Consider the following 57671-nt stretch of genomic DNA (forward strand, 5'->3'; position numbering starts at 1 on the left):
CTGCTAAAGCGACAGCCCCATTCCATTACTTAACGTATGAAGCTCCTATTTCTAGTGCTTTTTTGTTAACTTCAAAGAATTTCTCTTTTCCATGTTCTCTTAAAGATTGAAGTAAAACTTCCATAGTAACTATGTTAGTTTTAGCAACTAATGCTCCTAAAAGAACCATGTTAGCTATTTGCTTGCTTCCTATATTAGCTGCTTCAGTTTGAGCTGGTATTTTTATAACTTCTACATCATCTCTTGCTGGCTCTCTGTCTATAAGGTCGCTATCTATTATTAGTAATCCACCTTTAACTAATTCTTTCTCAAACTTGTCAAGAGATGGTCTGTTCATAACTACAACAGATGTTGGCATAGTTACTATTGGAGAACCTACTTGATCATCTGTAAGAATAACAGAACAGTTAGCAGTACCTCCACGCATTTCTGGACCATAAGATGGTAACCATGAAACGTTCATATTAGCATCCATTCCAGCATAAGCTAAGAATTTTCCCATGGATAATATTCCTTGTCCACCAAATCCTGCAAAGATTATTTCTTGTGATGCCATATTACTTTACCTCCTCAGTGGTATCTTTTTTAACACCTAGAGTATAGAATGGCATCATGTTGTCTCTTAACCATTTCATTGACTCGTTTGGTGATAGTCCCCAGTTAGTTGGGCAGATTGAAAGTACTTCAACTAAAGAGAAGCCTTTTCCATCTATAGCATTTTGGAATGCTTTCTTTATAGCTTTTTTAGTTTTCATTACATTTGGAACGCTATCAGCTGATACTCTTTCAACATAACAAGCTCCATCTAATGTTGCTATCATTTCCGATACTCTTATTGGGTGTCCTTGAAGTTTCACATCTCTTCCATATGGAGAAGTTTCTGTAACTTGTCCTGGAAGTGTTGTTGGAGCCATTTGTCCACCAGTCATTCCATAGATACAGTTATTTACGAAGATAGTAACAATGTTTTCTCCTCTAGTTGCAGCATGAACTATTTCAGCTGTTCCTATAGCAGCAAGGTCTCCATCTCCTTGGTATGTAAATACTACTGAATCTGGGTTTGATCTTTTTATTCCAGTTGCAACTGCTGGTGCTCTTCCGTGAGCTGCTTGGAACATATCACAAGCAAAGTAGTCATATGCTAAAACTGAACATCCAACTGGTGCTACCCCTATTGCTTTATCTAAAACGCCTAATTCATCTAATACTTCTCCCACTAATCTGTGGATTGTGCCGTGAGTACATCCTGGACAGTAATGGGTAGGTACATCTAACATTGCTTTAGTTGGTTCAAAAACTATAGCCATTATTTAGCACCTCCTACAATTTTCTTAACATTTTCTAATATTTCTGCTGGGTTTGGAACCATACCACCAGATCTTCCAAAGAAGTGAACTGGCTTTCTTCCTTCAACAGCAAGTCTTACATCCTCAACCATTTGACCACAACTAAGTTCAACTGAAAGGTATCCAAGTTTAGTATTGTTTACTGTTTTCTCGAAAGCTTCAGTTGGGAATGGCCATAATGTTATTGGTCTGATTAAACCAAGTTTTATGCCTTCTTTTTCAGCTAACTTAACAACGTTCTTGCATATTCTTGAAGTTGTTCCGTAAGCAACCATCACTAAATCATTTTCTCTATCACAGTTAAATAATTCATACTTAACTTCATTTTCTTTTATAGCTTTATATTTTGCTTGAAGGTGCTCGTTATGCTTTTCTAAGCCTTCTGGTGCAAGATATAAAGAGTTAATTACATTATGCTGTTTTCTTCCATTTAAGCCATTAGCAGCCCAAGTTTTTTCAGGAAGGTTTTTAGCTTCTCTTTCCTTAAACTCTACTGGCTCCATCATTTGTCCAAGCATACCGTCTCCCATAATCATTACTGGAGTTCTGTAGTTATCAGCTACATCAAAAGCATCTTGAACTAAATCAACCATTTCTTGAATTGATGCCGGAGCATAAACTGGCATATTAAAATCTCCGTGTGCTCCACCTTTAGTTGCTTGGAAGTAGTCAGATTGTGCTGGTTGAATACCACCAAGTCCTGGGCCACCTCTTACTATGTTTACGATTACACATGGTAGCTCAGCACCCGCTATATAAGATATTCCTTCTGCTTTTAAGCTTATTCCTGGAGAACTTGAAGATGTCATACATCTTATTCCTGTACCTGCTGCTCCATAAACCATGTTTATAGCCGCAACTTCACTCTCTGCTTGTAAGAATGTTCTTCCTATTTTAGGCATTCTTCTTGAAAGATAAGCTGAAATTTCTGTTTGTGGTGTTATTGGATATCCAAAGAAACATTGACAACCTGCTTTAATGGCAGCTTCACCAATAGCTTCATTACCCTTCATTAATACTTTTTCTGACATGGGTATTTACCTCCTTTATTATTTCTCAACTGTGATTACAAGGTCTGGGCACATTTTGCCGCATGAAGCACAGCCGATGCATTCTGACATTTTTTCCTCAGTTACTGTTGCTGGATGATAACCTTTAAGATTTAGCTTTTCTGAAAAGCTAATTATCTTCTTAGGGCACACAGCGATGCAGTGACCGCATCCTTTACATCTTTCTTCTCTAAAGAATACTCTTGACATAACTTCTACCTCCTTAAATAATGAACAAGTTATTAGGTCGTTAAAGTGCCGAAGCAATTTATATTATAGTAAATTAAATAAAACTTTACATACATACAAATAACTCTTAAGCCACTAAAGCTCTTAAGATATTCATATATAAAATTTTAATTTTACAAGCTTAAGCTTTAATTATTTGTTGCTTGTACACCTTTATTTTACTAGTTGACACCCTCAGTGTCAAACTAGTCGCAAATATTTAACAATTCTAATATTTTCCATTAGGTTTATTGTTCCCATTTTCTCCATGGTGGTAACATAAAAATTTCTATAGGGAATACTTCTCCTTGGACCTTACCACTTATTTCTTCTACTTTATCTTTAGTGCAAACTGTATAGCTGTGAGGAATTCCGATTTCCTTTGAAAGTTTTGAAACTTCCTCATCACCTTTAAGTATATGCTCTACAGTTGTCTCATATGACAAGTTAGTATTTGATATAAGATGTGTCACCTTAAGTCTTGATGATCCTTCTATTTCTCCAATATACTCCTTAGTATCCTTATCATTTGAAGTAAAAGGTCTATTTTGATTTACTACAAAGTACATATCATAAGGTTCTTCTCTAAAGAATCTATTGTACTGTCCAAGAGCTATTGCTCCTGCACCATCTCCACCTACATCAAACACTACCTCATAACTCTTATCATTAAATACAGATATAACCTCAGCTGGTACTACCATAAGTTCTGCATTTACAAAATCAGGATTAGAGGAAATGACACGAATGCCATATTCCCCTAACATATCTTTCAGATCTCTAACGCAGAAATAAGGGTTTACTATATCTAAATCTACAATTGCTACTTTTTTTCCTTGCTTTGCTAAGTCAATGGCATAATTTATTGCAATTTCTGTCTTACCACTTCCGAAATGTCCTGTAAAAACCCTAATTCTACTCATTTATATCACCCTTTTTTATTTAATAATGAACAAATTCATTTTGTACTATTTATATTCTTTAGCTGCTTCTTCGCCTCTTAGTACTCTTAATCCACCTTCAGCAAGTGCAAGTATTTCATCTTCTCCTGGATAAACTACCACTTGAGATATGAATTCTACTCTTTCTTTAATATAGTTTACAAGATTTTTAGAGTATGCAATTCCACCAGTAAGAATAATTGCGTCTACCTTACCGCTTAGTACTGCTGCACATTTACCTATTTCTTTAGCTACTTGATAGCCCATTGCATCATAGATTAACTTAGCCTCTGCATCTCCTGCAGCTGCTCTTTCATCTACAGCCTTAGCATCGTTAGTTCCAAGGTAAGCTACTATTCCACCTTTTCCAGTAATCATTTTCTTGATTTCTGCTTCTGAATATTTACCACTAAAGCAAAGTTTTACTAAATCTCCCACTGGAACTCCACCGCTTCTCTCTGGTGAGAATGGACCTTCTCCATCTAAAGCATTGTTCACATCCACAACTCTTCCTGCCTTATGTGCTCCAACAGAGATTCCTCCCCCTAAGTGAGCAACTATTAAGTTTAATTCATTGTAGTCTTTATTGTTTTCCTTTGCATATCTTTTAGCAACAGCTTTTTGGTTTAATGCATGGAAAATACTCTTTCTTTCTATTTCTGGCATTCCTGATACTCTTGCTACAGCTTCCATTTCATCAACAACCACTGGGTCAACGATGAATGCTGGTACATTTAATTCTTTAGCAATCTCATTAGCAATGATTCCACCTAAGTTAGAAGCATGTTGTCCTTGAACTCCAATTTTTAAGTCTTCAAGCATTGTATCATTAACTGCATAAGTTCCACCTTCGATAGATTTTAAAAGTCCACCTCTACCTACAACTGCACTTAAAGTTTTAATATCAAAGTTTTTCTCCTTTAATACATTTAAGATAACATTTTTTCTGAATTCAAATTGGTCTACGATAGTTGGATACTCACCAATTTCTTCTGCTGAGTGTCTTAAAGTTTCGATTAATATTTCTTTATCGTCTTCATAAACACCAATCTTTGTTGAAGTTGAACCTGGATTCATAATTAATAATCTGTAAGCCATCTTATGTTCCCCCTATTATTTAGCCTCTGCAACTAATGCTGCTAGAGCTATAGAATTCATTTTTGTTTCTGGAGAGTCTGCTCTTGAAGTAACTATAACTGGTGCAGCTGCTCCAGCAAGTAAGCCACCACTATGAGAGTCTGTGGTATATGTTAAGCATTTATACATTGCATTACCTGCTTCAATGTTAGCCATTAATAATATATCTGCTTTTCCTGCTACTGGACCTGATATTTTCTTATGATGTGCTGCCTCTTCAGAAAGAGCATTATCAAGTGCTAATGGTCCATCAATGATACATCCTTTTATTTGTCCTCTTTCGCTCATTTTAGAAAGATTTGCTGCATCTAGAGTTGCTGGCATTGCTGGGTTTACCACCTCAACTGCACAAACTGGAGCAACCTTTGGAACTTCTATATCTAAAGCATGAGCAACTTGTACTGCATTTTTAACTATATCAACCTTTTCCTTTAATTCTGGGTACATGTTAAAGGCAGCATCAGTTATAAATAGTAATCTATCATAACCAGGAACTTCAAATACTGCAATGTGTGACATTTGTTTTCCTGTTCTAAGTCCTACTTCTTTGTTTAGTACAGCTCTTAAGAATGATGCAGTGTCGATTAGACCTTTCATCATCATATCGGCTCTTCCACTTGAAACAAGCTTAACAGCCTCTAGTGCAGCTGCATTCATATCCTTAACATCAATAACTTCATATTCATTGATGTCCATTCCAATGCCCTGTGCAATTTTAGTTATTTCTTCCTTATCACCTACAAGAATTGCATTAGCTATTCCATTAGCTTTTGCATCTCTTACAGCTTCTAACACTGGTTCATCTTGAGCCACTGCTACTGCTACAGTTTTCATTTTTTGAGACTTTACTTTTTGAATTACTTCATTAAATGTTCTGATCATCTGCTGATCCCCCTTAACTTATGTTAAATAATAAATAAGTTTATTTGTTTAACCACTTTAAAAGTGGGTTCTACCGTTGTAATGGATTAACAATTTATATTATAGTGTGATTAAAATTTAACTTCATTTTCATATATTTTAGCTACTTCTTCACCCTTAACAACTCTTAAAGCTCCTTGTGCAAGGGCAAGCATTTCATCTTCACCTGGAACTAGTTCCACAGGTGCTATAAAGCTTACATACTCACTTATCCAGTTAGTTAATCTCTTATTATGTGCAAGACCACCGGTTAAGATTATTGCATCTAATTTTCCACAAAGAACTGTAGCCATAGCTCCAATTTCTTTTGCAAGTTGATATGCCATTGCTTTAAAAATTAATTCAGCCTTTTGGTCTCCCTCTTCTATTCTCTTATCCACTACTCTACCATCATTAGTTCCAAGATAGGCAACAAGTCCACCTTGTCCTGTAATTTTCTTTTTTAGTTCTGGTAAAGTATACTTACCAGAAAACGCAAGCTTTGCTAAATCTCCTACTGGAAGCCCTCCAGTCCTCTCTGGTGAGAACGGACCTTCTTCATTTGCATTGTTGCAATCTAAAAGTCTTCCATCTTTTACTGGAGATACAGTTATTCCTCCTCCAATGTGAGCTACAACAAAACTACTATTATTAAGGTCTAAGCCTCTTCTTTGACAAACTCTTCTTGTTACCGCCTTTACATTTAAGGCATGAACTAAAGATTTTCTAGTAATCTCAGGAAGTCCAGATATTCTAGCCACCGCTTCAATCTCATCAACTGCTACTGGGTCAACTATAAAGGCAGGAACATTAATCTTTTGTGCAATTTCCTTAGCTATTATTCCACCAAGGTTTGATGCATGTTGTCCTTGATAGCCTTCCTTAAGGTCTTCTATCATTTTTTCTGTAACCGTGTATGTACCACCTGGCATTGGTCTTAAAAGACCTCCCCTACCAACTACCGCTACTAAGTCCTCAAGGCTTATATTATTCTGTCCTAACCACTTAAGAATTACTTCTGATCTCATATCCTTTTGCTCGTATATGTGTTCAAACTTCTTAATTTCTTCAGAACTATGAGATAAATTTTCATCTACAACACAGGTTTCCCCTTGAAATACTGCTATTTTAGTAGACGTAGACCCTGGATTAATTGCTAGTATATATTTTTTCTCCCCCATTGTTAAAACCCCCATAAAATTTAAGTTTAATTATATTAGCTTACTTTGCCTAAAAACTTTAATAAACCAATATAAGATTCTGTGTAAAAGTTAAACCTTTACTTTTCTATAGCACTTACTTTTCTAAAATATGATTTAACTTTTCCCCAAGTACATTTTAACAAATAATCATTATCAATATCAAGGATATTATATAGTATGTTAAAATATAAATTTGTTTAAATTGTGAATTTTTGTACATATTATCCTTTTAAGTTCCTTCAACTCCATAATATCATATACTCTTTGACCTTTGTCAGTCCTTTATTAAATTCTTCCATTAGGTACAAATAAAAGCTATGAAACGAAGAATTTTCTTTCTTTATTTCATAGCTTTTAGAGTTAATAATCATTTTACATGACTTAAACTTTTCATAATTTGTATACTAAATTAGAGGAGCAAATTCCTTCATTATAGTCTCTGCAACCCTTAATCCATCTACTGCTGCTGATACTATTCCACCAGCATATCCAGCTCCTTCTCCACAAGGATAAAGTCCATTTACTGATATACTTTGTAAATTTTCATTTCTATCTATTCTAACTGGTGCTGAAGTTCTAGTTTCTATTCCTGTAAGAATAGCATCACTAGCTGCAAAGCCTTTTATTTTATTATCAAACACAGGTAATGCCTCCTTCAATGCTTCTATTACATAAGAAGGTAAACACTGTGACAGATTTGCAAAAGTTGTATTTGGGCTATAAGTTGGCTTTACACTGCCAAACTTTGTAGATTTTTTATCTTTTAAAAAATCTCCTACTAATTGCAGTGGAGCATTATAATTTTCTCCTCCTACCTTATAAGCAAGACTCTCATAATGCCTTTGAAATTCTATTCCTGCTAAAGGATGTTTAGACCCAAAGTCTTCTGGTGACACTGAAACTACTATAGCTGAGTTTGCATTTTCTCCATCTCTTTTATAGTAACTCATTCCATTAACCACCACTGTTTTTTCTTCAGAAGCAGCCGCAACTACATGGCCTCCAGGACACATACAAAAGCTATAGACTGACCTGTTTAGCTTTTCACTGGTGTAAGTAAGTTTATAATCTGCCGCTCTTAGTTTTGGATGGGCAGCAAACTTACCATATTGATTTTCATCTATTAAACTTTGTAAATGTTCTATTCTAGCACCAATAGCAAAAGGTTTTGGTGACATAAATACCCCTCTGTTATATAACATTTCGTAAGTATCTCTAGCACTATGCCCAAGAGCTAAGATCACATTATCACAAGGAATTCTCTCCCCATTAACTATAATCTCTTTTAACTTGCCATCTTTTACTATTAAATCCTCAAGTTTATTTGAAAATCTTACTTCTCCACCTAAGCTCTTGATCTTTTCTCTAATATTTTTCACTACTATCTTTAATATATCTGTACCTATATGAGGCTTTCCCATATAAGTTATTTCTTCTGGAGCACCAGCTTTTACAAGCTCTTCAAGAACATAGTCACATCTAGTATCCTTAATTCTAGTGGTAAGCTTTCCATCAGAAAAAGTTCCTGCTCCACCTTCTCCAAACTGTACATTGGACTCTGGGTTTAGCTCTCTACCATTCCAAAATTTATTTATACTTTCCGTTCTTTTATCAACGTCTTCTCCACGTTCTAAAATTAAAGGCTTATATCCCCTTTGAGCCATAAGAAGGCCAGCAAACAATCCTGCTGGCCCCATACCTACAATTATTGGTCTCTCATTGATTTCTTTACTTCCAAACTGGAATTCAGCATTATAGCTTTTTTCTTGAATTTTTATATCCTTATCCTTTGCTCGCTCTACTACCTTGTCTTCATTATGGCAAACCACTTCAACAGAGTAATTGATTTTTATTAAATTCTTCTTTCTAGCATCAATAGATTCCTTTACAATTTTAAACTCTTTTATTTCATCTTCTCTTATTTTTAACTTTTTTGCGACTTTTAGTTTTAAATCTTCTATATTCTCATCTATGTCTAATACTATATTACTTACTTTAATTGACATTATCGCTAATTACCTCCGCTGTTTTTTTAATTGTAGCCTTAACTTCTGTTAAAGATTGCGAAACCTTCTGCACATTGTTTGGTATACCTGAAACAGCTACCTGCACTGTATGGTCTCCCTCAACTAACCCATTTAAATCTACTACAGCTGATAAAGATTCTTGTGTAATTTTATTTAATTCGCTATCTATCCCTGATAAAACCACATCAACAGTAGTTTTATCTAGAGTTGCTGCAAAATTGTTCCCTAAATTCTTTGAGTTGATAGTAACCTTAAAAGTTTTCTGTGAAGGCTTTTTAAGGGTAAGCTTCACCTTAACGGTATTTACGTCCCCATTTATTCTAATTCCTTGTGGTAGTTGAAGCTTTACATCAATAGTAGAGTCTTCTTTTATTTTACTTAAGTCAATAGGCTCTGTAGAAATGGAACTTAGCCCATTAATTATGTCATTGCTTCCAATAATCTCTACCTTCTTAGGATTCACTTCAATAGCTTCTACAGGCACTCCCGTTGGAGTTCCTCCTGTGGTTTTCACTTCTATATCTACGGCTTTCCCCTTTTTCACTGGAATCTTCACTTGTACATTTTCTGGTGATATTTTAACATTTTCAACTTCTCTGCCACTACTATCTAGCGCCTTTAGTTTAGCACTCTTTTCTATATCCACATTAGCATTGGTTATATCAACGTCTGCTACTATACTTGCTACCTTATCAATATATGTCTTAGCACCAGATACTACTGCAACTGACGAAGAAACTACTGGCCCATCAGCATAGAATCCTTCTGTTGTTCCCCCAATTATCTTTGGAGTTATAGTTAATTCCTTAGAAGTTAAGGTGTCCAAATTAACCTTTACAGATAAGCTATCACCATTGACTATGGTAATGCTTCCTCCAATATTGGTAGAAGTTTCCCTAATTTCTACAGGCACCCTATATTCTCCTGATTTTAATGCATACTTTCCTAAATCAGCTACCAATTTAAAATCCCTATTTTTGTCTATATTATTCACTATGGAACTAGGACCTTTTACGGTTAAATTAACAGCAAATTCCTGGTCTGGCATTAAAGTTAAGTTTGACTGGGAAAGTACCTCTTCATTTACAATACTAACTGGTACGTATCTAATGGTTTGAGTAGTTGTAGGATTTTCAATAGTACGAATGTATATCCATAACGCTAAAGAGACTATGACGCAGCAAGCTTTTATTACGATATCTTGTCTTTTTTGCTTATCCATCCCTTAACCCTCTCTTTAAGTGAAATTTTCTTATTTTGTCTGCTCTTCATAATTTTTACTAGTATAGTTCTAAGCTTTTCCTTATCATAATTTCTAAGAAGTCTTCCGTTGACAGCTAAAGAAATTACTCCTGTTTCTTCTGAAACTATTATGGTTAAACAGTCAGTGATTTCAGTTACTCCGATTCCTGCTCTATGTCTGGTGCCTAACTGCTTATTTAATTTATCATTAGCTGTTAAAGGCAAAAAGCATCCTGCAGCTATAATTCTATCATTTCTTATAATTGTTGCTCCATCATGAAGAGGAGTATTAACAACAAATATGTTTTGTAGCAGTGCCGAAGAAACCTCTGCATCAATTTTTGTACCGGTATTTATAATATCACTTAACCCTGTTTTTTGTTCAATTACGATGAGGGCACCAGTTTTTTCCTCTGCTAATTGTTCCACTGCATTAACAATTTCATTAATTACCCCATGCATAACTTCCTCATCTTCATAAATAATTTTTTCTACGAAAGAAGTTCTTCCAATGTGTTCTAGAGCTTTTCTTATTTCTGGCTGGAATATAATCACTATGGAAATTACGCTGATGGTAATAGTCTTCTCCAATATCCAAAGAAGCATGTTTAGATTAAAAAAGTCACTTATAGGTATCAATAAAAATATTAAAATAATTCCTTTTAAAAGTTGTTCTGCCCTAGTTTCTTTTATTAAGCTGTATCCTTTATAAAATATATAAGAAACTACTAGTACATCCACTAGGGAATATAAGTTAAAACCTTTTAGGCTATTAAATATTACATTAAGTCCGTTCATGTAGTTATCACCTCTTCTCCATATCTATTATAATTATACACTATTAACCCTATTTATAATACAGTACTCTTAATATTTATATTCGTAAAAATTTAAATAACATGAATATTTTTCACCTAAATATAATATAAAGAATTATAAAATTAACTTTAGGCATATATGTTGTTTATTTTATGCCTTAGATTATAAAGGGGGAACCAGTAACATGAAAACTGAAAATCTACAAAAGCTTCAATTAGGTGCCAAGTATCTTGCTTTTTTCACTGTAGCAGTTGGGTTATTTTTATTAAGCTATAGTTTTTTTAGTAAAACTGCTTATAAAGGCTATGATAGATACCTTGTTAATACAATTTCTCAAATCCAAAAGATTAATGATAGATGTAAGGACTTTACTACTTCTGATTCTATTGAAAAGGAAAAAGCAATAAAAAAGCTACCCTCTATCAACTCTGACTTAAATGGTGTAAGAAATGATTTAATAGAAAAAAAGCCAGAGGAAAATAACGAAAACTATAATAACTTATTAAAAGGTGTTGAGAATAATATTTTAATAATACAGCAATTAGAAGCTATGGTTAATAATCCAATGGGAAAGGATATTGATAAAGCTAGTGAAAATTTAAAAATCTATGGAGATACTGCAAATAATTACTATAGTTTACTATCTATAAAAAATATAAATTTCTCCATAGGAAAACAATTATCCCTTACCCTTGACAACACTATAAACTTTTGCAGAACCTCTAACAACTTGTTAAAACAAGCTGAAATTAAAGTGGATCAAAACAGTAGCTTTGTAACTAAAATAGATGAGTTAAACTCTTTATTTCAAAAGAATAAAATAGATTATTATCCTGAAGCTTTAAAAGCAAGAAAAAATCAAATTAGCTATGAATTAATAATTTCAAGCATTGATAAAACCATACTTGAGATTGAAAATATTAAAGCTGCCTTAGATGGAATGGTTGTTCCAAACGGTACTTCAGAGCTATATAAAGGTTTTAATACGGCTGTTGATGAATACTATGATTATCTAAAAAACACTAAATATGCTATCGCAACAGAAAGTGTCCATAATTTAAAAGGAGACGCTAAGGAAGAATTCTTAGATACCTTGTATGTTGATTCTAAAAAAGTATTTAGTGAGGTTGAAGTTAAACACAAATCCTTTTTGAAAGAATATGAGAAATTTAAAAAGAACAAATAAAATTCAATTTCACGTATTATTAATGACTTTTAGGGAACTATATGAAGTGAAAGAGGAGATGAGTTTTATGAAAAAATTAATAATTGGTATATTGCTTATTGTTGGTTTTACTGGTATACCATCCCTTGAAACTGATACTTTAAACAGATTTAACCCTGGTAGACTTCAAGTAATTAACTACCTTCCATAACATATAGTTCTCTATTTTTCATTTAATTAATACTAGTTTAGTCAACCTTGCTATGATACTTAAATATCATAGCTTTTATTTCACAGTCTTTATTGTATTCTATATAAAATAAAAGCATTAAGAGTTTCCTTGCCCTTAATGCTTTTTACTATTAGAATCAAATATATTTTTCTGATTACTTGTTTTTCCCTAAGTTATCAATGTAAGAAACTGCACTTAAAGCTGCTACCAATCCTTCTCCTGCTGCTTTAATATATTGATAAGGTCTTCCTGTACAATCTCCTGCTGCATAACAGCCTTTTAAATTTGTTGCCATATGTCTATTTACCTTTATATGTCCTTCTTCAGTTTCAAGTCCTGCTACTAACTGTTTTGGAGATATAGTTTCTCTTAAAATAAACACTCCATCAGCTACTAGAGTATCCTTTAAAAATACTACTTCTTTTTTATCTCCTTGCTCTCTAATTTCCTTTGGCACTGCTTTTACAACTTCAATGCCTTCACCAAGGTTATAGCTTCCATTGTATAGCGGAACATAATAAAGCTTATTACATATTTCCTTAACGTAGTTTGCTTCCTCTTCTGCACTTTCACCTTGAGCTATGATTATTACATCCTTGCCTTTATAAAGTGGAGCATCACAAGTTGCACAATAGCCTACGCCTCTACCTAGTAATTCTTCTTCTCCTATATATGGCTTTGCATATTCAATTCCTGTAGCTAAAATTAGGGTAGTAGCTTCGTACATTTTTTCATTTACCATAAGAGCATAAAACTCTCCCATAGCATATACTGCATTAATTCTTTCCTCTGTAATAGAAATATCCATGCTGTGAATATGGTCTAAAAATTTATCTTTTAAATCACTACCACTTACACCATGCAATCCTAAATAGTTGTCTATTCTAGGAGCTTTAGCAAGCTTTGTACTTAAATTGTTTGTTCCAAAGATAATTACACTTTTGTTTCTTATTTTACAGTTAATTGCAGCCTCTAATCCTGCTGGTCCTGTACCTATAATTGCTACATCATATCTTTTTTCCATTTTATCACCTACTATTATATATTTTTTCGCTAAATAACTTTTAGTATTCCCAATTCAGGTATGTATAATTGAATATTATTAACACTTTGTTTAGTGAACTCTTTAAATCTACGTCACTCGCCGTTCTTACATTTATCCCCAACACACTTAATTCTAAGGATTATATTTAATACTTCTATTAACAATAGTTTTATTTATGAATTAGGATAAAATAATCCACCACTTAAATCTTATTAAGTGGTGGCATAGTTTTATTCGTATTTTTGTAATGCTGCTTTTAATTGCTCTTTTGGTCTAAAGCCTACCATAGTTTCTACAGGATTTCCGTTTTTGAATACCATTAAAGTTGGTATGCTTGCTACTCTAAATTCTTGAGCAATAAGTGGATTATCATCTACGTTAAGCTTTGCAAATATAATTTCTCCCATTTCATTTGAAAGTTCCTCTACTATTGGAGCTACCATTTTACAAGGTCCACACCATGGAGCCCAAAAGTCCACTACCACAGGCTTATCAAAATTAGCAATTTCAGTCTTAAAGTTAATATCTCTTAATTCTATCATTGTAATATATCCCTCCAGTAAAATTATTGAATAACGAACAAAATTGTTCTATGTTATAGGTAACCAAAGTTAAAACTTAACTTATACACCAGCCCTACCCTAGTTCCCTTAAGGGTTTATGAAGCTGAATAAGTTAAAATTCTATCACGGAACCCTATTTAAAGCCAATTTATTAATATTATTTTGTCCTAAAAGTATATTAAAATACTAAGCAAATATTACTGATTTATAATACTCTTTATAACAGTATTATTATATTGTGAATTTTTATATTCACTAACTAAAATCTTTGCATATTGCTTTGATTTTTCTTTATCTAAATCTTTATTTATTATGGCTAGGCTATAAAGGGTAGCTTCAAAATAATCTCCCTTATTATATTTATTTATGTAAAGCTCATAATATTTATTTGCATTTTCAATATCATAGATTTTCTCATAAGAAAATCCTAACATATAAATTATGTGTTGATTTAAATAGTTTCCTTCGCTGTATTTATATATTCTACTAAAATTACTCACCGCTTGTTTATAATCTTTGTTTTTTATTTGGCTCATTCCTAAATTATAAAAGTGCTCCACTCCTGAAGCTTTTACTTTTTCTTCTACTCTTACTAATAAAGCTTTTTCATTTAAGGTAAGCTCCTTATTACTATAGGTTTCTAGGTAACTTAATAATTTTTCATAATCATTATTATCTAAATTCTTAGTCACTGCTCCAAAATCTAAGGCTGCTTTACCTTCCATGTTTGAACTATTTTGCTCCTGTTGAGCTTTAGGCTGTTCTTCCTTAGCGTTTTCATTACTGCTTTCATTATTTAAAGAGTTTTTTACCCCTTCCTTAGAGGCATTATTATCATTAACTATTTTATTCTGTTCTACTTTGTTTTTGGTAAACTTATCTAATACATTTATTGATTTTATCATATCCTTATTATAATAAACAACTGCTAAAACTAGTAATAAACCTGCAATAATACATCCAGCATAGATTTTTCTAGTGTTAACTTCCTTTTTTATAACTCCAATATCCATTAAAGTTTTCTTTGTGGCTAAAGCCATTGAATTTACCTTATCTATTTTAAGTATTTCATTAATATAATGATTACACTTATCATATTCCCCTAGCTTCACATAGCAGTAAGCAATATAATTCCAAAGATTAATCACATTAAAATGAGATTTCTCGCACTCCTTAAATACCTCTAAAGCCTGATGAATTTTAATTTCTTTATAATACCCCACACCTTTAGTAAAAAGCTCTAGCATCTCCCTATCCTTTTTACTATCATCCAAGTACTTCCTTGAAATTCCATCTTCATTAAGCTTACAATTAATTCTCCAGGTAACCTGTGCTTCTTCTAAGTTTCCCCTCACATACTGTATTAATCCTTTTAAATTTAAGGCTGGTGAATAATCTCTGGATATAGCTAAGCTTTTTTCACAATACTCTAAAGCCTTTTCAATATACCCATCACAATAATACTCCATTGCTTTTGCATAGTACTTTTTTGTTTTCTCCATAAGTTCACCACCTAAAAATATTAAAATCTCACCTAATTAATATATCAAATTTTTACAATAAAAGATATATTGAAAAATTGATAAAAAAAAAGTTCTCCTAAAATTAATAGAGAACCTGTATTAAACATATATTTACTTAACGATTTGAAAAACCTTAACTTAAGACTAAATTTTCCTTTTCCTTTTTATCTTCCATGTAGTTATCTATAGTTTCTTTCCTTTTACCAGTTTAATGCTTGTTATGTATTGGTATTTCTATTCTTAAGATTATTAATGAAAAGCAAAAATGGCTTATCTAAAATAATCATGCAACCTCCATAAATTACAAACAGTATTTTTGATATTAAGTCAACTCTATTGTTCATACCCCCACCAATTATGCTATGTAACCTAGTATAGGGTATAACCATAATCCCCAATCCAATTATAGCACATACAGCACTGTTCATAGCTTCTATTATATTCATCTCTTCTGTATCAACTTTTTTTGTGCTCTACCTATTAAATTATACATTAAAGCTGACACTACAATACTTCCAAACCAAATAAAACAAAAATAAATTTCATAATCTAGTATATAAAATAAAATAGTTGTAATTGTAGCAAAAGTTACACAACCTATACTAAAACTTTTTTCACTCCTTTTATTTCCCACATATAATCTTAAAAACATAAAAACTTTTCCTATAATTAGGCTTATAGGTACCATAATAGTTAATAAGTACCCATTTTGCAATGTTAAATATTCCATTTTAAACTCCTTTAATCATATGAATTATTTCTTAATCACTTGTAACAACTATCAACACTATACAAAATCAAAATAATTATATTAAACTTATGGCATATTTAATAGTAATTTAATCTATAATTTTACTAATAAAATAGTTTACTATAAAGGCTTGTCTTGCAATATTTATGCAAAACAAACCTTAATTTTAATTATATATTAAATTCCTATGATATATCTACCCATCCATTATTTGCTCTGCAATCTCTTGCATCTATGAACTTCGCTAGTTGATTTCCTGGATCTGTAGTCCAGTATAAAACTTCAAAGCCTATTCCAGCTAAAGTACAAACTCCAGATGCAATCGAAGCTGCAATACCTTTTCTTATTAAAGAACTTTTAAGTTGGGAAGAAAACATAGTCGCTGCTGCCCTTTTCCCATATGTTGATGCTAGTTTTCTTAAAAATCCACCTGCTGCATAAGCAGATCCTCCAGTAAGTGTCATTAATGCTAAATTTACTGCTCCACCAAATAGCCAATTTGGCACGCCTAATCTCCCATCAACGTATTACATTTCCTCTCCATCGATATCTACAAAACTTTGTCTGATATTCTAAATAACAAACTATATTTCTACTATTTTTTATTTCCCCTAATATAAATTAATAAATTTGCAATTATAGAAATAAGATCAAAAAGCAAAAATTATTATTAATACTTTTCTATAAAAAACAACACTTGTAATGTTATTTACACCAAATAATATAATTATAAAAATAATTGGTACTAAAGTAAAAAAAGCGTTACTTTTTCTTTATGCTTTTAGTTAAATAAATATCTATTACCTTTTAAACTCATTTATCCAATTGCAAAAATTGATTTATATATGTATATAATCATAAATATCCATGCAATTGACATTAACACCTGACTTACCATAGCCAATGCCATTAATACCTTAACATCTAGAATATTTATATCAGTATAATTTCCTTCTAAGAACTTTAATACGTATTTATTTGCTTGCATTTCATTATGTATACCTATTGTTAGTCTAATTACTGAAGCTAATATAAATATTAAAAGAAAAACTTTTTTAAAAAGAATATTGGCTAATCCAGTTGTTATATCAAAATTATTAAGTATTATTAGAAATACTACAATTATATATGCTGGCATTACTATTACTCTATTAATTACAAGTACAGGTAACGTAATTTTAGTAACTTTATTCAAGAAACTTTTATTGTTGTATTCTATATAATGTCCTGCTTCATGAAGAGCTGCAATAAAGTATTCTAAGTTATTACTAATTTTACTTTTGACCTTAATAATATTTCCAATAGGACTAAAAGAAAAATTATTCTCTATATCAATTTTTGGAGGAGGTATAGTATTTATCTCACACATTTCATTTATATAGCCCTCAATTTCCTTATGACTATTGATAGTGAATTTTTTCTTACTTCTCTGGAACTGCAACACTAACATAAAAATTAAACTTAATATGAAAAATAACATATACATCAAAATTACTCCTCTCAAAACATATGTGAAGTTATGTATTTTTAATAATCTCTATACTTCTTTTAGTTATTGCACTAATGCTAATACCAATAAACATTCCTACCACTTTGACTATATTACTTTCTCTAGTTAACTTTTCACATATTATTGCTAAAAATATAGTTATTATCAATCCCACTATAAAAAAAATCTTTGCATTTCCTACGCTTTTTATATTAAATACACTCATTAATTTTTCTGCATTTCTTTTATTTTGTAAAGTAAACTCTAATATAAAAAATCCTATTATCCAAAATAATAGCCCAGCTGCCATACTCAATTTTATTACCTCCATCAAACTATCTACATTTAAGATTTAAATGTAGTATATAACGTACTACGAAAAAATAGTTTATATGCTAAGAATTATAATATTAAAAATACTATTTAAGAAGGCTACTAAATTTACATACCATTCTTCTAAACCTAAAGATATTCAGGCATTTAGCTAACATCATTTCTGCAAAACATTATAAATTCTCCTCTTGATGACTTTGAAAAATATCATATCACACTACTTGTGGGAGATTTTACATTTTTTTGTGAGACACTCATATTATTATTTTAATTACAATTCCTTTATATAAAAAGAAGCTCTTCAAATTAGAGCTTCTCATCATAAATTTCTATTCCATAGACAAATAGTTTCAGTAAATTCTTTAAATAATTTAAAATAAACTAATTTTTATTTCGCTTTAAAATTAGTATAGTTGCAGCTAATATTGAAAAAATCATTGGTGCTAAAACAAATGGTAGACTTTCTGGTTTACCTGAATTTACACCTATTATAATAACAAATATTGTGACTACAATAGTGATTAAAGCCATTATCAATAAAATTAGCGATTTTAACTTTTTATTTTCTTTTTCTTCAGCCACATATTTTTCATTCATTTTATATTTATCTCCTCTTTATTTTAAGTAATTGAATGCTGCTATAACAATGGTTGTGGACACACCTACTGACTGTCCTACTACTGCTGCTACTCCTACTGCACCTAATTTTCTAATAAGTGTCTTGAATGTAAATCCCATAATTTTAGCCGCAAGTCCAAGCTGCCCATATACCAAAGCTACAGTTAAAGCAGCACCTACTGCTACACATGCACCTATTACTAAAAGCTTGTTCTGCCAAGACATCCCTCCATCAAGATATTCCATTTCGTCGCTATCAATGTCTACGAAACTGTTTGGTAATTGTAATGCATATTTTCTTTCTAATACAAATGTACTCATTTTGTATTTCCCCCTTTTATATTTTAACATTTTTATATATTAAAGGCATCTGCAGCTGCCTCTAATTGCTAATTAAACTTAATTCCTATTTGTTCCATAAAGTATTTCATATAAGTTATTTTTTCATATTTCACTCTAGTTTCTGTTACCATTCCTAAGGTTAGTTTTACTTTTTCACCTTTTTTATCTTCTAGATAATCTTTTTCAGGTTTTACCTTAACTTTAAAAAATACATTGCCTTTTTCATTATCTATAGTGGCATCCTCATCTATCTCTGTAACTTTGCCTTTCAAAGTTCCATATTCTGCTTGATTTAAGCCACCAACCCCAAGAGCTACTTCATCTTCTACATGTATTCTTGGTCTATCAGTACTAGGAATAAGGGTTTCTATTATTATATTTTCATTTTGGGATGAAATTGTCCCTAGAAGACTTCCACCTTGTATAACCATCCCCTTGTTTAAGGGCATATTTAAATGAAATTTTCCACTAGATGGAGCATAGAGCTTATACTCATCTGTTGATTTATCAATTGAGTCTTTTTGATTTTCAATTTTGCTCTTTTCCATTTCTAACTGATTTCTTTCATTTGTGAAGGATAAGATTGTTTCATAATATACTTGATCCTTCTTAACCTTTGATTGCTCTTTGTATTGTTTTATTTGTTCTTCTGTATATTGTTGCTTTTTAAGTGCTTCTTCATCTACATTAAATTCCTTTAATTTCACATAACTGCTTACAATCTTATTGTAAAATTCAATTTCCTCTGGCTTATCTTTTTTAAAGGTATTAGTTCCTTTTGTTGCTTCACTTTCAGCTCTTTTTAAAAGTTCTATTCTTTTATTTAAAATCTCTAACTGACCTTCTACTTGCTGAAGTTGATACTTTGGCTCTGGTGAATTAAATACCAAAAGCACATCTCCTTCTTTTACTTCTTTGCCTTCTTCAATATGAATTTCTTTTATTTCTCCTGAGACCTTAGCCATTAGGTTATGTTTATTCTCAGAGGTTACAATGCCTTGCCCTTTAACAATAAAGGTCTTTACTGATTTTGTGCTCCAGAAAAGAAACCCTATAATTAAAGCTAATACAACTAAAGTTATATACATCATAAACCTTGGTGGTTTTTTATCATAAAGAAGTTTGCTATCTGTGATTTCATTTAAATTATAGACCATCTGAAGCTAATGCCTCCTTCTCTACCTCCATAAATACATCAGCCACCACTTTTCCATCCTTGTTTTCTACAAAAACTGTATAGCTATCTCCCTTAAGCTTTATATCTTTTTCAAAAGCATGCAGTTGAAGCTTTGAATAAGCGAATTGAAGGTTTTCCTCTTTTTCTGAGTACCTAGCAAAAAGGCAATTTGTAACTCTTATTTGCTTTTCTATACTGTAAGGTGTTTCTACATTGTAGACTGGATTTTTTAGCTGCACCATAAACTTAAGTATAATTTTAGCTTGTCCACTTTCGGTGATTTCTGCACGAGAGTAATTTATCATTGGTCCTAAAATAGCATTTCCTTTTGATTTTATATAACTTTCCATCATATGACCAACTTTATTTATATCAGTAAACTCACTTTCAGAGACCTCTCTAACAAGTACATTATTTAGCTTTAATACTTTGTTTTCTCTTAATATTATTTTCTCAATTGTATTCATATTCTTCCCCTTCCTCCACCTGCTCATTTAATGGTGCTTTAGAATCTATTTCTTTATTAATCACTTGTTCACTTCTGACCTTTTCTTCAATGCCCTTTGTTTCTAGCTCCCCAACTTGACTTACATAAAGCTTATAATAGTAACCCTTTTTCTTTAAAAGACTTTCATGATTTCCTTCTTCAACAACCTTTCCATTATCCATTACGTATATAACATCGCAATTTCTAATGGTAGATAGTCTATGAGCAATTATAAGCATGGTTAGGTTTTTCCCTTTAACGAATAAGGTGTCATAAATTTTTGCTTCACTTATAAAGTCTAAGTTGCTTGTTGCTTCATCAAGGATTAAGAATTTTGATTTTTTAATTAACGCTCTTGCTAGTGCTAATCTTTGTTTCTCTCCTCCTGATAGCCCTCCACCAGCTTCATCTAAGAAGGTATCATATTTAGCTGGAAGTTTTTCTATAAAGGAAGTACAACTTGCATTTTCACAAGCAGTTTTAATCTCTTCATAAGTTGCTCTTTCCTTACCTAAAACTATATTTTCTCTTATAGACCCTGAAAATAGTTCTATATTTTGTGGCACATATGCTAAAGCTTTTCTTAAGGAATAAATATCCAATTCCTCTATGTCATAACCTGATAATCTAATTTTCCCTTCCTCTGGTGTATAATACTTTAAAAGAAGTTTTGATATAGTTGTTTTTCCACTTCCCGATTCGCCAACAAGGGCAACCTTTTTACCCTTTGGTATTTTTATGCTAACACCTTTAAGTACTGGTGCTCTGCTTCCATATCTAAAGGTTACATTTTCTAGTTCTATATCTCCATCAATAGCTTCAATACTTACCTTATCCTCTTCAACTTGTTCCTTATCAACCTCATAAATCTCAGATATTCTCTTTAATGATATACTGGCTTCTTGTATGCTAAGCTGAAGTCCAATAAGTCTTCCTATGGGCTCCATGAAGTATCCTGAAAGGGAAGTAAAGGCCATAAGGCTTCCTAAAGTGATTTTTCCATCTATAACTAAAGTTGCTCCTATATACATAAGAATTAAGTTTCCTATAGTTGAAACTCCAGAGGAAATGGAGCCTTGAATATTAGATAGTACTCCTTCTTTGAAGGCAATCTTTAAATTTTTTATATATTCATTCTCAAGCTTTTCAATACTTTTATCTTCCGCAGCCAAAATCTTTAGAGTTTCAACTCCCTTTAAGCTCTCAATAATATGACTATTTAACCTTGCTCCTGCTTCCATTTGCTTTAAATTAATTTTCTTATAAGGCTCTTTAAATATATAAATAAGAGCTGCACTGACAACTGTTAGTATTGCAATAACAATAAATAATGTACTGTTCATTATGTATAATATCACTGCTGAAACTGTAGCTAAGATCACATCCATTATTAAGGATAGTGATATTGAAGTAAGTACATTTTTAATGGTAAAAGCATCACTAAATCTTGTTAAAATATCCCCAACTTTTCTTGTAGTGAAAAAATTCATAGGAAGTTTATATACATGTTTAAAATATCCTAACAGTAAAGGGATATCAATTTTTTGTGACAGATATAAAAGCATATGCTGCCTTATTGCAGATAAAATTATTTGTGTAATTCCAAGGACTAAGAAAGCTATGACAAAAACCTTAAGCTGATTTTTTAGTCCATAGGGCAATATTTCATCCATCAAAAACTTATTAAAAAATGAAGATGCTATTCCTAGCACTGTTAGAATAATTGATCCAATAATACTATAAATAAACAATGCTTTTTGTGGTAATAGCAAACTTATAAATTTGGACAGCATACTACCACTTTTATTTTTCCCTGGTGAAAATTCATTGTTAGGTGCCATTAAAAGAATTACTCCATCAAAATCCTTGAAAAATTCCTCAACAGTTTTCTTTTCTACACCTTTTGCAGGATCTAAAATTGTTACCTTGTCTTTTTTTATTTTATGAATAACTACAAAGTGGCTTAGACCTTCACTAGTAATAACATGTGCAATTGCTGGAAGTGTATATTTACTTACAAAACCTTCTTTGTCCACTCTCACAGCCTTAGTGTCAAAACCAAATTTTTTAGCTCCTTGCTCTAAGCCCTTTAAGGTTGTCCCTTTTATATCAGTGCCAAGTATATCCCTTAGCTTTGTTATCGTTATTTCTTTTTTATAATACATACAAACTGTTGCAAGGCACGCAGCTGCACAGTCTGTCATATCATGCTGCCTTACTAAATATTTCTTATACCCCACTGTTTAATCCCCTTTAATACCATATTTTATAAATTTAAATAATAATTTTTCTAATCTTCATATCCTGTATTTTAATACTTCAAGTAATTATAGAAACATTATTTAAGTTATTTTGAATCCTAACTTTATATTTTTATAACTTGTAAAATTTATTATATAACAGTACCCATAATATCGCAACAATTATTTTTATTATTTGTATCTATCGTATTTCTATGAAACACTGTAATTTTGTAATTATATGTTATACCCATTATTTAAAATCATACCAATTAATTAAATTCTTAACACTCAAAAGAAATTGTTGCATAATGCGTAAATTTCGAACTAATACGAAAGCCATGAATAATAGGAAACTAACTCCTCTATTATCCATGGCTTTTCTAATATTGAATTAACAAATACTTCTATCTAAATCTCTCATGAAACATACTAGGATTTACAAGTGAAATAAAATATCTACTACATCTTTAAAAATTCCACAACGCCAGCTTTTATAAATTCCAGTTCCTACAGATATAGCACCCACTATTGTTAATGTTGTTCCTAGAGTGGCACTTACATCATGTTGAAATGCAAAATAAAAACATGCTATTCCTATAAATATAAATACTAAACAAGATAAAACTCTTTTCATAATATGTCTCTCCTTTTACTACTTTTTAATTAAGATGATTTTTTAATTTCACTATTACTTTTGAAGTTATAGTCAACCTCTTGGATTTTCTATCTCATAGAATTAATACGCTGAAAAAACGTTATTATTTATGTCTGCTAGTAGAGTTAATTAAACAGCTAATTATTAATGCTAGAATCATTTAAAATTAAAAGATAACTACCTTTGACGTAACTTTTAAAAAACTGATAATGTTATAGTAATTGCTAAGGTACTTACAAAGCTTTTTACCTTTATACTCTTCATCAACTTTGCAATTCCCTCCCCAATAATCCACTTACTCTTAATTCATCTTCTTAAAATAACTTGAGAGATTAAAGAAGAGAAATCTATACATAAATAAACCAAAAGCTATGAACAAAATAAAATTTAATACATAAAACTTACCAAGAAAAAAATCTCCCTGAGATGTTAAAAAGCTTGTTAAAAAAGCTCCTAGAAATTCCACTTTGTTTTCCTTACTTTTCAGCTTATAAGAGAATTTGTGTAAGTTAAATACATCCCTAAACTTTTCTGATCTAGTACCCCTAAAAAGACCAATTGATAGACCAACTACCACTAACACAAGTGTTACAGATGCTTTAGTGATTAGTGCCCATAAATTTAACAAAACTAGCATTACTATAATAAAGCTCATCCCCTGACCTCCCTAAAATTTAAATTTACACTTATTTATACTTATTTCTTTTAACCTTATTACTTATTATCCAATATCATCTTTACAGTTGAAATATAAATAAAAGTTATCTCCTAGGATTTTTACAATACTCTTATACCTAATTCCCATTTTTCTGCTGGTTTGTATAGTTGGATATAAACTTAAAATCCCCATCAGTGATGATAAATTATAAATAAAGTATTCTGATCCAAAAACTTCAAGGGCTGATAAAAGACAAAATATAAATCCAATAGTTGCATAAGCACCATCTCTTATACTAATTATTTTTGCTAAATCTTTGTCTAAATAAAATAGCTGACACTTTACATAACTAGCTTTTAAAAACCATATAAAGCCACAAATGGCTACTACTAATGCAATTAGCTTTGCCCCCTGACTTGCACCTCCATGGGTGATTAGTGGCACTGACATCGATATAGCCGACACCACAATCATAGATGTTACCCCCATTGTTGTTGCCTTTCCCATGTTCTTTATATTTTGTTTTTCATCCTCTGAAATTTTTTCTTCATCTTCATTTTCTTTTTTAGCATATGTATAAGCAACTACTTTGTTATACATTTTAAATTCTAGTATTAAATTTACAATAAATAAAAGAGCTACTATAATTTGTTGAATTACATATTCTCTAGACATAAATTCAAATTTAAATTGCTGAAATACTGCAAAATAGCTTATGATTCTCACAATCCAATCAGCTATAGCTTCTTGTTGAAATATCCTGTACTCTTTTTTGTAATCAGTAGCTAAAATAAAACTTGAAATTGTAGCAAGTAAGTAGGGTGTCAATGCCCATACTCCTAGAGCTATCATTGTATTATCTATAATTTTATTAGAATATGCATAGGAAAATGCGAAGTTATTCAAATAGCTAATGAAATTTATTCCCATTAATACTTTTACTAACCTCTTCATAATTGCCAATCCCCCTCCAAAAGCAGTTACAATTAAAGCTGTTACTACTTAATACTAGCAACAGCTTTAATCAAATTATTCTTTTAAAACTTCATCTTTCTCTTTTGTTCCTTTTTTACACTTCCCCTGTGATGTAAAAAAAGCAATTATTGCAATAATAAAAATTGCAGCCAATGTAATTAAACATTTATATGTTATATGCCCCATTATAACTCAACCGCCTAACCCATAAGTATGTTTTGAATATTTGTAAAATTCATGCGTTTACTTATTTATATAATTATTATACGTAAGAAAAACAGCTTTTGCAACATTATTATTTATCCTTTTATTGCACAGTTTCCTATTAATTCCATTACACTGTTGATTTATATCTTCCATATGCTAATTTTGCTGCGTTTTTATTTATTTGTACAAAAAGTAACCATTGTTAACTTTGTTAACGTTTCTGGTTTTATTTGCCGTTCTATTGAATTTCTAAACTTTCAATTTGAACGTTTGCTAAAGATAACAACCTTACAGCTTCAGATACTTCATCACTTTCTTACTTATGAACTTTTTTAAAATTAAATCCCCTGAAAGTTATTTTATTTACCTTCAGGGGACTTTTACTTTATAGGGAATTAACCTGAGAACTTTATTACTACATTAATCCTTTAGGTTTTAGTAGATATTTCACTAAGCTTAATCTTTAAACTCTCTAGTATCCATGAGTTTAATATGAAATTAAGCGTTAACTACTCTGTAATATTTTTTGTATCTACTTGTTCTTTATAGTTATTCATATCTTCATCATATATAGCCTTTGTTATTTTTAGCTGACTTCCTTCTCTTACTACTGATTTAATTCTTTCATTATTTTCTTGAACTTTATAAAGTGCGAATTCATCTCCAGTTTTTACATTAATTAATTGAGCTTCTACTCCGTTTATTAAAGTTCCATAACCTAATCCATTAACAACTATTAAACTTTCATCATCATACCAGTTTATTGATAATGGAGAACTTTGTTTTTCATTATCTTTAATAGTATATTTGTACATTGTATTATTTTGTTTATCTTTAATGTAAATTGTTCCTATACCCTCTTCTTGATTATTAGTCCCTTTACCTTCTAAAGTTGCTTCTAAGTTTTTAGCTGTCTTCCATCCAGAATTAGACCCTAGTTTTGTATCTATTGATACCTTTGTCATATCATAATTGTCTACACTTTCTTTAGTTGCACTTTTTGCACCGTCAGCAACTCCTGCTACATTATCACTGGTTTTATTTTGAACCTCTTCACTTTTATTAACATTTTCCTTTGTGCTATCTGCTGACTGTTTTGCCTCCATTAAGGATGCATTTTTATCCCCACTGGTTCCAAAATATTTTGTAGCCATAGGTGTTAAAAATCCTAGTAAGAAAAATGCTGCTGCAATTGCAATCCCTTTTCCATAGTTATTTTTTCTCTTCATAATTTTAATTCCTCCTTTGATATACTTGTCTTTGTCAATTGAAGTCATAATTTTATTTTTAGAACTATTAAAGCTCATATTTTCTAAGTTAAATTCCTCATTAAAAGCTTTATCTATTAGAATTTCTTCCTCATAATAGGTCTTACAGTTTTCACACTCTAAAAGGTGCTGCTTTATTTCGTAATCCAAATCTTCTGATAAGGTCCCATCTATATATTCAATAATTTTGCTTTTACATTCATTGCACTTCATCACTTTTACTCACCTCTTTACTTTTTAGCAAAGTCTTTATAATTTTCTCTTATTTTATAATATCTTCTTTTGGCAGTAGACTCTGTAAGTCCTAAAATTTCTGCTATGTCCGTAAAAGTTAAGTTTTCGGAGTACCTTAATATTAGTATTTGTTTATCAGTATCTTCTAAAGTCTTTATATATTCTTTAATGTTATTCTTAACTTCCTTGTATTCTGCTATTTCCTCTGGGGACATATCCTGTGAAGAAATATCATAGGCTTCATCTATGTTCCCTTCATAAACCTTTTTATACTTTCTTATATAATCAATGGTTTTATTTTTAGAAATTTGCAATATCCAATTGGAAAAACTATGTCTTTTGTCATACATTTCTAATTTATTATAAATTGTTATAAAAACCTCTTGAGTTATATCTTCTGCAGCTTCTCTTTGTTTTATCATATTGTATATGAATTTTAAAACCATTAATTCATATTTATTAACTATTTTATTGAAACTTTCTATATTTCCTTGTAATACACCATTTACAAGCTTAATATCTTCAAGTAATATCTCACTTTTTATACCCGCCATTGTCTGTACCCCTCTTTATATAGTTAATACGAAATAAGTTTCATAAAAGTTCATAATACTATAAAAACTTTCATATTTTCAGTTTTCTATAATTTATGAAATTTCATATTTCTAAATTCTTTTACAAGCTTATTTATATATTCCTTTACTTCTACCTCTGTATGTGCTTTACTTCTCACACAATTATGTGCTTCATTTTCACATAAGAAACATTTTCTTCTTGGTACTTCAACTTGTTCTCTGCTTATTCCAATTCCCTTCTCATCATATACGTCTATATCTACTAACCTTCCTAAGGAATGGTTTTCTTCTATTTTAACTGTTTCTCTTTTTACTTCCTTTGAAGCTTTATCAATAGCTAATATGACAACTGGTCCCTCGTAGGTAATATTGTACAGGCTATTTATTATAAATCCTTTAAATATTTTCTCTGCTTCAGCTTCCATTGCATTTACAATTTCCACAGCATCTTGGTTTATTTTATATAATCCTGGGTAGTTTGCCCTTATACATATAATAGTTCTTTTGTACTTATGGCTTAAATTAGTGATTAACTCTGCTCTTTCTTCCCTTGCTTCTAGTAACTTATTAAATATTTCCTCATCTTTGTAGTCTGCATAGTAATTTTTAAATTCATTATTATCACCTAGCATATTCACTTTTCCTCTAACTTGTTAATGTGGAGAATCTACAGCTTTAATCTTCTCCATAACAACTTTTCCTTCCTCACTTAGTAAAAAATCATAAGTAACCTTTGGAACTATTTTTCTTATCTCTTCTAAACTATCTTCTTTAATCAGCTGTCTTACCCTTGAAGCACTTATTGGAAGACCTTTTTCTTCTTTCCTGTAAACTTCTATAACTTCTATGCCATACCTAGGAAGCACTTGCTTCAAGGCCTTATTGTAAGCACTAGTAACTTCACAATAGGGTTCATTTCCAACAAATCTTTTGTTTATACTGAATTTCTTACCAAAGTATTTGCCAAAAATAGTAGCATCTAAAGAAGTATACCCTTCTAAAATGTCATCTTTCCTTCTTAAAAAGTAGGATGGAAAGGTAGCTGAGGAAATTATATATTCTCCTCCCTCAATAACCTTTACATTGTGGAGGTGACTTGTGCCCTCTTTAACTAGTTTAAATCTTACTTCAAAAGGAAATAGAGATTTATTTTCTTCCACTACAAAGACTAAAAGTTCTTCACATTTTTTTGCTGCCTCTTCAATTAAATAAAGATGCCCTAAGGTCAATGGGTTACAATTTACCACCATAGCAGCCCTTTGTTTTCCATGAAGAATATCATACTTTTTCCCCAGTTTATTTAAATAACTTTCTATGTTATACACACCATTTTCAAGGAGTACTACTTTATTAACACTAGCTACTTCCTTATATCCAACCCCTTGAAAGATTTCAAGATTTTCAGGCTTTGTAAATATAAAATTATGATACATTCCTTCTGCAAATAATTTATCATTCAGTGCATTAATTAGAGTAGCCGTAACTCCTTCTCCTCTTAACTCTTCACTGATTGCAAAACATTTAAAAACTGATTTCGCCTTAGAACAGGTAGCTTTAATTTCCTCACCCTGTGTTATTACCACAGTATAATCTACATCACTATCTAAGTCTAAATTAAAGCCTTTTAAAAAGCTTCTAACTTCTTCCACACTTCTTTCATTCCTTAAGTTAACTTTTTCTACATTTAAGTTGTACATACACTAACTCTCCTAACTTTTGTATGGGTACCCTCTCAATAACTCCATTAAGTAGATTGGCACCCTTAGAACTTTTATTTGTTTTTAAATTCTCTAATTAAAAGTTCACTACTACATAATATAGGTAATGATTAGTAATATTATAACACAGGAAGGTAATCTTAACCATTAATCATAGTTATATATTGATTACTTATAAAATTAAAATTGCCTTTTTACTGCAGAGTAGCGGTAACTTCAACCTTGTGAAAATATCCACTGTTCCTTGATTATATTTTTTATATTTACTCTAACAAAATCTACATAAAGTTTTATAATAGTTGTTAGAGTTATAAAATAAATCTAACTTTTCAAAGTCAATGCAAAAAAACATAAGAGGGAAGAAATCAGCTATGAAAGAAATTTTTATTCAAAATTCCCATCAAGGTTCATTCTTCCCTCTTATTATTTACATTATTAGCAACTTCATTTGTTAGAGCCTTTGGAGGGTAGTTTAACTTTCCCATAAAGACTTTAAAACCATTGTCATTATGAATTTAATTGAAGTTTATAATGGTTTTTTAATTACGTCTATTACTGTTCCATCTCTATATTCTACAACTGCTACAACTTCTTCTGATAGGTCTATAGCTTTTGGAGTTCCTGTGATTTTTTCTGCTACTTCCTTAAGCTCCTCAATAGTCATCACTGGAAGGTTTGTAGTTTTTAACTTCTCAATTAAATCCTGTCTTCTTGGATTTACAGCTATTCCTCTTTCAGTAACAATTACATCTATGCTCTCACCTGGAGTAGTTACTGTAGTAACCTTATCTTTTATAATTGGAAGTCTTGCTTTGGTAAGCTTAGTTACTATGATGCTAAGCTTAGCTCCCGCAGCAGTGTCACTATGTCCACCAGAACCTCCCATTATAGTTCCGTCAGAAGCCGTAGTTACGTTTACATTAAAGTTTGTATCTATTTCTGTAGCTCCTAGAATTACTATATCAAGGTTATTAACTAGAGCTCCCTTATTATGTGGATTTCCATACATGGAAGCTGACATTCTCATATGTTTATGAGAAGATGCATAGGATTCAACTGCTTTTAAATCGAAGCACTGTACATCAAATAGGTTTCTAAATAAACCTTCTCTGAACATATCTACTAAGTAACCAGTGATTCCACCTGAAGCAAAGCTTCCTACTATGCCTTGTTTTTTCATTATTTCTCTAAGCTCTGCTGCCACAGCTAAAGATATTCCACCTGCTCCTGTTTGGAAGGACATGTCTTCTTTAACAAGCCCAGAAGCCATCATTACATCTGTAGCCATTTTTGCTATTTTAAGACCAATTGGGTCTTTAGTTATTTGAGTTGTTCCTGATACTATTCCTTTTGGATCTCCAATAGATTCAACCTTAACTATGTAATCAACGTAAGTTTGATTTATTTCTATTGGACAATTTGGATATGGAACTAAATTATCAGTTATTGCAACCACTGTATCTGCATACTCTGCATCTGGTACTGCATAGCCTAAAGCTCCACAAGCTGATTTTCCAAAAAGACCACTAACATTACCATATTCATCACAGGTTGGTGATGCAATAAAGGCTACATCAATATGTAGGTCTCCACTTTCTATGGCTCTAGCTCTTCCACCATGAGTGTGCATTATTGCTGGGTATTTCAATCTTCCCATAGACACAGCTTTTGCTACAGGACCTGACATATAGTTTGCAACTATTTTTGTAACTACCCCATTTTCTATGTGCTGAACTAGTGGTGAATGAATAGGGAATATAGAACTAGCTGCAATAGTTATATCTTTTATTCCTCTTTTCGCAATAGCGTCTACCACCATATTTAGAACATAATCTCCATTTCTTAAATGATGGTGGAAAGAAATTGTTATTCCATCTTTAAGTTCTACCTTATCTAAAACTTCTTCAAGGGAATTGTATAGTTTCTGTTCTCCTGGAGTTACTGGTTTAACCATGACAGCTTGTTTCGCCTTGCTTTCCATATTACTAAAGGCACCCTGAAAAGGGTTAACTTCTCCGTAACCTTCTATATATTCTGGAAGTTCTCTTCCTAATAGGTTTTTCATAATCTCACCTCAAATTTGCATTTTTGCTATTTATAGTAGACATGTGCTCTTAAATTTAGTTATTAAATTTTACAGTTATAAAGCAACTAAATCTAGCTATAACCTAAATTACATATCTGCCATAAAATTTCTTCATATCAATATTTTAAAGTTTATCTTCAATTGTGCTAAATTAACCCTAAAACTTTTGCAAGGTCAATAGTAGTTTTAGCTCTATTAATAATTGGAGCATCTACCATCTTTCCATCTAGAGAAAATACGCCTTTACCTTCTCTTTTAGCTTCTTCCATAGCTTCTAAAACTCTTTCTGCATGTCTTATTTCCTCTTTAGTTGGTGCATATACAGAATGAATTGTATCTATTTGTCTTGGATTTATAGAAGCTTTTCCTGTCATTCCAAGAGACTTAGCTTTTCTTGTATCCTTTTCTAAGCCTTCGAAATCATTGGTATCTGTAAATGGAGTATCAATAGCATCTACTTTCATCGCTTTACAAGCAACTGCTACCTTATTTCTAGCGTAGAAGATTTCCTCTCCTTCTTTAGTTCTCTTTATTCCTAAATCGGAAGTTAAGTCCTCTCCACCAAGTAGTATTCCTACAATTCTCTTAGAAGCTTTAATTATGTTATAAACATTTTCTACTCCATAAGCACTTTCTACTAGAGGAATAAGCTTTATACTTTCTTTTTCAAAGCCTTCTTCTTCTTCAATCTTATCTAGCATTGAATTAATCTCTATAAGCTCTTCTTCAGTAGCTTTTGGAATCATAAGAGCATCTGGTTTTACTCTTGCAATTACATCTATATCTTCACGAGCATATTCAGTAGTTAATGGATTAACTCTAACTACCACTTCTACATCACTATAATCTACATTTTTTATGGCTTCTCTAACTAATATTCTAGCACTATCCTTTTCTGTAAGGCTTACCGCATCTTCAAGGTCTAGAATTATAGAATCTGCTCCTAAAATTCCTGCATTTTGAAGCATTCCTGGATTGTTTCCTGGCATGAAAAGCATGGTTCTTCTTAATTTTTTCATTTTAAACCCTCCTACTGTGCTCTTTTAACAGCAGTTTCTACTCTTGCTTTAATTGTGTAGTCAAGAGCACCTTTATCTTGAGCCTTTATTACAGCATCTTTTACCCCTAGATTTTCTAGAGTTTCAAGGATTACTCTTTTTATTTCTTCGCCAAATTGTTTCATAACAATACTTTCAAGCTCAAGCTCTATTCCGCCCTCAGGATTAGGCATCATAACAATATATATATCATTAGATTCTACAGTTCCTGACTTTGAAATCTTATTGATTTCCATATTATCACCTCAGTAATTTCTATTGTTCCTTTGATTTTCAAAGGTTCCTCTGATTTTCAAAAGGTTCTTTAATGCTCAAGGTTCTTTTGATCTTCAAATATTTCTTTCATATTCAATCACTCATTTGCTAAATAGCCATCTATTTAGTCGTAAAATATTCCTCTATTAAAACATATTATTTCCTACTTTGTAAGTAAGCTTCTTTTCCCATTTCGTAAAGGTTGTTTCCTTCACTATCTATAACTACTACTAATGGTAAGTCTTCAACTTGAAGTTTTCTAATTGCTTCTGCTCCTAAGTCTTCATAAGCAACCATTTCTGAAGCTTTAACACATTTACCAATTAGGGCTGCTGCTCCACCTATAGCTGCAAAGTAAACAGCAGTATTTTCCTTCATTGATTCAATTACTTGCTGTGATCTTAAGCCTTTTCCAACCATTCCCTTTAAGCCTTTTTCTAATAGTTGTGGAGTGTAGGCATCCATTCTATAGCTTGTAGTAGGTCCTGCTGAACCGAAGGTCATTCCTGGTTTTGTTGGAGTTGGTCCAACATAATAAATTATTGAGTCTTTCACATCTATTGGAAGGTCTTCGCCTTTTTCTAATAATTCCACTAATCTTTTATGAGCTGCATCTCTTGCAGTATAAATTGTACCAGTTAAAAGTACACTGTCTCCAGCTTTTAAGTCTTTAACTTTTTCTGCTGTAAGTGGTGTAGTTATTCTCTTTTCCATAAGTTGTTGTCCCCCTTATCTAATATTGAGCCATTATATTAAAGTTCAGCTTCTGCATGTCTTGTAGCATGGCAATTTATATTTACTGCTACTGGAAGTCCTGCAATATGAGTTGGATAAGTTTCAATATTAACCGCAAGTGCTGTAGTTCTTCCTCCAAAACCTTGTGGTCCTATTCCTAAATTGTTTATTTCTTTCAATAATTCTTCTTCAAGATTCGCATAGTAAGGATTTGAGTTTCTTTCTTCTACTGGTCTTATTAAGGACTTTTTAGCAAGAGTTGCTGCCTTGTCAAAGGTTCCCCCTATTCCTACTCCAACAATGATTGGTGGGCATGGATTAGGACCTGCTTCCTTAACAGCCTTTAACACAAACTCCTTAACTCCTTTAAGTCCATCTGATGGCTTAAGCATCTTTAACTGGCTCATATTTTCAGAACCAAAGCCTTTTGGTGCTACAGTTATTTTCACCTTGTCTCCTGGAACTATATTGTAATAAATCATTCCTGGAGTATTGTCTTTTGTATTTACTCTATCTAATGGATCTTTAACTACTGATTTTCTTAAAAATCCTTCGTTGTATCCTCTTCTTATTCCTTCATTTACAGCTTCTTCAAGATTTCCACCTGCAAAATGAACATCTTGACCTATTTCTAAAAATACACAAGTTACTCCTGTATCTTGGCACATTGGCATATCTTCATTTCTTGCAATGTTTGCATTTTCTATTATTTGATCTAGTATCCCCTTTGCAATATCCCAATCTTCTTTTTCTCTAGCTTGTATTAATCTGTTTTTTATGTCATCACCTAAGTAGTAGTTTGCATCTATGCAAAGTTGTCTAACAACTTCAGTTACTTTTTCAACATTAATTTCTCTCATCTTGGTTCCTCCTTAAAAGTTTTATTATAGGCTTATTGTGTGTAGAGAAATATTTTATATGACCATATAGTTTTATATGACCATATAACTTTATATTAACATATAGAAAAAGGCAGTTTAAATAAACCGCCTTTTTAATTCACCATAGGTGTACTATTTTCTTCTGTTAACTAATGCAACTACTCTATTCATTTCGTTATTAACTATCATGTAACCTTCATCAACACCCATACCTGGTTTTGCTAAGCATTGATCTGCTCCACAAGCCATAGCAATGTTTGTGCAGATTTCAGCTGATCTGTTTGTTTCGTTACATGTTCCACCACAGTAAGCGCCTATTCCTTTTTCTTTGCAATATAATATTGCTTCTATTATATTGTTTACTCCACCTAAGTCTGGAGTTTTTATTTGAAGCATGTGTCCTGCTTTGTTATCAGCAAATAGTACAACGTCCTCATATGTGTTACACCATTCATCTGCAACAAGCTCTACGTTTATGCCTCTATTTTCAAACTCTACTCTTAAGTCTCTTAGTGCTTCCATTTGTCTTTCTCTATGCTCAACGTCCATTGGTCCTTCAATTCTTAATTTGAAAGGTTTAGCTGCTTCTTCTAAAGTTGCAATATAATCAGCCATTGCTTTTATATCATAGTTGAAGGCAGCTCCAATTGTTCCATAAACATCTATATGGAATACTGGACTGTAATCTTCTCTTGTTCTTAATTGTAGTACTCTATCGCTTAACCATTTAACGTAATCTCTTAATTTTTCTCCATTGTTACCAAGTTTATCAGCAACATGGTTGATTAGTGCATGTGGCATTACGTCAGCACCCTTTATAATCATTTTATCAGCATTGATGTATCTGTCGTCTCCTGATTGAGTGAATATAGGAATTCTTTTAATTTCTACTCCTGTGTTGTATTCTTCTTTAACAACCTCAGCCATAGTTACTTTCTTAGCTTTAGCAACAGCATCAAGAATAGCTTGTGTTATTCCATATCTTATTGCAGTATGAAGTCTTTGTCCTCCAATATTCATTTTGTCGAACTCTTCAGCTAAAGCTTTAAAGCTTTCTAATTCTCTTCCTATAAGTTTTGGTGCTATTTCATTTTCTATAACAGGTATAAAATCTTTTGCAAGGAATAATGGATCTCTTCCGCCTGCTCCAGAGTATTGAACTGCTGCACAATCTCCATGAGCTACTTGACCATCTTCAAGTATTAACATTACAGATATAGATTCTCCAGCTTGTCTTACTGAGCTAAAGCCTTCTGTAACTGGCTCTCCTACATATGTAAATCCATCATGACCAGCGCCTTTTTTTATAGCTCTTTGATCATCAAAGTAAAATCCTGTTCTTCCAGCTGAACATACCACATCAACTATTTTCATTATTAATACACCTTACTTTCTTAAAATTCCTTTGTATTATGAATATTATAGGAAACCAAAGTCTAAGCTGTCTAACCATGAACCTTTTTGGGTTCCCCAAGACTTTTTAAATATTTAAAGCCTTTTTAATACTGAGCAAGTTCATTTAATTCAACGACTTTCGAAGAAATTTTTATTCCTAACAAAGTATCCTTTGCTTGAAAACTTATTTTTCATTATGGATTCTCCATTAAAGATCATTGTAAAATTCTCTATCTAAATGTCATTAAATATATTGCTTTAGTATATCTATAAGAGAATCAAATCTTCATTATATTATTAATTTTTAATTTGATTCTCTTAAAAATCAATTAGTAATATTAACTATTCTGGTCTTCCTACAAGCTTACCTTTTCCTACAGCAAAGATGTCATCAATTGTCATTTGGAATCCAACCTCACGACCTTCGAATTTACCTCTTTCCTCTAATTTTCTCATGTTGTAAGCTTTAAGTTCATTTGTAAATGGTACATTACCGAATTTTAAGTATCTAACAGCACCATTGTTATCTCTTGCTGGCATCATTTTACCAGCATTGTATTTGCTTGGTGCAAATGGTACATCTATGATTCCCATAGCAAAACCTTTAACTGCTCCTATTGCTAAGTCACCATTACCTACTTCATATATTTTATCTATCATACACTTTGTTTCAGCTTTAATTATTTCTATTTCTTGCTTTAATTCCTCAGACATTGGCATTCTTTGTCCTTGTAATAAGTTCAATGTCATTTTAGTAGCCTTGATTCCTTGAGCGTTAGCTTCTTTTGTTGGAATACCTATAGCTTCATGAGGAGTTTTTACTATAACCTTAGTAGCTCCTGCAAGGGCTGCTGCTGCTGCTCCAGTAGATATAACTCCGAAAGCTTTAGCTTCGTCAGCAGGGAAACCACCCATCCATTGATGGAATACTGTTGTTAAGTAAACATTCATATGTCCATGAGCTTTTAAGTACTCATCACATTGCTCTTCTAATGCTCTTATAGCTGCAACGTCTTGAATTAAGTTACCACATTGTCCGTAACCAACAGTGATATTTTTTACTCCTTGCTCAGCTGCAAGTAATGCTTCTATTATTGCAACAGCATTTGAAGTACTTGGTGGAACTAATGTACCAGTTAATGGTCCAAATGGCTCTCTATTTATTGATACACCTTGCTCTTCATAGAAACCAACTAGTCTATCACAATATTGCCAGTCAAGTATTGTTTTCTCTAATGTTACACTCTTAGCATAAGGGATATTGTAAGAAATACCGCCACCCTCATTTGAAGTCCATCCTGATGCATGTGTAATTTCAGCAAGTAATCTACCATCTGGAGTACCGTGTCTTGATTCTAATGGTAAGTTTACAGCTTCGAAAACTGTTCTACATCCTTTTACACCATGGTTAACTCCTGGGAAACCATTTAGAAGTGATCTTCCTTCTTTTATACTTTCTTGAATACCAACTTCACATTCTTCATATCTATTTTGTCTAGTATAACTATCTATTGTTGATGGAAGTAAATCAGCTCCACCTTCATCTTGTAAGTAATTAAGTAACTCTATGTGCTTATCTATTAAAGCAACTCCTGCTCTAGGCTGAGCTAATGTTATTCCAGCTTCTTTCGCAGCCACTAACTTTTTAGCAAAATTCTTATGATCTGGAATTTGTTTGTTGTATTCAATAGCTTCTTCAAGATTAATATCCTTACCTGTAGACCATTGTGCTAAAACTTCTTCTCTTACTTTGAAAAACTCGTCTTGAGTCCATTTTTTATTTTTAAGTTCCACTTTAATTTACCTCCTGGTGATTACACACTTCAACTAAATATTTTTTCATAATTCTCACTGCTTTATCAGGATGATCTTGAGCCAATAAGCCCATTGCTGATAATATATATGTTTTATCCAATAAGTACTTTGGTTTTTGTGGTCTTAGTGATACTGGATTTTCTTTACTGAAATTACCAGCACTTAAAATATCTCCGGGATTCTTACTATGTACAAGAACTCCACCGGTACCAATCATGTATTTGATTTCCATTAAGTCTTTTCCTACTTGGTTATAAACTGCACCCATAGGTGTGTATATGCTTTCTATAGTACCGCAATGCCTTTCCATTGAAAGTTCTGTAGCAACCTTTGCCATAGCTTCATCAAACTTAATATCCTCTTCAGTTCCAGGTACCATTTTAATATTTTCATTTCTATATCTACAGTTCTCTTCTAAATTAATACTTCTATTTTCATCCTTTAGATATGTTCTAAGCTTTCTACTTCCTGCAGCTTCCCATAAAGATACTGCAGAATATCTCATTCCAAGATCTCCTTCAACAGTTCTTTTAGCATAAGGTTCCTCTAGACCTTTCATATTAACTCCAGGTTTAGTTGGTTCTCCCATAGCTATGGAATGCACATCTGTAGTTGCTCCCCCAATATCTATAATTACTAAATCACCAATGCCTTCTTCTTCATCACTGCCCTCACTTAAAACCCTAGCAGCTTTTAGCACCGCAGCCGGTGTTGGCATTAGTATGCCATTTACAAAACTCTCTGCATTAGAAAGACCCTTAGCATCAGTAATTTTCTCCATAAATACTTTTCTAATTTCTTCTCTAGCTGGCTCAACATTCAAAGCATTAAGTTGTGGCATAACATTTTCAGTTATACTGAAATAAAATCCTGCCTCTTTGAACAGTTCTCTTATTTCATCATTAGCACTTTTGTTTCCTGCTACTACTACTGGAAGATTTACATTTCCTTCTACAAGCATTTTAGCGTTATGCAAAATACATTGCTTATTTCCTCCATTAGTACCTCCAGCTAAAAGTATTATATCTAAATCGGCATTTTTAATTTCTTCTATTTCATCCTTAGTAAGTTCATAGCTGTAAACCTTTAACACCCTTGCGCCTGCGCCTAGTGCGGCTCTCTTAGCAGCCTCTGCTGTTAAGTCTGGAACTAATCCAATAGCAACCATCTTTAATCCACCAGCTGCTGAAGAACAAGCAAGTTTTTTAACAAAATTTACATCTTTTCCTTCTAGTTGTTCTAATAACTTTTCATAGGCCTTGTTAAAACCTACCATGATATCATCTTCAATAGTGGTGATATCCTTCGCTGTAGCTAGTATTTCTTCATTATCTATATCTACCGCTGTAAGCTTTGTATAGGTACTACCAAAGTCTAAAAGTAAATAAGCATTCACCTAAATCACTCCAGTTACTTTTTATAATTAACAAAGGTCCTCTTTTAAATCATGAATTGTTGTTTCTAAAGTAGTTCCTGGTGGGTAAACTCTATCAAAACCCATTGCTACGAATCTTGACTTAACTTCTTCCCAGTTTTGTTTACCTACAACTATGTTTCCTCCAACATATAGCTTTATGCCTTTTAATCCTGCTTCATCACATTTTTCCCTAAGTCCTCTACAGTCTATTTCTCCATGTCCATATAGAGAAGAAACTATAATTGCATCTGCATTAGTCTCAACTGCTGCATTTATGAAGTCTTCTTGTGGTGATAAAACTCCAATATTGATAACATTAAATCCTGCCTCAGTTAGAGCATAATCTAATATTTTGTTACCAACTGCATGACAGTCTGCACCAATAACTCCAAGAACTAAAGTCTTTTTTTCCATTTTAAAAAGCCTCCTAAATAATTAAATGTAATTTTTTTGATATCTTATTTCTATGATTTTCGACTTAAGCGCTTTAACAGAACCTTCATCTAAGCTATAGGAAAACTCTATGATTTCTTTATTTTCCTTATTTAACTTACATACATCCTTATACCTACCGGGTGTAACAATTAAAACATCAGAGCCTTGAATTAACGCATCCAATTTATTTTCATCGGTTTCGTTAAAATACTCTACTGGTAAATCATCTAACCCTGCATTTTCTAAAGCTGCCTTAATCTTAAATATAAACTCCTCAGATAAACAAATAAAAGCAAATTTGGTATCTGAAGGATGTCTAGCAATTTTTACTATGGATTCTAGGTTAGGATTAATTGCAATGCCTAAAACTTCCTTGTCATAATCCTTTAAAAGATTATTAACTTCATTTACATGATTAAAGGTAGCGATAACTACTTGACATTTATGTAGCTTGTCTTTTATTTCGTCATTTATATTCTCAAGTTCTCCAACAGTTAATGGTATAGCATTCATGTTAGTAGTTTTAGTTAACTGTTTACTAAACATTCTAGCTTGTTCAATATTACATTCAACAAAAGCTGCAGTTATTTTATCCATTAACTTTTTCTTTTCTTTTACTCTATTTGTAACTATTTCTAAGAAGTCATCAGCTTCGATACCTATTTCTAAAGCTTCTTCAAAAGCAAGGTCAACAAATTTAATTATCTTCTTCTGGCTATCTTGGCTTTTCCAAGAAACCACTTCTTCCGCTACGAAAGTACCCTTCCCCTGAATGGACTTTAAAACACCATTTATCTCAAGCTCCTTATAAGCAGCACTTATAGTATTCCTACTTATTTTAAGCTCTTGTGATAATTCTCTTTCCGTTGGCATCTTATTTCCAACCTTGAGAGCACCTTCTTTAATAAGGTCCATTATTTGCTTTTTAACTTGAATATATAGTGGAACCCCACTTTTTTTATCTAATATAATGTTCACCTTAACACCTCCCAAGTATTTGGATTAATGGATTAATCCATTGCCATAAATATAATACCATATGGACCAATTTAATTCAAAACCCCTATATACGCAAATATTAAAAAAAGTCTACTTTATTTAATATAAGTAGACCCTTTGCTCTAGTTTCCTCCGTTTTTGAAGTACATGCTAATAGATTTATAAAGAGATTCAGCTATTTTTGTTTGATATTCATCGGTGCTTAGCTTTTGTGCCTCTTCTTGATTACTTAAAAAACCACATTCCACAATGACTCCTGGCATATTGTCATTGGACCTAAGCACCTTATAATGAGTTTCAGCTGGCTTAGCTTTTCTTTTATTGGATGGGTCCAAATCTGTCTTTAGATTTTCTTGAACTAAGTTTGCGAACTCCATGCTATCCTCATGCCTTGAATACCATACCTGGGCGCCTTTGCAATCAGCCTGTGGAAACTTATTTAAATGTATACTAATAAATAGGTCACACTCCATATCCTTCTTCATTGCTGCTCTTTTATTGAGGTCCTCAATCTTTTTATCTCTTACAGATTTCCCCTCAGTGTATAACCCTTCATCTTCATATCTTGTGAGAATTATCTTGTATCCGTCCTTCTTCAGTAATTCATCTAACTTCAATGCTATACTTAAGTTAATATTTTTTTCACAGATTCCATCACTAGAGCATGCCCCTCCGTCTATTCCTCCATGTCCTGGATCAATTAAAATAACCTTTGTTGTGCTATCCTCAAATACTGTTAAAAAAGACTTTAAATTAATAGCAAATATTAGTGCTATTCCCAATACCACTACTGCTAAAATTACAACTAATTTTTTATTTTGTATCATACACCCACCCTATAAATATTATTCTGTACTAATATCTATTCAACTTGTCTATATTTTATTAGTAGTTTTAACTTATAAATTAATTGGCACTATACTATAAGGTCCAATGTTTTATTGTAAAGTAAACCCCACAAAAAAATATAAAAAAATAAACTTCATTGAAGTTTATTTTTTAAAGAACCAAAATCAAGATTTAGCTTGTAAATTAAACCTACCTTGTTTCCATTTAAACCTTTGAAAATAAGGGAATTGGAATTTCACTAAAGAAGCCTATCTCTGAAATATTTATATTTATTAAGGAATTACGTTTAACCTATAAAAGACCTTAAATATACTTTATTCATTAACCTACTCGCAGGCTATTAATATTTCAATAATAATCTAGACTAATTTTTCCTTAGGCTTATTTCCGATAAGGCATTTTCTAAAGTTTGAAGACTACTATTGTGTAACCTAAAGCTAGGTATATTCTTTTTCTTTGAAATTTTCATAGTAGAAAGCACTAATTTATGAGAAACTACATCTGTAAGCATAACAATGTAATCTGGATTTCCAATTCTTCTACATAAATCACTTGGCATTTTAGTGAAAACTTTCACCTTACATCCGTGTTTCTCTCCAGTGCTTATATAAATCCTTTCCATTCTTTCATGTCCCCCAATAATCACAACACTCATTTAATATCCCTCCCTTAATTAATCACTAGAAATTATATGTGGTTCTAAACTTACAATCACACACCACCTTAAGAATTTATAAAATAACTCTCCATAGATTGATTGATATTGATTATCATTTACATCTTTGTAACTAGAATATCATAAGCCTTTTATGTTGTAAATATACTTTTTAAATTTCATAATTTTATTCCTATATTCATTCTTATGTAAGGTTGATTTATCAATATTAATTTAATCAAAATCTCCATCACAAGTTATTCCTGCTGAAATTCACCCTATTAAAGCTACTATTTTATTATTATTCTTAACTTCTTTTGTTAAATGCAAATTCATATGCCTATACGTAAAAAACCACTATGAAATTCTACTTTCATAGTGGTTTTTATTTTCCTTTATGGCTGATTCTAAGAAGGAAGCCAAATTATACATTGGTTCCTTTAAAATCTTTGAAAATGATAAATATAAAAGAATTATCTTTTCACAGTGAGTTTAATATGAATAAATAAATATTCTAGACTAACTCTCTGTAATTATCTCAGCTACATTTACAGCATGGTCTCCAATTCTTTCAAAGTTACTAATTATATCAAGGAATATTGTTCCTACAGTAGCATTGCATACTCCTGCATTTAATCTGTTAATATGTGAGTTTCTTAATTCTTTCTCTAAAGCATCTATTCTGTCTTCTATTCCTCTGATACTAGCGGCCTTTTCTTTATTATACTCTTTAAAACATTCTATACTTATCTCTAGTGCATTTATTGTGTATTTATACATTCCCATAAGCTCTTTCATAGCTTCATCAGAGAACTGAAGTCCCTTTGCTATTTTTTCACTAGCTAAATCTGCAATATTTTCAGCATGGTCCCCTATACGTTCAATATCGTTAACTGCATGAAAATATGCACCAACTAGAGATTTTTGTTCTTCCCCAAGTTCTGAGTTTGAAAGTTTCACTAAAAATCTAGTGATATCATGATCTAGTAAATTTATTAGTCTTTCATTTTCATAAGCTTTGTTAATTAAGGTTTCACTATTTTCATTAAAGCCTTGCATAGCAAGCGCTAAGTTTTCCTTTGCTTTTGTTGCCATTCTTACTATCTCATTTGTAGTTTGACCAAAAGCAATTACTGGTGTCTCAAGTAATCTTTCATCTATATACTTTAATCCCATTTCTTCACGTTCATCTTCACCTGGAATTAAGAAGTTTACAAGAGCTACTAAGTATTTAATAAACCAAACTAATATAAAGGTATTAACAATATTAAAGATTGTGTGAGCATTGGCAATTTGTCTTTGTACATCTGCACCAGTAGTACCTGGGCTAATTAATAAAATTAAATCTGTAAATTGACCTACAAAAGGAATAAACATTAATGATCCTATAACATTAAAAAATAAGTGTATTAGTGCTGCTTTCCTTGCAGTTCTTGAAGTTCCTATACTTGCTATTAATGCAGTTACACAAGTTCCTATATTACACCCAAATAGAATTGGAACTGCTACTTCAAATGGTAGTGAGCCAGTTGATGCTAATGCAACTAATATACCAGTTGAAGCTGAAGAACTTTGAATTACTGCAGTCATTACCATACCAAGTAATAGTCCAAGAATTGTATGTCCTTTTAACCTTAAGATTAAGTTTTTAAAGAAGTCTGATTCAGCTAATGGCGACATTGCTGCTGACATTAACTCCAATCCTAAAAATAATATACCAAAACCTAAAACTATATTTCCTATTTCCTTAGCCTTTCTATTTTTCGCAAAAAGTACCATAGCAGCACCTATAGCTAAAAATAACGGAGCTATAGCATCAAATTTAAAGGATATAATTTGAGCTGTTATTGTTGTACCTATATTTGCTCCCATAATTACTGCTGCAGCTTGAAATAAGTTCATAAGCCCAGCATTAACAAAACCAACTACCATTACTGTGGTTGCACTACTACTTTGTATTACTGCAGTAACAATTGCTCCTGTTAAAATACCCTTAGCTGGATTTGAAGTTATTTTATCGAAAATTCCCTTCAACTTGTCTCCTGCCGCATTTTCAAGGCCATCCCCCATCATCTTCATACCGTAGAGGAATATTCCAAGTCCACCAAAAAGACTTATAAGTAACAATACTACTTCCATACACTACCTCCAAATTATGTACTATCAAAATTATTAACTAATGGCTAAGAAACTATTATTCAATTATTATTTCATAAACTTTAATAATAACAGCATATTACCATACTAGCCATAAGTAGAGCCTGACTATACTATAACTTTGACATAAATTAATTTTCCTACATAATAATACACCAATTTAAACTTTATGTTAAGTCTATATTACGTAATTTAACATTTTACATAACATTTTTAACATGAATTTAACATAACTCTGCGATAATTACTTTTTTAATAGAAAATAAAATATTTTAAATTCACTTTTTTATCTTAGAAACTTAAACCTATGTAAAATTACCATTCTTCTTTTGAAAACTTAACCCTTTATGTATTACTTTCCTTTAATACATGTCTTATAACCTTCACAAGACTATTCTACTTAGCGTTAAATCAAACCTAAATGACAAAGAGTATATATCCCTTATAATATCAATACTAGTAAAAAAGAGTACATACCCTTTGTATGCACTCTTTTTATGTAACTCATTGCACTTAAGCAACATAGGTTGTAATTGTAAAAGTATTTTTGAAATACTATCTTTTTGAGAACTGAGAAGCTCTTCTTGCTTTTTTAAGACCGTATTTCTTTCTTTCTTTCATTCTTGGGTCTCTTGTTAAGAAACCAGCTTTTTTAAGTTCCGGTCTTAGGTTTTCATCAGCTCTTAATAAAGCTCTTGAAATACCATGTCTTATAGCTCCAGCTTGACCTGTGTATCCACCACCGTGTACATTAACTAAAACGTCAAATTTATCTTTAGTTCCAGTTAAAACTAGTGGTTGATTAACTATTACTCTTAAAGTTTCTAGTCCGAAATAAGTTTCGCTATCTCTCTTATTTATAACAACTTTACCTTCACCTGGTACAAGTCTTACTCTTGCAACTGATTTTTTTCTTCTACCTGTTCCATAATATTGAACCTTTGCCATGTTAATTCCTCCTTCCAACACTCACTAGTATTTTAACTCTAATACTTCTGGATTTTGAGCTTGATTCTTATGCTCTGGTCCTCTGTAAACAGTTAATTTTCTAAGCATTTGTCTTCCTAAAATTCCTTTTGGAAGCATTCTTCTTACTGCCTCTTCAAATACGAATTCTGGTTTCTTTGCTAAAGCTTCTCTGTATGGAGTCTCTTTTAATCCACCTGGATATAATGAGTGATGTCTTAACATTTTTTGATCTAATTTCTTACCAGTTAAAACAATTTTTTCAGCGTTAACAACGATAACAAAATCTCCAGTATCAACGTTTGGTGTAAATTCTGGTTTATTTTTTCCTCTTAATATTGAAGCAATTTGGCTTGCAGCTCTTCCTAAAGTCATTCCTTCAACGTCTACTACATACCATTTTCTTTGCACTTCACTTTGCTTTGCTAAGTATGATTTCATTTCTTTCCCTCCCTGAATATTTAACAGTGTAAATTCTATGCTAAAGACCCGGGGCTAGTGGATCTTATACACAAGTTTTTATATTATACAAACATGAATATTATAATACAATTTGCCACGTGTGTCAATTATTAAAAATATTATTAGTATGTTACTTTTTATAATATTAGTACATAAATTACCCTAATATTTACTTAGACATTAATTACATATATACACGTTAATTGGCTCAGCAATATAGTATTAATAATATACTTCCATAAGCATTAATCCCTGTGGTGGCAAAGATTTTCCAGCTTTAGATCTATCTTTTGATTTAATTATCTTATTAATATAATCCGCTGAAATTCTATTGGCACCAACATCTAATAATGTTCCTACTATTATTCTTGCCATATTATATAAAAATCCATCAGCAGAGATGTAAATCTTTATATAATCTCCAATTTTTTCTATGCTAATATCATGGATTGTTCTAGTTGTTGTTTGAACAGAACTGCCTAAATTTCTAAAAGCAGCAAAGTCATGGGTTCCTATAAAGTGCTTACTGGCTTCTTTCATAAGAATTATATCAAGCTTGCCCTTGTAGTGATAAACAAAATTTCTATCTACCGCACTTCTTACGGATGTATTTAGCACTGTATAGCAGTACTTTTTACCCTTGCTATGATATCTAGCATGAAACTCTAAAGCTACCTCACTAGAGTTCAGCACTACAATGTCTTCTGGCAATTTATCATTTAGTGCTTCTCTAAATTTATCAGCAGGTATAGTACTTACAGTATTAAAATTGCATACATAGGCTCTTGCATGAACTTTGCTATCAGTTCTACTACATCCAGTAATACTTACTTGTTCACCAGTAAGCTTTTCTATAGCGTCTTCTATTGTACCCTGTATAGTTGCTCCATTTTTTTGCTTTTGCCAACCTGAATAATTAGTTCCATCATATTCTATTACCAATTTAATATTTCTCATTTATATACCTTTTAACTCCTCATATTAGATGCCTAAATCTCATACGTAGTTTTTAAGAAATGGTGCTTTTCTATAAATACTGTTCAGTATATAAGTACTTTTCTTACAAATACTTTGCTAAAACCTCATATAGATTATAATTATAGTGAGCACAATAAATACTCCTATAGCTACTGTATCCTTTTGGGTTAGCCTTAAGATTTTCATCCTTGTTCTACCTTCCCCACCCCTATAACATCTTGCTTCCATAGCTGCTGCTAGTTCGTCAGCACGTCTAAAAGAGCTAATAAATAGAGGAACTAATAATGGAATTAAATTTTTTGCTCTTTGAACAATATTCCCACTTTCAAAATCAGCACCTCTTGCCTTTTGTGCCTTCATGATTTTATCAGTTTCATCCATTAAGGTTGGTATAAATCTTAACGCAATTGTCATCATCATTGCTAGTTCATGCGCTGGTACCCCAATTTTTTTATATGGATTTAACAATTTTTCTATTCCATCAGTAAGTTCAATTGGTGATGTCGTAAGAGTTAAAAGTGATGTTCCTATAATTAAAAATGTTAATCTAAGCACCATAAATACTGCTAAACTAAGACCTTCTCTATAAACTTTTAGAAATCCAAGTTGGTATAGTAGGGTGTCTCCCTTTGTTAAAAATACATTAAACAAAGCAGTAATCAACATTAATACAAAAATAGGTTTTAAACCCTTATAAATATATCTTAATTGAATTTTAGAAATAAATATGGCTAGTGCTGTGAATAAAAGTATAAAAATATATCCCTGAAAATTCTTAACCAAAAATAAGTCAATGATAAATAATATAGATAACATTATTTTCACCCTTGGATCTAATTTATGTACAAAAGAATCACCAGGAACATATTGACCTATTGTAATATCCTTAATCATATATACGCCTCCAAAGTTCACCCCAAGGTATAACTATTACCATTACCCTTTTAAGACTTTAAGTATTTCCTTTTTAGCTTGTTCTAATGTGAAAATATTATCTGGTAGATTAAATCCCTTTGCATTAAGCTCTCTTATTAAATAAGTAACCTTAGGAACAGCAAGCCCAACACTTTCAAGAGTGCTAATCTCCCTAAAAATCTTCTCAGGTGGCCCATCTAAAATGCATTGACCATTATCCATAACTATAATTCTGTTTGCAACCTTAGCTACATCTTCCATACTGTGAGAAACTAATATAATAGTCATCCCATAAGCTTTATGTAAAGCTGCAATTTGACCAAGAATTTCATCTCTTCCTTTAGGGTCCAATCCTGCAGTAGGTTCATCTAAGATAAGTGTCTTAGGTTCCATAGCTACTACTCCAGCAATAGCTACCCTTCTTTTTTGGCCTCCACTTAGTTCAAAAGGCGATTTATTCTTATATTTTTCATAGTCTAACCCTACTATATTCATTGCCTTTATTACTCTTTCCTTTATCTGTTCTTCAGATAATCCTAAGTTTTTAGGTCCAAAAGCAATGTCTCTTTCAATAGTTTCTTCAAAAAGTTGGTACTCAGCATATTGAAATACAAGCCCTACTTTCTTTCTAATATCAGTGAGCTTTACTCCAGATGCAGTTATATCAACTCCATCCACTATGATTTTTCCTCTAGTCGGTTTTAACAAACCATTCATGTGCTGAATAAGAGTAGATTTTCCTGATCCTGTGTGCCCAATTAGAGCAAGAAAATCTCCATCATTTATATTAACATTAATATTATCTAAGGCAGTTTTTTCAAAAGGAGTCTTTTCCATGTATACATGAGTTAAGTTTTCTATCTTAATTGACATAATTCATTCACCATCTCATCTATAGTTAATATATCCTCTTTAACCTGAACCCCACATTTATTAAGTTCATAAGCTAACTCTGTCATTTGTGGTACGTCAAGTCCTAACCTTTTCATTGTTTCAACTTGTTTAAATACTTCCTTAGGTTTACCTTCTATTACAACTTTTCCAGAATCCATAACATATACTTTATCAGCTGCAACTGCTTCTTCCATATAATGAGTTATAAGAACTATAGTTATACCATACTTCTTATTTAGTTCTGTAATAGTTTTAATAACCTCAGTTCTTCCTGATGGGTCTAACATTGCTGTGGGCTCATCTAAAACAATACACTCTGGTCTCATAGCTAGGATTCCCGCAATGGCAACTCTTTGCTTCTGTCCTCCAGATAATAAATGTGGCCCATGGCTTTTATATTTGTACATATTGACCTGTTTTAAAGATTCATCGACTCTTTTTCTTATTTCTCCAGGCTCAATTCCTAAATTTTCTGGTCCAAAAGCTACATCTTCTTCAACTATGGTGGCAACAATCTGATTATCAGGATTTTGAAACACCATACCAGCCTTACTTCTAACACTCCAAATATTTTCTTCTTTACTTGTATCATATCCTGAAACGTATAATTTTCCTTCTGTTGGTGTTAGCAATGCATTTATATGCTTTGCAAAGGTTGACTTTCCTGACCCATTATGTCCTAGTACAACTACAAATTCACCTTTATTTATAGTTATATTTACACCATCAATTGCAATCTTGCTATTTCCTTCGCTGTCAGGTGGATAACTAAATCTTAAGTCTTCACTAATTATCTCCTTTATATCAGCTGAATTATCAATAAAATTTTGAGGGGATTTCTTTTCAATAACATTATTTTTATCCATTTAATTTATCCCTCCATAAGAAGCAATTTTGTAATTTTATATACGTATATAACCTATATAAATATATAACTTATCTAATTATATAACTTATACTTCTAAAACTATAATAAAATGGGGACTAAGTTAGGCATACTTAATCCCCTGGAATTACTATACTAATTCTAATATAACAACTTCTGCTCCGTCGCCTCTTCTTGGTCCCACTTTCATAATTCTAGTGTATCCACCATTTCTTTCAGCATACTTTGGAGCTATGTTTTCAAATAAGTTTTTAACAACTTCTTCTTCTGTAACAAATGCAAGCACTTGTCTTCTTGCATGAAGATCTCCTCTTTTTGCAAGAGTTATCATTTTCTCAGCTAACCTTTTAGTCTCTTTTGCTCTAGTTACAGTAGTTTCTATTTTACCATGCTTTAAAAAACTAGTTGTAAGATTTCTAAGCATTGCGATTCTTTGGTCAGTTGGACGTCCTAACTTACGTTGCTGTGCCATGTCTCTACCTCCTTACTCCTCGCTTGGTTTAAAGGATAAACCTAAAGCTTCAAGTTTTTGTTCAACCTCTTCAAGAGATTTCTTTCCTAAGTTTCTAACTTTCATCATATCATCCATTGATCTTTCTGTTAATTCTTGAACTGTATTTATTCCAGCTCTCTTTAAGCAGTTAAAGCTTCTTACAGAAAGGTCAAGTTCTTCTATAGTCATTTCTAGAACTTTTTCCTTCTTATCTTCTTCTTTTTCTACCATTATTTCAACATCATCAGCATGATCTGTTAATGTCATAAATAGTTTAAAGTGTTCGATTAGAATCTTAGCTGATAAGCCGATAGCTTCATCAGGTCTAATAGTTCCATTAGTCCAAATTTCTATAGTTAATTTATCATAGTCAGTAATTTGTCCTACTCTTGTATTTTCAACAGTATAATTTACTTTTTTTACAGGAGTATAAATTGAATCAACAGGTATAGTAGCAATAGGCTTATCTTCAGTTTTGTTTTTGCTCTGAGATACATATCCTCTGCCTTTATTAACATTGATCTCCATATATAACTTTCCATCATCATCTAAAGTTGCAATATGGATATCTTTATTAACAACCTCTACATCTCCGTCTGTTCTAATATCATTACCAGTTACCTCTCCAGGTCCCTGCGCATCGATATATACTGTTCTTGAACCTTCTCCATTCATTTTTAAGGCTAAACCTTTTATGTTAAGGATTAGTTCAGCAACATCTTCTTTTACTCCATATATAGTTGAGAATTCATGTAGAACACCATCTATTTTAATGGAATTAGCAGCAACTCCAGGTAATGAAGAAAGAAGAATTCTTCTTAATGCATTACCTAAAGTTATACCATAACCTCTTTCTAATGGCTCCACAACAAACTTGCCATATGTACCATTTTCAGCGGTTTCAACACATTCTATTCTTGGCTTTTCTATTTCTAACATATATAACCCTCCTTTTATATTAAGTGGTTTTTTTATATTGAGGGCAACTGATTAAATTATTGACTATTTACTGTATAACTCAACGATTAATGTTTCGTTTACAGGAACATCTATATCTTCTCTAGCTGGTAATGAAACAACTTTTCCTTCGAATGTTGCTACATCTCCTTGTAACCAGTTAGGTAAAGTTTTTGGATTCTCAGCGAATACTTTAAACTTCTCAGAAGCTCTGCTCTTTTCTCTAACTGATATTACATCTCCAGCTTGCACTGTGTATGATGCAATGTCAACCTTTTTACCATTTACTAAGAAATGTCCATGGTTAACTAATTGTCTTGACTCAGTTCTTGAGCTACCATATCCTAATCTGTAAACAACGTTATCAAGTCTTAATTCTAAAAGTCTTAATAAGTTTTCACCTGTAATTCCTCTTTGTCTTTCAGCCATTTCATAAGTTCTTCTGAATTGACCTTCAAGAACTCCATATATTCTTCTAGCTTTTTGTTTTTCTCTTAATTGTGTTCCATAGTTAGATAATTTCTTTCTGCTTTGTCCGTGTTGTCCTGGTGCATATCCTCTTCTTGTGAATGCACACTTCTCAGTGAAACATCTGTCACCTTTAAGGAAAAGCTTTAGGCCTTCTCTTCTGCATATTCTGCAACTAGCTCCAGTATATCTTGCCATTAATTACACCTCCTGTTAATTAAACTCTTCTTCTTTTTGGTGGTCTACATCCATTGTGAGGAATTGGAGTTACGTCTTTAATTAATGTAACTTCTAATCCAGCAGCTTGTAATGATCTTATAGCCGCTTCTCTTCCTGCACCTGGTCCCTTAACGTAAACTTCTACGCTCTTTAATCCATGTTCCATAGCTGCTTTAGCTGCTGTTTCAGCTGCCATTTGCGCTGCGAATGGAGTGCTTTTTCTTGATCCTCTAAATCCTAATCCACCTGCACTAGCCCATGACAATGCATTTCCTGCTGCGTCAGTAAGTGTAACGATGGAATTATTGAAAGTAGATTTAATGTGTGCAGCACCGTGCTCAACATTTTTTCTTTCTTTTTTTCTTCTACTTCTTTTAACTTTTTGAGCCATTGTATTCCCTCCTTACTATTTCTTCTTACCAGCCATTGTTTTTTTAGGGCCTTTTCTTGTTCTAGCATTTGTTTTAGTCTTTTGTCCTCTTACTGGAAGTCCTCTTCTATGTCTGATACCTCTGTAGCATCCAACTTCCATAAGTCTTTTTATGTCTAGAGCAACTGTTCTTCTTAAGTCACCTTCAACAAGTAGGTTTTTGTTTATATAATCTCTTAATGCGTTAACTTCTTCTTCAGTTAAATCCTTAATTCTTGTATCTGGATTTACACCTGTAGCTTCAAGTATTTCATGTGATTTTGGTAATCCAACACCAAATATATAAGTTAGACCTATCTCAACTCTTTTTTCTTTTGGTAGGTCAACACCTGCTATTCTTGCCATCTACAACTTACACCTCCTAAGTATATCTACTTAATTATTATTAGCCTTGTTTTTGTTTATGTTTAGGATTTTCACAGATAACCATTACTCTTCCTTTTCTTTTTATAACTTTACATTTTTCACATATAGGTTTAACTGATGGTCTTACCTTCATGGCTAACCCTCCTTATTACTTATCTCTCCAAGTTATTCTCCCACGAGTCAAATCATATGGAGAAAGTTCTACTGTAACCTTATCGCCTGGTAAAATTCTAATAAAATTCATTCTTAATTTTCCTGAGATATGTGCTAAAATTTTATGCCCACTCTCTAGTTCAACTTGAAACATTGCATTCGGTAGTGATTCTAATACTACCCCTTGCATTTCAATAACATCGTCTTTTGACATAAGGTAATCAAACCTCCTCAATTTTATCCTCAACCTGCAAAAACTTCACAATCTTAGAATTACTAACTTTTTCACAGCTTAAAAGTAAATTTCTAATTTCATTAGCCTGAATATCTGCGAAAACTAAATGTTTAATTTTCTTCTTTTTAGGCTTTTCAATTTTTCTAAGGTCTCCGTCTGAAATATAGACATAATCAGTATCAATTATACCAACTATTATAAAACATCTATTTTTATCCCTACCTGATTTAGAATGTACTACCTTACCTATAAGGCTGTTATCATCCACCCTAGTCACCTCGTTAGCTCAAAGTTAGTATTTCAGGGCCATTATTTGTTATGGCCACAGTGTTTTCATAATGTGCTGATAGACACCCATCACTAGTAACAACTGTCCATCCATCTGGTTTAATTTTCACTTTATAAGTACCTATGTTAATCATAGGTTCGATTGCAAGCACCATTCCATGGACGAGCTTAGGCCCCTTGCCAGCAACACCATAATTAGGAACTTGTGGATCCTCATGCATTGACTTTCCAATGCCATGACCTACAAAATCCCTAACAACGGAATATCCAAAATCTTCAGCATGCCTTTGTACCGCTGCTGATATATCTGTAAGTCTATTACCGACTACAGCCTTCTCCACAGCCTTAAAGAAACTATCTCTGGTTACTTCAATAAGCTTTTGTGCCTCATTAGATATACTTCCTACTGCAAAAGTTCTTGCTGCATCTCCATGATAACCATTAAGTATTGCGCCACAATCAATACTAATAATGTCTCCGTCTTTTAATATCCTATTACTAGGTATTCCATGAATTACTACATCATTAACTGATGCACATATGGAAGCCGGAAAACCACCATAACCTTTGAAAGATGGTATTGCACCATGTGATCGTATGAACGTTTCAGCTAACTTATCAATTTCTGCAGTGGTTATTCCAGGTCTTATTACCTTTTCAATCATTGCAAGGGTTTCAGCAACAACTCTACCTGCATTTTTCATATATGTTAATTCCATATCACTTTTAATTATTATCACTATCTATCGCTCCTAAGATACCACAGATATTCTTAAAAACATCATTAATAGCTTGAGTTCCATCTACCTCTGATAGCAAATTCTTATTAGTATAATATTCTATAAGAGGTTGGGTTTGAGCATCGTAGATATCTAGACGTTCACCAACTGTTTCTTCAGTATCATCATCTCTTTGTATCACAAAGTTTCCACAAACATCACATTTTCCTGTGATTTTAGTTGGATTATATTTTACATGATAGCTGGCTCCACAGGTAGTACATACTCTACGTCCTGTCATTCTATCTATAATAAACTCTTTTGGAACTTTTATTAATAAAGCTGTATCAAGTTTTTCTCCTCTTTCCTTAAGCATGATCTCCAAGGCTTCAGCTTGATTTACAGTTCTTGGATAGCCATCTAGTAAAAAACCATTACTACAGTCTTTTTCATTTAACCTATCCTTTACAATATCTATGGTTAATTCATCAGGCACTAAGTGCCCTTTATCAATATACTTCTTAGCTTCGATTCCTAGAGGTGTTCTTTCAGAAATGTTCTTTCTGAAGATATCTCCAGTTGATATATGCGGTATGGAGTAGTTATTGCTTATTGATTTAGCTTGTGTTCCTTTTCCGGCTCCCGGAGGACCTAATAAAATTATCTTCACTAGTATCAACTCCAAAATAAGATTTTATTTAAGGAACCCTTGGTAATGTCTCATAACTAATTGTGACTCAAGTTGTTTCATTGTTTCAACTGAAACACTAACCATTATCAGCAAACTAGTACCTCCAAAAGTAACTCCCTTAAAATTACTATATGCCCCAGCTAATATTGGCACTACTGCAATTATAGCCGCAAAAGTTCCACCTAATATAGCTATTCTAGTTAATATTTTTTCTAAATATGTTGCAGTTTTTTCTCCGGGTCTTATTCCTGGTATAAATCCTGATGACTTATTCATATTCTCTGCCATTTCTTCTGGCTTAAATGTAATTAAGGTATAGAACCAAGCAAAGAATAAAATCAACACAAAATATGCAATAGCATATTTATAAGATTTACTATCGAATATACTCCATGGACTTCCCTGAACAAATTTTGCAAAAGAAGAATTTGGCCATATTTGGGCTATTGTTTCAGGGAATGACATCACTGACATAGCGAAAATTATTGCCATAACTCCAGAAGAGTTTAAGCTAATTGGTATATGAGTCGATTGACCCTTAATAACTTTTCTTCCAACAGCTTTTCCTGCATATTGAACAGGAATTCTTCTTTCTGCTAAGTTTATAACAATTACTGTAATTAATAAAGCTAATACTACTGCTATAAATATTATAACCTCTACTGGACTAACTGTTTTAGCACTTAGAAGTCCCATTATTTGATAAACCATTGTAGGTAACGAAGAAATGATATTTACAAATATAATTACAGAAACACCATTCCCTAATCCATAAACAGATATTTGTTCACCTATCCATACTAATAAAGCTGAACCAGTGGTCATTGTTAAAAGTATTAAGAACAATCCTGTTTTACCTTCCAGTGCTATTGCACCTGAGTTTGCTATTAAAGCATACATTCCATAGGCTTGAATTAGTGCAAATATATATGCAGCATACTTAGTGTAGTTTTGTATTTTCTTTCTTCCTTCTTGACCTTCCTTAGAAAGTTGCTCCAAATAAGGAATTGCTATTGTTAACAATTGGACTATAATTGATGCATTAATATAAGGGCCTACACCTAAAGCAAATATACTAAATTTGCTGAAAGCTCCTCCTGAAATCATATCATAAAATCCAAGAAGTGTACCTGAACCACTTGTTAAGTTAGCTAGCTTGCTGGCGTCTACTCCTGGTACTGGTATAAATATACCTAATCTAAATATTACTACGATAAGCAGCGTAAATAGCATTCTTTTTCTTAGTTCTGGAACTTTCCAAGCATTTCGTAGGGTTGATAACATCTATATCACCTCAACTTTTCCTCCTGCTGCTTCAATCTTCTCTGCTGCAGCTTTAGAAATCTTGTTAGCTTTAACAGTTAAATTCTTTTCTAGATTGCCGTTTCCAAGAATTTTTATTCCATCGTTCAATTTCTTAACCATACCTGTTTGAACTAGTAATTCTGGTGTTACTTCTGTTCCATTTTCAAATATGTTTAATCTATCTACGTTTATACAAGTATATTCTTTAGCGAATATATTTGTAAATCCTCTCTTAGGCAGTCTTCTGTATAAAGGCATTTGTCCTCCCTCAAATCCTGGTCTTACTCCTCCACCAGATCTTGAGTTTTGTCCTTTTTGACCTTTACCAGCACTTTTACCCCAGCCTGAACCAGTACCTCTACCAATTCTTTTAGGAGATTTTTTCGAACCTTCTGCAGGTCTTAACTCATGAAGTCTCATATCTACACCTCCTTAAATTATAGTTCTTCTACTTTAAGTAGATAACTAACTTTATTTATCATACCTCTTATTTGAGGAGTTGCCTCGTGCTCAACAGTTTTTCCAATTTTCTTTAATCCAAGAGCTTCCACTGTAGCAATATGATCTTTCTTTCTACCAATTGTGCTCTTTGCTAATGTAATTTTAACTTTAGCCAAGGTGATTCCCCTCCTATCCTAAAATCTCTTCAACAGTTTTGCCTCTAAGTTTTGCAACTTGCTCCGCTGTTCTTAAATTTGCTAATCCATTGATTGTAGCATTAACCATGTTTCTTGGGTTGTTAGATCCTAAAGATTTAGCTCTAACGTCTTTTAATCCTGCAAGCTCAAGTACAGCTCTTGCTGGACCTCCTGCGATAACTCCTGTTCCCTCTGATGCAGGCATAATGTGAACTACACCAGTACCGAACTTACCATCTATTGTATGTGGAACTGTAGTTCCAGCTAATTCAACTTTAACAAGGTTTTTCTTTGCATCTTCTATGCCTTTTCTTATTGCTTCTGGTATTTCAACAGATTTACCCATTCCAACACCAACGTGTCCGTTCTCATCACCAACAACAACTAGTGCGCTGAATCTGAAGTTTCTACCACCTTTAACAACCTTAGCAACTCTGTTTATGTGTACAACTTTTTCCTTAAGATCAAGTGTGCTAGGATCAATTTTCATGTGTTTCCCTCCTTTTTTTAGAATTGAAGCCCTGCTTCTCTTGCACCCTCAGCTAGCATTTGTACTCTTCCGTGATAAATATATCCGCCTCTGTCAAATACTACTTCAGTGATTCCTTTTTCTATTGCTTTTTTAGCTATTAACTCACCAACCATTTTAGCAGCTTCTTTATTGCTTCCAACGTTTAGTGCAAAATCTTTTTCTAAGCTTGATGCAGCAACTAATGTTCTTCTTGAAACGTCATCAATTATTTGAGCATATATATTCTTTTCACTTCTATATACAGCAAGTCTTGGTCTTTCTGCTGTTCCATGAACTTTCTTACGTACTCTTAAGTGACGTTTTTCTCTTGATAGTTTTCTATCAGCTTTGTTGAACATGTAATTCACTCCTTCCTATTTTCTATTATCTATTACTTACCAGTTTTACCTTCTTTACGTCTTATAACCTCATCAGAGTATTTAATACCCTTTCCTTTATAAGGCTCTGGTTTTCTCCAAGTTCTTATGTCAGCAGCTACTGCTCCAACTAATTCCTTATCGATTCCTTTTACTATGATAGTGTTAGCATCTGGAGTTTCAAAAGTAACTCCTTCAACTGCTTCTATCTCTACTGGATGAGAGAATCCAAGGTTTAATGTTAAATTCTTACCTTTAAGTGTTGCTCTATATCCAACTCCAACTAATTGTAATGTTCTAGCATAACCATTAGTTACTCCAATTACCATGTTATTTATTAATGCTCTTGTTAATCCATGAAGAGCTCTATGTTCTTTTACATCGCTTGGTCTTGTTACAACCACTGAATTGTCCTCTATAGCTATGTTAATATCTTTTGCCATTGCTTTAGTTAATTCGCCTTTAGGTCCCTTAACTGTAACAACGTTGTCTGGTGTTACTGTAACTGTTACACCACTTGGTATAGCTATTGGAAGTCTTCCTATTCTTGACATAATTGCACCTCCTGTTCAATAAACTACCAGATATAGCAGATAACTTCTCCACCTAATCCTAATTTTCTAGCGTCTCTATCTGTAACGATACCTTTTGAAGTTGATATTACAGCAACTCCTAATCCGTTTAATACCTTTGGAATATCCTCATTCTTAGAGTAAACTCTTAATCCTGGTTTAGATATTCTCTTTAATCCTGTGATAACTCTTTCTTTGTTTTGACCATATTTCATTGTAAGTCTTAACATTGAAACAGAACCATCTTGATACTCTTCTATAT

70 protein-coding genes (1 of these 70 running past the window's edge) are annotated in these 57671 nt (G+C 32.2%); 2 read left to right on the plus strand and 68 right to left on the minus strand.

Features of this window, described 5'->3' with window-relative positions; translation table 11 throughout:
* Positions 1–25 precede the first annotated feature (25 nt).
* The 11 genes from B3040_RS01890 to cdaA form a co-directional block, all read right to left on the minus strand.
* On the minus strand, positions 26–556 hold the full coding sequence (locus B3040_RS01890) for a 2-oxoacid:acceptor oxidoreductase family protein (protein ID WP_291569625.1): 531 nt from the start codon (positions 554–556) through the stop codon (positions 26–28).
* A 1-nt stretch (position 557) separates the two neighbouring features.
* Positions 558–1307 carry a thiamine pyrophosphate-dependent enzyme gene (locus B3040_RS01895; RefSeq protein ID WP_291569627.1) on the minus strand — a complete coding sequence of 250 codons (750 nt, stop codon included), beginning with the start codon at positions 1305–1307 and terminating at the stop codon, positions 558–560.
* Entirely contained in the window at positions 1307–2377 is a 1071-nt protein-coding gene (locus tag B3040_RS01900) for a 3-methyl-2-oxobutanoate dehydrogenase subunit VorB (protein ID WP_291569629.1), read from the minus strand. The genes B3040_RS01895 and B3040_RS01900 overlap by 1 nt, the downstream gene beginning before the upstream one ends.
* 18 nt (positions 2378–2395) lie before the next feature.
* The gene (locus tag B3040_RS01905) at positions 2396–2605 is read right to left on the minus strand and encodes a 4Fe-4S dicluster domain-containing protein (RefSeq protein ID WP_021281244.1); all 210 of its coding nucleotides are present in this window, start codon (positions 2603–2605) and stop codon (positions 2396–2398) included.
* 266 nt (positions 2606–2871) lie between these two features.
* A complete protein-coding gene (locus tag B3040_RS01910; protein WP_291569635.1) occupies positions 2872–3546 on the minus strand; it encodes an ATP-binding protein in 675 nt (224 codons plus the stop codon).
* Between the two features lie 45 nt (positions 3547–3591).
* The gene (buk, locus tag B3040_RS01915) at positions 3592–4662 is read right to left on the minus strand and encodes a butyrate kinase (protein WP_291569637.1); all 1071 of its coding nucleotides are present in this window, start codon (positions 4660–4662) and stop codon (positions 3592–3594) included.
* A 15-nt stretch (positions 4663–4677) separates the two neighbouring features.
* Positions 4678–5583: a phosphate butyryltransferase gene (gene ptb / locus B3040_RS01920; protein ID WP_291569639.1), complete on the minus strand. Its 906-nt coding sequence runs from the start codon at positions 5581–5583 to the stop codon at positions 4678–4680.
* Positions 5584–5693: 110 nt separating this feature from the next.
* Positions 5694–6782 (minus strand): butyrate kinase, encoded by a 1089-nt coding sequence (gene buk / locus B3040_RS01925; RefSeq protein ID WP_291569641.1) that lies wholly within the window; start codon positions 6780–6782, stop codon positions 5694–5696.
* Between the two features lie 425 nt (positions 6783–7207).
* Positions 7208–8809 carry an NAD(P)/FAD-dependent oxidoreductase gene (locus B3040_RS01930; RefSeq protein WP_291569642.1) on the minus strand — a complete coding sequence of 534 codons (1602 nt, stop codon included), beginning with the start codon at positions 8807–8809 and terminating at the stop codon, positions 7208–7210.
* On the minus strand, positions 8799–10052 hold the full coding sequence (locus B3040_RS01935) for a CdaR family protein (RefSeq protein ID WP_291569644.1): 1254 nt from the start codon (positions 10050–10052) through the stop codon (positions 8799–8801). The genes B3040_RS01930 and B3040_RS01935 overlap by 11 nt, the downstream gene beginning before the upstream one ends.
* Positions 10022–10870 carry a diadenylate cyclase CdaA gene (cdaA, locus tag B3040_RS01940; RefSeq protein ID WP_291569646.1) on the minus strand — a complete coding sequence of 283 codons (849 nt, stop codon included), beginning with the start codon at positions 10868–10870 and terminating at the stop codon, positions 10022–10024. Before cdaA ends, B3040_RS01935 begins: the two co-directional genes overlap by 31 nt.
* Positions 10871–11075: 205 nt before the next feature.
* Between cdaA and B3040_RS01945 the strand changes: the two genes are divergently transcribed.
* Together B3040_RS01945 and B3040_RS01950 are read left to right on the plus strand one after the other, a co-directional pair.
* Positions 11076–12077, plus strand: a complete 1002-nt coding sequence (locus B3040_RS01945; protein ID WP_291569648.1) for a hypothetical protein — start codon at positions 11076–11078, stop codon at positions 12075–12077.
* Between the two features lie 67 nt (positions 12078–12144).
* Complete coding sequence (locus B3040_RS01950) at positions 12145–12267, plus strand: hypothetical protein (RefSeq protein ID WP_291569650.1); 123 nt, start codon at positions 12145–12147, stop codon at positions 12265–12267.
* Between the two features lie 175 nt (positions 12268–12442).
* On the opposite strand, the gene B3040_RS01955 is transcribed toward B3040_RS01950, so the two are convergent.
* From B3040_RS01955 to rpsH, 57 genes are all read right to left on the minus strand, one after another.
* A complete protein-coding gene (locus B3040_RS01955) occupies positions 12443–13312 on the minus strand; it encodes an NAD(P)/FAD-dependent oxidoreductase (protein WP_291569652.1) in 870 nt (289 codons plus the stop codon).
* A 251-nt stretch (positions 13313–13563) separates the two neighbouring features.
* A complete protein-coding gene (trxA, locus tag B3040_RS01960; protein WP_291569654.1) occupies positions 13564–13875 on the minus strand; it encodes a thioredoxin in 312 nt (103 codons plus the stop codon).
* 218 nt (positions 13876–14093) lie between these two features.
* Positions 14094–15398 (minus strand): tetratricopeptide repeat protein, encoded by a 1305-nt coding sequence (locus B3040_RS01965; protein WP_291569656.1) that lies wholly within the window; start codon positions 15396–15398, stop codon positions 14094–14096.
* A 239-nt stretch (positions 15399–15637) separates the two neighbouring features.
* Positions 15638–15865 carry a hypothetical protein gene (locus tag B3040_RS01970; protein ID WP_291569659.1) on the minus strand — a complete coding sequence of 76 codons (228 nt, stop codon included), beginning with the start codon at positions 15863–15865 and terminating at the stop codon, positions 15638–15640.
* Positions 15862–16149, minus strand: a complete 288-nt coding sequence (locus tag B3040_RS01975; protein ID WP_291569661.1) for a hypothetical protein — start codon at positions 16147–16149, stop codon at positions 15862–15864. The genes B3040_RS01970 and B3040_RS01975 overlap by 4 nt, the downstream gene beginning before the upstream one ends.
* 206 nt (positions 16150–16355) lie before the next feature.
* Positions 16356–16676, minus strand: coding sequence for a hypothetical protein (locus B3040_RS01980; protein WP_291569664.1), 321 nt, complete (start codon positions 16674–16676; stop codon positions 16356–16358).
* 311 nt (positions 16677–16987) lie between these two features.
* Positions 16988–17620: a hypothetical protein gene (locus tag B3040_RS01985; RefSeq protein ID WP_291569666.1), complete on the minus strand. Its 633-nt coding sequence runs from the start codon at positions 17618–17620 to the stop codon at positions 16988–16990.
* 67 nt (positions 17621–17687) lie between these two features.
* The gene (locus B3040_RS01990) at positions 17688–17975 is read right to left on the minus strand and encodes a hypothetical protein (RefSeq protein ID WP_291569668.1); all 288 of its coding nucleotides are present in this window, start codon (positions 17973–17975) and stop codon (positions 17688–17690) included.
* Between the two features lie 398 nt (positions 17976–18373).
* On the minus strand, positions 18374–18589 hold the full coding sequence (locus B3040_RS01995) for a hypothetical protein (protein ID WP_291569670.1): 216 nt from the start codon (positions 18587–18589) through the stop codon (positions 18374–18376).
* 18 nt (positions 18590–18607) lie between these two features.
* Positions 18608–18931 (minus strand): hypothetical protein, encoded by a 324-nt coding sequence (locus B3040_RS02000; protein ID WP_291569672.1) that lies wholly within the window; start codon positions 18929–18931, stop codon positions 18608–18610.
* Between the two features lie 68 nt (positions 18932–18999).
* Positions 19000–20109, minus strand: a complete 1110-nt coding sequence (locus B3040_RS02005) for an HlyD family secretion protein (RefSeq protein WP_291569674.1) — start codon at positions 20107–20109, stop codon at positions 19000–19002.
* The gene (locus B3040_RS02010; protein ID WP_291569676.1) at positions 20099–20596 is read right to left on the minus strand and encodes a hypothetical protein; all 498 of its coding nucleotides are present in this window, start codon (positions 20594–20596) and stop codon (positions 20099–20101) included. The genes B3040_RS02005 and B3040_RS02010 overlap by 11 nt, the downstream gene beginning before the upstream one ends.
* Positions 20583–22856, minus strand: a complete 2274-nt coding sequence (locus B3040_RS02015) for a peptidase domain-containing ABC transporter (protein ID WP_291569678.1) — start codon at positions 22854–22856, stop codon at positions 20583–20585. The genes B3040_RS02010 and B3040_RS02015 overlap by 14 nt, the downstream gene beginning before the upstream one ends.
* 439 nt (positions 22857–23295) lie before the next feature.
* The gene (locus B3040_RS02020; protein WP_291569680.1) at positions 23296–23493 is read right to left on the minus strand and encodes a hypothetical protein; all 198 of its coding nucleotides are present in this window, start codon (positions 23491–23493) and stop codon (positions 23296–23298) included.
* A gap of 322 nt (positions 23494–23815) precedes the next feature.
* The gene (locus B3040_RS02025) at positions 23816–24169 is read right to left on the minus strand and encodes a hypothetical protein (protein ID WP_291569682.1); all 354 of its coding nucleotides are present in this window, start codon (positions 24167–24169) and stop codon (positions 23816–23818) included.
* Positions 24170–24235: 66 nt separating this feature from the next.
* Positions 24236–25126, minus strand: a complete 891-nt coding sequence (locus tag B3040_RS02030; protein WP_291569684.1) for a hypothetical protein — start codon at positions 25124–25126, stop codon at positions 24236–24238.
* Positions 25127–25201: 75 nt separating this feature from the next.
* On the minus strand, positions 25202–25333 hold the full coding sequence (locus tag B3040_RS02035) for a hypothetical protein (RefSeq protein ID WP_291569687.1): 132 nt from the start codon (positions 25331–25333) through the stop codon (positions 25202–25204).
* Between the two features lie 530 nt (positions 25334–25863).
* Positions 25864–26835: a DUF4652 domain-containing protein gene (locus tag B3040_RS02040; protein ID WP_291569689.1), complete on the minus strand. Its 972-nt coding sequence runs from the start codon at positions 26833–26835 to the stop codon at positions 25864–25866.
* A 17-nt stretch (positions 26836–26852) separates the two neighbouring features.
* Positions 26853–27410, minus strand: a complete 558-nt coding sequence (locus tag B3040_RS02045; RefSeq protein WP_291569691.1) for an RNA polymerase sigma factor — start codon at positions 27408–27410, stop codon at positions 26853–26855.
* Positions 27411–27496: 86 nt separating this feature from the next.
* Positions 27497–28063, minus strand: a complete 567-nt coding sequence (gene citX / locus B3040_RS02050) for a citrate lyase holo-[acyl-carrier protein] synthase (protein WP_291569693.1) — start codon at positions 28061–28063, stop codon at positions 27497–27499.
* Positions 28064–28084: 21 nt separating this feature from the next.
* Positions 28085–29128, minus strand: coding sequence for a [citrate (pro-3S)-lyase] ligase (gene citC / locus B3040_RS02055; RefSeq protein WP_291569695.1), 1044 nt, complete (start codon positions 29126–29128; stop codon positions 28085–28087).
* A gap of 547 nt (positions 29129–29675) precedes the next feature.
* Positions 29676–31214, minus strand: coding sequence for a citrate lyase subunit alpha (citF, locus tag B3040_RS02060; RefSeq protein ID WP_291569697.1), 1539 nt, complete (start codon positions 31212–31214; stop codon positions 29676–29678).
* A gap of 167 nt (positions 31215–31381) precedes the next feature.
* Positions 31382–32254 (minus strand): HpcH/HpaI aldolase/citrate lyase family protein, encoded by an 873-nt coding sequence (locus B3040_RS02065; RefSeq protein WP_291569699.1) that lies wholly within the window; start codon positions 32252–32254, stop codon positions 31382–31384.
* Between the two features lie 11 nt (positions 32255–32265).
* Positions 32266–32529, minus strand: a complete 264-nt coding sequence (citD, locus tag B3040_RS02070; protein ID WP_291569701.1) for a citrate lyase acyl carrier protein — start codon at positions 32527–32529, stop codon at positions 32266–32268.
* A gap of 175 nt (positions 32530–32704) precedes the next feature.
* On the minus strand, positions 32705–33262 hold the full coding sequence (locus B3040_RS02075; RefSeq protein WP_291569702.1) for a Fe-S-containing hydro-lyase: 558 nt from the start codon (positions 33260–33262) through the stop codon (positions 32705–32707).
* A 38-nt stretch (positions 33263–33300) separates the two neighbouring features.
* Positions 33301–34143, minus strand: coding sequence for a fumarate hydratase (locus B3040_RS02080; protein WP_291569703.1), 843 nt, complete (start codon positions 34141–34143; stop codon positions 33301–33303).
* A gap of 153 nt (positions 34144–34296) precedes the next feature.
* Complete coding sequence (locus B3040_RS02085; RefSeq protein WP_291569705.1) at positions 34297–35538, minus strand: methylaspartate ammonia-lyase; 1242 nt, start codon at positions 35536–35538, stop codon at positions 34297–34299.
* 363 nt (positions 35539–35901) lie between these two features.
* Positions 35902–37353: a methylaspartate mutase subunit E gene (locus B3040_RS02090; RefSeq protein ID WP_291569707.1), complete on the minus strand. Its 1452-nt coding sequence runs from the start codon at positions 37351–37353 to the stop codon at positions 35902–35904.
* Position 37354: 1 nt separating this feature from the next.
* Positions 37355–38770, minus strand: coding sequence for a methylaspartate mutase accessory protein GlmL (gene glmL / locus B3040_RS02095; RefSeq protein ID WP_291569709.1), 1416 nt, complete (start codon positions 38768–38770; stop codon positions 37355–37357).
* 27 nt (positions 38771–38797) lie between these two features.
* The gene (glmS, locus tag B3040_RS02100; RefSeq protein ID WP_291569711.1) at positions 38798–39205 is read right to left on the minus strand and encodes a methylaspartate mutase subunit S; all 408 of its coding nucleotides are present in this window, start codon (positions 39203–39205) and stop codon (positions 38798–38800) included.
* Between the two features lie 21 nt (positions 39206–39226).
* The gene (locus tag B3040_RS02105) at positions 39227–40204 is read right to left on the minus strand and encodes a GntR family transcriptional regulator (protein WP_291569712.1); all 978 of its coding nucleotides are present in this window, start codon (positions 40202–40204) and stop codon (positions 39227–39229) included.
* Between the two features lie 143 nt (positions 40205–40347).
* Positions 40348–41052 (minus strand): N-acetylmuramoyl-L-alanine amidase CwlD, encoded by a 705-nt coding sequence (gene cwlD / locus B3040_RS02110; protein ID WP_291569714.1) that lies wholly within the window; start codon positions 41050–41052, stop codon positions 40348–40350.
* A 386-nt stretch (positions 41053–41438) separates the two neighbouring features.
* Positions 41439–41729: a DUF2325 domain-containing protein gene (locus B3040_RS02115; protein WP_291569716.1), complete on the minus strand. Its 291-nt coding sequence runs from the start codon at positions 41727–41729 to the stop codon at positions 41439–41441.
* Positions 41730–42248: 519 nt separating this feature from the next.
* On the minus strand, positions 42249–43868 hold the full coding sequence (locus B3040_RS02120; RefSeq protein ID WP_291569718.1) for a Na/Pi cotransporter family protein: 1620 nt from the start codon (positions 43866–43868) through the stop codon (positions 42249–42251).
* Between the two features lie 573 nt (positions 43869–44441).
* Positions 44442–44834 carry a 30S ribosomal protein S9 gene (gene rpsI / locus B3040_RS02125; RefSeq protein ID WP_291569720.1) on the minus strand — a complete coding sequence of 131 codons (393 nt, stop codon included), beginning with the start codon at positions 44832–44834 and terminating at the stop codon, positions 44442–44444.
* A gap of 24 nt (positions 44835–44858) precedes the next feature.
* Complete coding sequence (gene rplM / locus B3040_RS02130; RefSeq protein ID WP_291569722.1) at positions 44859–45293, minus strand: 50S ribosomal protein L13; 435 nt, start codon at positions 45291–45293, stop codon at positions 44859–44861.
* Positions 45294–45536: 243 nt separating this feature from the next.
* Entirely contained in the window at positions 45537–46271 is a 735-nt protein-coding gene (gene truA / locus B3040_RS02135; RefSeq protein WP_291569724.1) for a tRNA pseudouridine(38-40) synthase TruA, read from the minus strand.
* Positions 46272–46388: 117 nt separating this feature from the next.
* On the minus strand, positions 46389–47186 hold the full coding sequence (locus B3040_RS02140; RefSeq protein ID WP_291569726.1) for an energy-coupling factor transporter transmembrane component T family protein: 798 nt from the start codon (positions 47184–47186) through the stop codon (positions 46389–46391).
* Positions 47187–47228: 42 nt separating this feature from the next.
* Positions 47229–48080 carry an energy-coupling factor transporter ATPase gene (locus B3040_RS02145; RefSeq protein WP_291569728.1) on the minus strand — a complete coding sequence of 284 codons (852 nt, stop codon included), beginning with the start codon at positions 48078–48080 and terminating at the stop codon, positions 47229–47231.
* Positions 48065–48967 (minus strand): energy-coupling factor transporter ATPase, encoded by a 903-nt coding sequence (locus B3040_RS02150; protein WP_291569730.1) that lies wholly within the window; start codon positions 48965–48967, stop codon positions 48065–48067. Before B3040_RS02150 ends, B3040_RS02145 begins: the two co-directional genes overlap by 16 nt.
* A gap of 150 nt (positions 48968–49117) precedes the next feature.
* Entirely contained in the window at positions 49118–49459 is a 342-nt protein-coding gene (gene rplQ, locus B3040_RS02155; protein WP_291569732.1) for a 50S ribosomal protein L17, read from the minus strand.
* 12 nt (positions 49460–49471) lie between these two features.
* Entirely contained in the window at positions 49472–50419 is a 948-nt protein-coding gene (locus B3040_RS02160) for a DNA-directed RNA polymerase subunit alpha (protein ID WP_291569734.1), read from the minus strand.
* A 63-nt stretch (positions 50420–50482) separates the two neighbouring features.
* Entirely contained in the window at positions 50483–51103 is a 621-nt protein-coding gene (gene rpsD, locus B3040_RS02165; protein WP_291569737.1) for a 30S ribosomal protein S4, read from the minus strand.
* Positions 51104–51122: 19 nt separating this feature from the next.
* The gene (gene rpsK, locus B3040_RS02170) at positions 51123–51515 is read right to left on the minus strand and encodes a 30S ribosomal protein S11 (RefSeq protein WP_021285450.1); all 393 of its coding nucleotides are present in this window, start codon (positions 51513–51515) and stop codon (positions 51123–51125) included.
* Positions 51516–51530: 15 nt separating this feature from the next.
* Complete coding sequence (gene rpsM, locus B3040_RS02175; RefSeq protein ID WP_291569742.1) at positions 51531–51899, minus strand: 30S ribosomal protein S13; 369 nt, start codon at positions 51897–51899, stop codon at positions 51531–51533.
* A 40-nt stretch (positions 51900–51939) separates the two neighbouring features.
* Positions 51940–52053: a 50S ribosomal protein L36 gene (gene rpmJ / locus B3040_RS02180; RefSeq protein ID WP_003373491.1), complete on the minus strand. Its 114-nt coding sequence runs from the start codon at positions 52051–52053 to the stop codon at positions 51940–51942.
* A gap of 15 nt (positions 52054–52068) precedes the next feature.
* Entirely contained in the window at positions 52069–52287 is a 219-nt protein-coding gene (infA, locus tag B3040_RS02185) for a translation initiation factor IF-1 (protein ID WP_021285448.1), read from the minus strand.
* A 7-nt stretch (positions 52288–52294) separates the two neighbouring features.
* On the minus strand, positions 52295–52576 hold the full coding sequence (locus B3040_RS02190; protein WP_291569745.1) for a KOW domain-containing RNA-binding protein: 282 nt from the start codon (positions 52574–52576) through the stop codon (positions 52295–52297).
* A gap of 13 nt (positions 52577–52589) precedes the next feature.
* A complete protein-coding gene (gene map / locus B3040_RS02195) occupies positions 52590–53336 on the minus strand; it encodes a type I methionyl aminopeptidase (protein ID WP_291569747.1) in 747 nt (248 codons plus the stop codon).
* A complete protein-coding gene (locus B3040_RS02200; protein ID WP_291569749.1) occupies positions 53323–53985 on the minus strand; it encodes an adenylate kinase in 663 nt (220 codons plus the stop codon). Before B3040_RS02200 ends, map begins: the two co-directional genes overlap by 14 nt.
* Positions 53986–54009: 24 nt before the next feature.
* A complete protein-coding gene (gene secY, locus B3040_RS02205; RefSeq protein ID WP_291569751.1) occupies positions 54010–55290 on the minus strand; it encodes a preprotein translocase subunit SecY in 1281 nt (426 codons plus the stop codon).
* Positions 55291–55731 carry a 50S ribosomal protein L15 gene (rplO, locus tag B3040_RS02210; RefSeq protein ID WP_291569753.1) on the minus strand — a complete coding sequence of 147 codons (441 nt, stop codon included), beginning with the start codon at positions 55729–55731 and terminating at the stop codon, positions 55291–55293.
* A gap of 17 nt (positions 55732–55748) precedes the next feature.
* Positions 55749–55928, minus strand: coding sequence for a 50S ribosomal protein L30 (gene rpmD / locus B3040_RS02215; RefSeq protein WP_021285442.1), 180 nt, complete (start codon positions 55926–55928; stop codon positions 55749–55751).
* 13 nt (positions 55929–55941) lie between these two features.
* The gene (gene rpsE, locus B3040_RS02220; protein ID WP_021285441.1) at positions 55942–56439 is read right to left on the minus strand and encodes a 30S ribosomal protein S5; all 498 of its coding nucleotides are present in this window, start codon (positions 56437–56439) and stop codon (positions 55942–55944) included.
* A gap of 17 nt (positions 56440–56456) precedes the next feature.
* Positions 56457–56819 (minus strand): 50S ribosomal protein L18, encoded by a 363-nt coding sequence (gene rplR, locus B3040_RS02225; RefSeq protein WP_021285440.1) that lies wholly within the window; start codon positions 56817–56819, stop codon positions 56457–56459.
* A gap of 32 nt (positions 56820–56851) precedes the next feature.
* A complete protein-coding gene (gene rplF / locus B3040_RS02230) occupies positions 56852–57391 on the minus strand; it encodes a 50S ribosomal protein L6 (RefSeq protein WP_291569758.1) in 540 nt (179 codons plus the stop codon).
* Between the two features lie 23 nt (positions 57392–57414).
* Positions 57415–57671 carry the 3' portion of a 30S ribosomal protein S8 gene (gene rpsH / locus B3040_RS02235; RefSeq protein WP_021285438.1) on the minus strand. It continues 142 nt past the right edge of the window, so only the last 257 of its 399 coding nucleotides appear in the window; the start codon falls outside the window, past its right edge — the gene reads right to left on this strand; its stop codon occupies positions 57415–57417.

Source organism: Clostridium sp. UBA4548, assembly GCF_002387895.1.
Classification (GTDB): domain Bacteria; phylum Bacillota; class Clostridia; order Clostridiales; family Clostridiaceae; genus Clostridium_J.

Bases quoted from the DNA above. Each gene is read 5' to 3' on its own strand.
- B3040_RS01890 (WP_291569625.1), bottom strand. From the start codon at position 556: ATGGCATCACAAGAAATAATCTTTGCAGGATTTGGTGGACAAGGAATA.
- B3040_RS01895 (WP_291569627.1), bottom strand. From the start codon at position 1,307: ATGGCTATAGTTTTTGAACCAACTAAAGCAATGTTAGATGTACCTACC.
- B3040_RS01900 (WP_291569629.1), bottom strand. From the start codon at position 2,377: ATGTCAGAAAAAGTATTAATGAAGGGTAATGAAGCTATTGGTGAAGCT.
- B3040_RS01905 (WP_021281244.1), bottom strand. From the start codon at position 2,605: ATGTCAAGAGTATTCTTTAGAGAAGAAAGATGTAAAGGATGCGGTCAC.
- B3040_RS01910 (WP_291569635.1), bottom strand. From the start codon at position 3,546: ATGAGTAGAATTAGGGTTTTTACAGGACATTTCGGAAGTGGTAAGACA.
- buk (WP_291569637.1), bottom strand. From the start codon at position 4,662: ATGGCTTACAGATTATTAATTATGAATCCAGGTTCAACTTCAACAAAG.
- ptb (WP_291569639.1), bottom strand. From the start codon at position 5,583: ATGATCAGAACATTTAATGAAGTAATTCAAAAAGTAAAGTCTCAAAAA.
- buk (WP_291569641.1), bottom strand. From the start codon at position 6,782: ATGGGGGAGAAAAAATATATACTAGCAATTAATCCAGGGTCTACGTCT.
- B3040_RS01930 (WP_291569642.1), bottom strand. From the start codon at position 8,809: ATGTCAATTAAAGTAAGTAATATAGTATTAGACATAGATGAGAATATA.
- B3040_RS01935 (WP_291569644.1), bottom strand. From the start codon at position 10,052: ATGGATAAGCAAAAAAGACAAGATATCGTAATAAAAGCTTGCTGCGTC.
- cdaA (WP_291569646.1), bottom strand. From the start codon at position 10,870: ATGAACGGACTTAATGTAATATTTAATAGCCTAAAAGGTTTTAACTTA.
- B3040_RS01945 (WP_291569648.1), top strand. From the start codon at position 11,076: ATGAAAACTGAAAATCTACAAAAGCTTCAATTAGGTGCCAAGTATCTT.
- B3040_RS01950 (WP_291569650.1), top strand. From the start codon at position 12,145: ATGAAAAAATTAATAATTGGTATATTGCTTATTGTTGGTTTTACTGGT.
- B3040_RS01955 (WP_291569652.1), bottom strand. From the start codon at position 13,312: ATGGAAAAAAGATATGATGTAGCAATTATAGGTACAGGACCAGCAGGA.
- trxA (WP_291569654.1), bottom strand. From the start codon at position 13,875: ATGATAGAATTAAGAGATATTAACTTTAAGACTGAAATTGCTAATTTT.
- B3040_RS01965 (WP_291569656.1), bottom strand. From the start codon at position 15,398: ATGGAGAAAACAAAAAAGTACTATGCAAAAGCAATGGAGTATTATTGT.
- B3040_RS01970 (WP_291569659.1), bottom strand. From the start codon at position 15,865: ATGAATATAATAGAAGCTATGAACAGTGCTGTATGTGCTATAATTGGA.
- B3040_RS01975 (WP_291569661.1), bottom strand. From the start codon at position 16,149: ATGGAATATTTAACATTGCAAAATGGGTACTTATTAACTATTATGGTA.
- B3040_RS01985 (WP_291569666.1), bottom strand. From the start codon at position 17,620: ATGTTAGTGTTGCAGTTCCAGAGAAGTAAGAAAAAATTCACTATCAAT.
- B3040_RS01995 (WP_291569670.1), bottom strand. From the start codon at position 18,589: ATGAATGAAAAATATGTGGCTGAAGAAAAAGAAAATAAAAAGTTAAAA.
- B3040_RS02000 (WP_291569672.1), bottom strand. From the start codon at position 18,931: ATGAGTACATTTGTATTAGAAAGAAAATATGCATTACAATTACCAAAC.
- B3040_RS02005 (WP_291569674.1), bottom strand. From the start codon at position 20,109: ATGGTCTATAATTTAAATGAAATCACAGATAGCAAACTTCTTTATGAT.
- B3040_RS02010 (WP_291569676.1), bottom strand. From the start codon at position 20,596: ATGAATACAATTGAGAAAATAATATTAAGAGAAAACAAAGTATTAAAG.
- B3040_RS02020 (WP_291569680.1), bottom strand. From the start codon at position 23,493: ATGAAAAGAGTTTTATCTTGTTTAGTATTTATATTTATAGGAATAGCA.
- B3040_RS02025 (WP_291569682.1), bottom strand. From the start codon at position 24,169: ATGAGCTTTATTATAGTAATGCTAGTTTTGTTAAATTTATGGGCACTA.
- B3040_RS02030 (WP_291569684.1), bottom strand. From the start codon at position 25,126: ATGAAGAGGTTAGTAAAAGTATTAATGGGAATAAATTTCATTAGCTAT.
- B3040_RS02035 (WP_291569687.1), bottom strand. From the start codon at position 25,333: ATGGGGCATATAACATATAAATGTTTAATTACATTGGCTGCAATTTTT.
- B3040_RS02040 (WP_291569689.1), bottom strand. From the start codon at position 26,835: ATGAAGTGCAATGAATGTAAAAGCAAAATTATTGAATATATAGATGGG.
- B3040_RS02045 (WP_291569691.1), bottom strand. From the start codon at position 27,410: ATGGCGGGTATAAAAAGTGAGATATTACTTGAAGATATTAAGCTTGTA.
- citX (WP_291569693.1), bottom strand. From the start codon at position 28,063: ATGCTAGGTGATAATAATGAATTTAAAAATTACTATGCAGACTACAAA.
- citC (WP_291569695.1), bottom strand. From the start codon at position 29,128: ATGTACAACTTAAATGTAGAAAAAGTTAACTTAAGGAATGAAAGAAGT.
- citF (WP_291569697.1), bottom strand. From the start codon at position 31,214: ATGAAAAACCTATTAGGAAGAGAACTTCCAGAATATATAGAAGGTTAC.
- B3040_RS02065 (WP_291569699.1), bottom strand. From the start codon at position 32,254: ATGAAAAAATTAAGAAGAACCATGCTTTTCATGCCAGGAAACAATCCA.
- citD (WP_291569701.1), bottom strand. From the start codon at position 32,529: ATGGAAATCAATAAGATTTCAAAGTCAGGAACTGTAGAATCTAATGAT.
- B3040_RS02075 (WP_291569702.1), bottom strand. From the start codon at position 33,262: ATGGAAAAGAGAATAACTACACCACTTACAGCAGAAAAAGTTAAAGAC.
- B3040_RS02080 (WP_291569703.1), bottom strand. From the start codon at position 34,143: ATGAGAGAAATTAATGTTGAAAAAGTAACTGAAGTTGTTAGACAACTT.
- B3040_RS02085 (WP_291569705.1), bottom strand. From the start codon at position 35,538: ATGAAAATAGTTGATGTGGTATGTTCAGCTGGAAGAACAGGATTTTAC.
- glmS (WP_291569711.1), bottom strand. From the start codon at position 39,205: ATGGAAAAAAAGACTTTAGTTCTTGGAGTTATTGGTGCAGACTGTCAT.
- cwlD (WP_291569714.1), bottom strand. From the start codon at position 41,052: ATGATACAAAATAAAAAATTAGTTGTAATTTTAGCAGTAGTGGTATTG.
- B3040_RS02115 (WP_291569716.1), bottom strand. From the start codon at position 41,729: ATGAGTGTTGTGATTATTGGGGGACATGAAAGAATGGAAAGGATTTAT.
- B3040_RS02120 (WP_291569718.1), bottom strand. From the start codon at position 43,868: ATGGAAGTAGTATTGTTACTTATAAGTCTTTTTGGTGGACTTGGAATA.
- rpsI (WP_291569720.1), bottom strand. From the start codon at position 44,834: ATGGCAAAGGTTCAATATTATGGAACAGGTAGAAGAAAAAAATCAGTT.
- rplM (WP_291569722.1), bottom strand. From the start codon at position 45,293: ATGAAATCATACTTAGCAAAGCAAAGTGAAGTGCAAAGAAAATGGTAT.
- truA (WP_291569724.1), bottom strand. From the start codon at position 46,271: ATGAGAAATATTAAATTGGTAATAGAATATGATGGAACTAATTATTCA.
- B3040_RS02140 (WP_291569726.1), bottom strand. From the start codon at position 47,186: ATGATTAAGGATATTACAATAGGTCAATATGTTCCTGGTGATTCTTTT.
- B3040_RS02145 (WP_291569728.1), bottom strand. From the start codon at position 48,080: ATGTCAATTAAGATAGAAAACTTAACTCATGTATACATGGAAAAGACT.
- B3040_RS02150 (WP_291569730.1), bottom strand. From the start codon at position 48,967: ATGGATAAAAATAATGTTATTGAAAAGAAATCCCCTCAAAATTTTATT.
- rplQ (WP_291569732.1), bottom strand. From the start codon at position 49,459: ATGGCACAGCAACGTAAGTTAGGACGTCCAACTGACCAAAGAATCGCA.
- B3040_RS02160 (WP_291569734.1), bottom strand. From the start codon at position 50,419: ATGTTAGAAATAGAAAAGCCAAGAATAGAATGTGTTGAAACCGCTGAA.
- rpsD (WP_291569737.1), bottom strand. From the start codon at position 51,103: ATGGCAAGATATACTGGAGCTAGTTGCAGAATATGCAGAAGAGAAGGC.
- rpsK (WP_021285450.1), bottom strand. From the start codon at position 51,515: ATGGCTCAAAAAGTTAAAAGAAGTAGAAGAAAAAAAGAAAGAAAAAAT.
- rpsM (WP_291569742.1), bottom strand. From the start codon at position 51,899: ATGGCAAGAATAGCAGGTGTTGACCTACCAAAAGAAAAAAGAGTTGAG.
- rpmJ (WP_003373491.1), bottom strand. From the start codon at position 52,053: ATGAAGGTAAGACCATCAGTTAAACCTATATGTGAAAAATGTAAAGTT.
- infA (WP_021285448.1), bottom strand. From the start codon at position 52,287: ATGTCAAAAGACGATGTTATTGAAATGCAAGGGGTAGTATTAGAATCA.
- secY (WP_291569751.1), bottom strand. From the start codon at position 55,290: ATGTTATCAACCCTACGAAATGCTTGGAAAGTTCCAGAACTAAGAAAA.
- rplO (WP_291569753.1), bottom strand. From the start codon at position 55,731: ATGAGACTTCATGAGTTAAGACCTGCAGAAGGTTCGAAAAAATCTCCT.
- rpsE (WP_021285441.1), bottom strand. From the start codon at position 56,439: ATGAAAATTGATCCTAGCACACTTGATCTTAAGGAAAAAGTTGTACAC.
- rplR (WP_021285440.1), bottom strand. From the start codon at position 56,819: ATGTTCAACAAAGCTGATAGAAAACTATCAAGAGAAAAACGTCACTTA.
- rplF (WP_291569758.1), bottom strand. From the start codon at position 57,391: ATGTCAAGAATAGGAAGACTTCCAATAGCTATACCAAGTGGTGTAACA.